The sequence below is a fragment of the Kitasatospora sp. NPDC059577 genome (assembly GCF_042735475.1).
GTDB lineage: Bacteria > Actinomycetota > Actinomycetes > Streptomycetales > Streptomycetaceae > Kitasatospora.
In genome coordinates, this window is sequence record NZ_JBHWBZ010000045.1 from 20,276 (window position 1) to 76,696 (window position 56,421).

Consider the following 56,421-nt stretch of genomic DNA (forward strand, 5'->3'; position numbering starts at 1 on the left):
GGCGCGGCGCGGGTCGGCGTGTCCGCGCCGCGCGCCACCCCCACCGGGCGCGTCTGTGAGGGGGGGGGCCCCCCCGCGGGCGGGGCGGCGGGCGGGCCCCCACCCCGCACCCGACACCTTCGCCGCCCTGCGCACCCAACTGCACGACGCGGCCGTAGAGTTCGCCGGAGGACCCGGCGCCCTGGACGGCATCCTGCACGGCCTCGTCGACGACGTCGACCGCGCCCTGCGCGAGCCGATGGAGATCTTCCCCGTCTGCCACCACTCCCCCGCCTCCGCCACCGCCATGGCCCGCCGGCTGCGCGCCAAGCAGCCCAGGACGGTGTTCCTGGAGCTGTGCGAGGACATGACGCCGGTCCTCACCGAACTGCGCAACTGCCGCCTGCCGGTGGCGGTCCAGGCGTTCGCCACCCGCATCGACGGGTTCCCCGCCGACTGGGCGCCGCTGTCCGTCGTCGCGCCGATCACCGAGGCCTCCGCCGAGTACCAGGCCATCGCCTACGCGCTGGAGACGCCCGGTGTCGACCTGGTCCTCGTCGACCGGTCCAGCGACCACGTCTTCCAGTGGCAGCCCCGGCCGGACGCACCGGCCGAACCCGCCGCGGGCGAGGAGGAGTCCGCGCTGCACGGCGACGCCGTCGGCGTCGAACTCGGCGACCTGCGGCCCCGCTTCGCCGACCTGGAGAAGCACCTCCTGCGCCACGGCAACGTGCGGCACTGGTCGGAGTGGTGGCACCAGTACGTCGAGGTGCCGCTCGGCGACGCCGACCACGACACCTACCGGCAGGTCATGTTCCTGATCGGCAGCCTGTTCCGCCGGCTCGCACCCGGCGACCCGGACCGCGTCCGCGTGGACGAGGACCGCGAACGGTACATGTGGACCCGCATCCGCGAACACCTGGCCGCCACCGGCGCCGACCCGGCCGACAGCGTGTACGTCTGCGGCGCCTTCCACGCCGCCGGCCGCGTCGCCGAGTTCGGACTCCACGGCTCCGACACCTTCACCGTCACCCCGCGCACCGCCACCGAGTGGCAGTACGGCCTGATCCCCTCCAGCCACTCCGCCATCGAGGCGCAGTTCGGCCTCGAACGCGGCTCCGTGTCCATCGCCGCGACCCAGTGGGCGAAGAACCTCAAGCGCACCCGCACCCAGCCCTACCGGCTGAAGGGCCAGGCCGGTGGCAGGACGGGCACGAAGGCCGGGGCCACCTCCGCCCGGGCAGGCAAGGCCGCCGCGCCCACGCCGGTGACCGACACCGACGCCACCGACCAGCTGTCCCGGTTCCTCCAGCGCCCGCCCGCCCTCGACCGGCTCGACCAGGAGGAACTGCTCGGCTGGTCCGTCGACATCGTGCGCGCCGCCCGCGGCAACGGCTACCTCGCCTCCACCGCCGACGCCATCGCCGTGTACGAGACCGCCATCCTGCTCGCCGGGATGCGCGACCGGGCCAAGCCCACCCCGTACGACTTCGAGGACGCGGCGGTCACCTGCATCGAGAAGGACACCGTCCCCGGCCGGCGCGACGTCCGCCGCCTCGTCGAGATCATGATGGGCGGCGACCGGATCGGCCAGGTCGGCTACGAATCACTGCCACCGCTCGCCCGCGAGGTCCACGACCGCCTCGCGCCGCTCGGCCTGAACCTCCAGACCCGCGGCGTCAAACGGGCCCTGCTCGACCTCAAGTCCGACCCCGACCTGCGGCCCTGCTCCGACGTGCTCTGGATGCTGCGCCACCTGATCCCCGACGCCGCCCGCCCCATCATGGGCGAACGCACCCTCGGCGAGACCTCCGTACAGGAGTCCTGGGACGTCTCCCTCGGCACCCACCAACGGGCCCTGATCCAGCTCGGCTACGAAGGCGTCAGCCTCGAACAGGTCCTCGAACAGCGACTGCGCCGCGACGCCAACTCCCCGCAGGCCGACGCCGCGGTCGTCCTGCGGACCGTCGAGGACGCCACCCGCTACCTGGGCAGCCGCCGGCTCGCCGACGAACTCGGCACCCGGGCACTCGAGGCGCTGTCCACCGAACGCAGCGTCGACGGCGCGCCCGAAGTACTGCGCCGGGTACGGAAGCTGCTCGCCTTCTACCGCACCAGCGAACCCGTCCTCCCGGAATGGATCGAACGGTTCGCCAAGACCGGGTACGCGCACTACTGCACCCTGCTGCCGACGGCCTTCACCGACGAAGCGGCGACGGTGCGTCAGGTCGCGGCGACCCTGGGCTTCCTCTTCGGCATGGAGAGCCTGGCGCTCTCGCTCGGCAGCGACCGCACCCAGCTCGAACTGGCCGTCGCGCAGTCCCACCCGGAGGAACCGTCGAAGGTCGCCCTGCTGTGGGCCGCACAGGTCCACCTCGGCCACCTCACCCGCCACGACCTGCGCGAACGCTGCGCCGAACTGCTCGGCAACCCGCTCATGCTGCCCGCCTACCCCCGCTACCTCAGCGGGCTCCTGCACGCGCTGGAGCCCGTCCCGGGGCTGGTCGACCTCGTCGTCGAAGCCGTCTCCAACGCCTTCGCCCGGCTGCCCGACCCGGTCCTGCTGCCCTGGCTGCCCACCCTCATCACCACCCTGCGCGCCGGCGGCGCCGACCTGGCACCCCTGCTGACCCGAGAAGCCGGACGCCTCTTCCCCGGCCGGCTCCCCGCCCTGGACGCCTGGGTCCCGCCGTGGCGCGCGACGGCGCCCGAACCGGCCACACCCGGCATCGAACCCGCCGGCCGGGGATCCGCCCTGCTCGCCACGCACCCCGGCACCTGCGACGCCCTCGCGGACCTCCTCGGCTGCGACGGCACCTGGGCGGCACCGGGCACCCCGACGGGCTCGGCCCTGCTCGGCCGGCACCCCGGCACGGCCGACGCGCTCGCACTCCTGCTCGGCGCGGCATGAGCCGGCATGCCGGGCCGACGGAGGGCTGAGCCGCCGGCGAAGGGACGGGCCGTCCGCCCGGGACGGGCCGTCCCGCTACGGGCCGTACCGCTACAGGCCGTACCGCTACAGGCCGTTGACGCGGCCCGGTTCGCACCGGGCGTCGATCCCGGCGCTCTCCGCCTCGCGCGGCCGCGCGTCCAGGGCGACACCGGTGACCTGCCGGGCACGGGTGCGGCCACCGTTCGATCGTCGTGCGTTGTGGCGACAGACGAAGATCAACCGATGGCCGTGGGCCAGAGCGTATCCCCTGTCCGGTGACAGTCGGTATTCGACGGCCTGAGCGGAGATCAGGCCGCACGCACTCGCCGCTTGGCGACAGGGCCTACACGCCCGCCCGGGTCAGCAGCCGGTCCATCTGCTCGACGGGAAGGAACGGCGACGCGGCAGCGGCCTCCGCGACGAACTCCGAGGAGTCGGCGAGGAGGCGGAGCAGAGAGGAGAGCGGGAGGTTGCGGTGCTGCGCAACCGCGCGGCGGACTCGCACGTCGGGGTCCGTGGCCAGCTTCTGGGCGACTTCCGGGGGCAGATCCGGGTCGCGGGGCGCGAAGGAGCGGAGGCGGGGCTCGGGGTCGGTGGCGAAGCGGCGCAAGGTTTCCGGGGGAAACGTCAGGACCTCCGCCTTGTCCCACCAGAACGTGAACTTGTCCCGTCTACGGTAGCGGCGCTCGATGGCCTCGGCCGTCGCGAGGTCGACCAAGTGCGGGGCGGCGTACGCCATGGTGAGCCGGACGATCTCCTCCTCGTCGTCGAGCAGTCGGGCCACCGCATCGACAGGCAGAGCCTTGCCGCCGGCAGCCGCTGAGACCCGGAAGGCCACATGGGGCGAATCGACGTGCGGCAGCGGATCGGCCCTGACCCAGTCCAGGCGCAGGATCCGCAGTTCCGTGGGTGCGGAGGCGTCCATGCACCACTGCAGGAGCGCGTCATCGTCGGCGTCGGGGCCCGGGTCGACCAGCGCGTGCGCAAGCTCGTGGACCGAGGCGTGGATCTCCGCCCGCACGTGCTCCGGGGTGTCGGGCCGGGCGAAGACGTTCACCCGGACGCGCAAGGACGGATCGACGGCGAGGACGTCGCGCACGTTCGGCGGCACGTCGGGATGCCGGGCCAGTTGGGCGCGCACCTCGCCGTCCGGGTCCTCGGCGAGCGACCGGAGCGTGTCCGCGTCGAGAACCGCGTGGACCACCGCGCCCGCCCGGGTCCCCGGGTCCGCCAGCAGTGCCGGCACCAGGTCTGCGGGCGGTACCGGATGCGGAAGGCGCGCGAAGTAGGTGGCGCAGGCCGCGGCGCGGACCGTGGCCGCCGGATCGGTCAGCAGGATCCGGCGGACCGCTTCCGGCGCCTGTGTCCAGTGCTTCGCCAACTCGGCGCGCACCGCGGGGTCGGGGTCGGCGGCGAGACGGAACCGGAGGTCGGACGGCGTGTGGTCGTTCCTGGCGAGCTCCTCGCGCACCTTGGGCTCCGGATCGTCGATGAGCCGCTCCAGCACCGCCCTCGGTGCGGTCGCTGCCCGGCTGACGAGCGCGGACCGCACGGACTTGTCCCGATGGGCGGCCAGCTGGATACGGAACCGGTCCGGCAGCCGGTCGTTGAGCGCCAGGCTGTGCAGGAGCCATTCGTCGTCGAGCGCGATGATCTCCGCGATCATGTCCTCCGTGAGGTCCGGGCGCCCCGCCACCCGTCCCCAGCCCCGCCGCCATCCGAACATCCGCCGGACCATGGGAGCCGGCAGGGCGGAGTTCACGGCCAACCCGTCCATCACCGCGTCGAGGTGAACCGGGGTCAGGGCATCAGCGTCCATGCGGCCAGGATGCCAGGCACGCTCCGGCGCGCCGCCGCCGGGTCACGGCCGGCAATTCCGTTCCCCGGCGTGCCGGGGCCGGACGGCCTGCTGACAGGCTGCCTCGTGATCCAGGGGCCGGTCAGGGGCGCCAGGCGGGGGCGGTGGCGATGGTCCTGAGTTGGTCGACCGTCAGGGCCGGGGTGCCCGGGAGTGCCTGGGCTTCGCTGGTGCCGTTCCATTCGGTCGCGAGGACGCGGGTGCCGTCCGGGTGCAGGACCTCCACGCTCCACCACAGTGTCGGGCCTCCGCCGGTCTTGGTCGCGCCGGTCTCCCGTACCAGCACGCTCGACCCGTCCGGGGCGTGCGTGAGGGTGCCCGACGTGTCCTGCTCGAACGCCTCGCGTTCGCGGGCCGCTTCGGCCTTGTCGCCCGGGCGGGGCTGGATGTGGACGGCGAGCATGCTGGTCCGGCCTTCCAGGGTGAGCGAGAGGTGGGCCTGGCCCGGGGTGTGCTGCGCGGCGCCGCTGTCCGTGACTGCGCCGGGCGGGAGCAGGGTGGTGGCGGTGGCCAGGATCTGCGCGGGTGCCGGTCCGGACGCGGCGGGTGCGGTGCCCGTGGTCCCGGTCGGGGCGGGGTTGGCGAAGACCGGGTTCCAGGCGCTGCTGGTGACGGCGGCGACGAGCTGTGCGCTGGTCAGCGGTGGGGCGGGGCGGGACAGCGGGGGCCCGAAGCTGGTGGAGTTGACCTCCCAGATGCCCACCTGGCGCCCGTCGGTGCCGGTGTAGGTCGCCTGCCACTTGGTGACCTGGGCCTGCGCGTCGGGGGCCAGTTTGTCGACCACCACGATGCCCCCGTCGGGCAGGACGGTGCGCTCGCAGCCCTCGCTCGGTGCCTCGACCGGGTCGACGCACTGGGTGCCCCGGGTGGCGTCGGTGATCGGCAGGGCGGCGCGGTTGATGGTCAGGTTCACCATGCCGGCGCCGTTGCCGTCGTCGTAGAGCACGAACGCGGACGGCGGCAGGCCGGGGACGGGCCCGTCACCGACGCCGTTGCCGTGCGTGGCGCCGATCCGGCCGGGCGGCAGGACGGAGGTGAGCGTGTCGGTCATGAACCGGGCGGTGATCTGCTCGGGCCACCCGGCGGTGGGTGCCGTGGCGGTGCCGGTGCCCGCGTCGGCGCCCGGGTGCCACACGGCCAGGGCGACGACGGCGGCCGCGGTGAGGGCCGCGCCGCCGGTCAGCACCGCCTGGCGGCGCCGGTGCCGGCGGTGGTGCCGGCGGGCGCCGTCGGCGAGGCCGGCCGCCGACGGGGCGGGGGCCAGGTCGGCGGCGTCGCGCAGGAGGCGCGCGAAGGTGTCGTCCGGGGACATGCCGTGACTCCTCATCTCGTTCGTGGGTGCGGTGGACGCGGTTCGGTCAGGAGCGGGCGAGGTCGTCCAACTCCGTGCCCAGCACGGCACGCAGCCGCGTCAGGGCGCGGGAACTGCGCGACCGTACGGCGCCCGCGCTCAGCTGCAGGACGTGCGCCGTGTCCTCGACGCTGCGGTCCTCCCAGAAGCGCAGGACGAGGACGGCCCGGTCCGGCGGGGGCAGTTCGCCCAGCGCCCGCAACAGGGTCAGGCGCAGGGCGGGGTCGGAGTCGGCGACCGCGGCCTCGGCGAAGGTGTCGGTCACGTGCTCGGTGCTGCTGCGGCGCCGACGGTGGGACAGGAAGGTGTTGACCAGGACGGTCTGGGCGTAGCCGGCGGGGTTGTCCAGGCGCGCCACGCGGCGCCACTTCCCGTAGAGCTTGCCGAGGGCCTCCTGGGCGAGGTCCTCGGCGAGGTACGCGTCGCCGCCCGTCAGCAGGAAGGCGGTCCTGACCAGGTGCTGCCCCCGTGCCGCGGCGAACTCCCGGAAGTCCGGGGTGGTTGAGCGGTCCATGTCTCTCTAACGCGGTGGGGGCCGGTTTTCGTCGCACGCGCGCTCGTTCTGCTTCCGCTCCCCGGCGTGCCGGTGCTCCCCGCCCGGCCGGCGGCCGAGGACACTGGGCGCTGTGACTGACGTGCGCGAGACCTTGGATTACCAGGAATTCGGTCGGGTGGTGCGCGAACTCGCGCAGACGATCGCCGACGACGGGTACGAGCCCGATCTCATCCTGAGCATCGCCCGTGGCGGTGTGTTCGTGGCCGGCGGTCTTGCGTACGCGCTGGACTGCAAGAACATCCACCTCGTGAACGTGGAGTTCTACACGGGCGTGGGCACCACCCTGGAGATGCCCGTCATGCTGGCGCCCGTCCCCGCGGCGATCGACTTCACCGCCAAGAAGGTCCTGATCGCCGACGACGTCGCCGACACGGGCAAGACGCTGAAGCTGGTGCACGACTTCTGCCTCGGTCACGTCGCCGAGGTGCGGTCCGCCGTCATCTACGAGAAGTCGCACTCGCTCGTGAAGTGCGAGTACGTGTGGAAGCGGACCGACCACTGGATCGAGTTCCCGTGGTCGACGCAGGGGCCGGTCGTCAAGCGCGACGGCCAGGTGCTCGACGCCTGACCGGCCCGGGGCGCCCCCGGCGGAAGCGGCTCGTTCCTCGCCCCCGTCGCGTTCACCGGTGACGGGGGCGAGCAGCAGGTGGTGCATGATGCACGGCATGAGTGGACGGGTGGTCAGCAGTCGGGAGCGGGGGCCTGCCGGTCGCAGCGGCGGCCACGGGGGCTCCGCATGACGGCGTCGCGGCGGTCGGACGGGGACGCGCTGGCGGGCGGCGGCGTCAACCACGTCGTGCGGGTCGGTTCGACGGTCCGGCGGCCCGCGGGTCCGTGGAGTCGCACGGTCCAGGCCCTGCTGGACCACCTGGGGGAGGCGGGGTTCGCCGGTGCCCCGCGAGGGCACGGTTTCGACGCCGAGGGCCGGGAGGTCCTCGATTTCGTCCCCGGTCGCGTCGCCGGTTACCCGCTGCCGGACCACGTGCGGTCGGACGCGGCGCTGCGGGCCGTGGCGGTGATGCTGCGCGCGTACCACGACGCCACCGTCGGCTTCGTGCCTGGGGCGGACGCCCGGTGGTACTTTCCCGCCCGTGAGCCGGCCGAGGTGATCTGTCACGGCGACGTCGCCCCGTACAACTGCGTCTTCCGCGACGAGCGGCCGGTCGCGTTCATCGATTTCGACACCGCCCATCCCGGTCCGCGCGTCTGGGACCTCGCCTACGCCGCCTACCGGTTCGTGCCGCTGACCGATCCGGGCAACGAGGACTTCACCCTCCCGGTCGGGGAGCAGGTGCGCAGGCTGCGGCTCCTCGCGGACGCCTACGGGCTGGACGACGGTGGCCGCGCAGCACTGGCCGACACGGCCCGGCACCGGCTTGAGCACCTGGTACGTCACATGCGCGGGCAGGCCGAGGCCGGCTCCGCGGCGTTCGTCGAGCACGTCACCGCCGGGCACGACGCCCTGTACCTCACCGACGCGGCACACATCGCCCGTCACACGGCAGCCTTCACGCAGGCGCTGAGCCGGACCGCGCCGCAGCGGTGACGCTGTGAGCCGGATCACGGTTGAGGTTGACCTCGGGGCAGGGTGGAGGCTCGTCGCAGCGGCAGGACGCCGCACCGGGCACCACCGAGGCGAAGGAGCAGCCATGTCCACCGATCTTTCCGGTCAGGTCCTGAATCGTCCGCAACTGCGGGCTGCGGTCGATGAGTTGATCGAGTCCGGATTCCTCGGGGTCCAGGTCCGGGTGAACGACGAGCGGGGCGAGTGGGTCGGCGGTGCCGGCGTCCGCGAGCTGGGCGGGAGCGCCGAGGCGCTGACGAACGGACACTTCCGGATCGGCAGCAGCACCAAGAGCTTCGTCGCCACCTCGGTGCTGCTGCTGGTGGCCGAGGGCCGGATCGGCCTTGACGTCCCGGCCGCCGGCTACCTGCCCGAGTTCGGGCTCGACCGGCGGATCACGGTGCGGATGCTGCTGCAGCACACCAGCGGGATCTTCAACCACACCGGCGAGCTCTACGAGGACGGGACGGTCGCGCTCGGCGTTCCCTGGCAGGGCAAGGAGTGGGTGGACAACCGGTTCAGGACCTATCCGCCCGAGGAGCTGGTGAGGTTGTCGCTGTCCAGGCCGGCCCGGTTCGCGCCGGGGACGGGCTGGAGCTACGCGAACACCAACTACGTGCTGGCCCGGCTGGTGGTCGAGCGGGTCACCGGCCGTCCGTTCGCCGAGGAGGTGCAGCGGCTGGTCCTGGGACCGCTGGGCATGACCGGCACCCGTGCGCCGGGCGCCTCGCCGGAGGTCCCGGAGCCGTACAACCACGGCTACTACCGCTACGAGGACGCCGGGCGGGAGCGGACGGTCGACGTCACCCGGCAGAACCCGACCTGGGTCGGCGCCGGCGGGGACATGATCTCGACCACCCGGGACCTGCACACCTACTTCTCCGCGTTGATGGGCGGCAGGCTCCTGCCGGCCGAGCTGCTGGCCGAGATGCGCACCCCGGAGGCGACCGTCGGCTACGGCCTGGGGGTGTTCGCGCAGGACACCGCGGCCGGCACCGTCTTCCACCACAACGGCGCCACCATGGGCTCGGCGGCGCTGATGTACGGCGCCCCCGACGGCAGCACGACCCTGACCGCCGGGCTGACCTGGGTGGACGACGCCGACCTGTCGATAGCCCCGGCGTTCCGGGCCGCCCAACAGCGTTTCGTCGACGCGGTGTTCTGCGGCAAGCTGGGCCGATGAGGAACGCAGCGGGGAACGGGGTGACGATCGGGCAGGCGGCCGCGTTCGTCGGCGTCACGGTGAAGACGGTGCGGCACTACCACAAGCTCGGCCTGGTCGCGGAGCCGGACCGGGACGGCTCCGGCTACCGGCGTTACGGCTCCGGCGAGTTGCTGCAGCTGGTGCAGGTGCGGACCCTGGCCACCGCAGGCGTCCCGCTGGCCGGGATCGGGCCCGTGCTCGACTCCGACGCCGAGCGGTTCGGCGCCGAACTCGCCGACGTCGAACGGCAGCTCACCGCGCGCATCGACGAACTCGTCGCCCGCCGCGACACGCTGCGCCGGCTCGCCGACGGCGACCGGGCCCTGCTGCCCGACCGGGCCTGCGCGGTCCTGGCCCGGATGGCCGACCTCGGCTTCGGCCCCGACTACGTGGCCGCGCAACGCGAGGCCCTGGTCCTGGCCCGGGCGCTGGTGCCGGAGGGCTTCGACGGCTTCCTGTCCCAGCTCGAACACGGGCTGGACGACCCCGTACACATCGAGCTGACCAAGCGCGGCTGGGAGGCCGAGAGCTGGGAGCCGGACGACCCGCGGATCGAGGAACTCGCGACCTCCATGGCCGAGCACTACCTCGCCGACCCCGGGCTGCTCGGGGACCCCGCCAGCCTGCGGGCCTGGGCCAAGGCCTCGGCCCAGTACGAGCTGATCAACGGCCACCGCGGGGACCGGGCACCGGTCGCGGCCCGACTGACCGCGCTCACCGAGTCCAAGCTGCGCTCCGCGGGCGGGCCCGTGCCGCACCGCTGACGAGGCCCGCGTGCCCCGGGGCGGAGAACGACGGTTCCCGGGAACGGTCGTTCTCCGGACGGCGGTTACCGGAACGGCCGTTCCCCGAGGCGTTCCCGAAGCGTTCCCCGAGGTGGTGGTGTCCCCGAGGCGTTCCCTGGGCGGTCGCCGAGGCGGTCACCGACGGCCGGAGGGCGGGATCCCTCACCCCGCCGTCAACTGACGGTGGGTGACCCGGACGACCTCGTGCCAGAACGGCGCGGCTGACAGGTAGCCGCCGAGCGCGGCGAGCACGCCGAACGACACGTCGACGCTCACCCGGCCCTGCTCGGCCCAGTAGACGTCCTGCAGGTCCAGCAGCAGCGCGAACTCGTCAGTGATCAGGGCCGCGCCCGCACCGTAGACGGCCGCCACCGCCGGGTGGCCGACCGCCTGCTCGTCACCGCGGACGGCCACCAGGCCGACGCCGGCCAGTGCCGCGATGCCGAGGTTGTAGTGGTGCAGGTGCTTCCCGCCTGCCGAGACGTCGCCCCACGGCAGCCAGCCGCCCTTGATCCCGTGCGTGATGAACCGCACCGTGGCGAAGGTGGTGCCGAAGGCGGCCCACATGACCACCAGCGACCGCTTCGTCGGCGTCAGGTGCCGGTCCGCTGCCTGCCGCCACGCGCCCACCAGCCGCGCAGGTGCCGCCGTTGCCATGCCGCCGACCTCCGACCGCCGTCCGGTCCCCCACGGCCGACGCTAGCCGAGGTGGTGCCGGCCCACCCCCCGACTGCCGCGGCCGCGGGGGGCGGGTGGCCACCCGGACGGCCGTCGTCAGGGCAGAGCGAGCGGCGAGGCCTCCCGGGCGGCCTGCTTGACGGCGGCGATCAGCTGGTGCCGGCGGGCCCGCAGATCCTCGGGCCTGACGGACAGCGACACGCTCCCGATCACGGCACCGTTCGCCCCGAGCACGGGGGCGGCCAGACAGGCCAGCCCCGGCCGGGCCTCCTCGACGTCCAGGGCGACGCCGATCCGGCGGATCCGCCGCAGCTCCCGGTCGAGCCGTTCGGCGGAGGCGATGGTGTGCGGGGTGAACCGGTGCAGCCCCGGCTGTTCGAGGTAGCGGCGGCGCGCGGCCGGCCCGGCGGCGGCCAAGGCGATCTTGCCGTGCGCGTAGGCGTGCGAGCGGGGGTCGATACCGACGGTCAGGTCGACCGGCTCGGCGCCCTCGACGGCCGCGGTCCGCACGTCCGCGATCACCAGACCGTCGCCCTGGTAGGCCACGTAGTTCGCGGAGGCGTGGGTGGAGTGCCGCATGCGCGCGAGCACGCCGTCGATGCCGTCGGCGAGGCCCATCTGCTGCCGGAACGCCCGGTGGAGGGCCGAGATCCGGTACCCGAGGGTGTAGCCGCCGTCGGTGCGCACCAGGTAGCCGCGCTCGGTGAGCGGGGCCAGGAGGGTGTAGACCGTCGACAGGGCGCAGCCGAGCGTGCGGGCCAGGGCCTTGGCCGGGACCGGCCCGTCGGCCTGCGCGACGAGTTCCAGCACCTCCAGGGTGCGGTCGGCGGCGCGCGGCCCGGTCTGGCCCGCCATGGCGAACGCTCCTCCTGCTGGTCTTCCGTGACCCGTCCAGTGTGCCGGTGGGCGGACCGGGACGACCGACCGGCCCCCGGGTACGAGCGTCCCGGGGGCCGGGACCCGGGCTCGGGCGCCGGGCTCGGGCGGCGGGGTCAGGCCCGGGGCTCGGGCCCGGGTCAGGCCCGGGGCCCGGGGTCAGGACTCGTGGGGCGAGATCTCCCCCATCAGGTCCCAGCCGTCACGCTCCGGGAGGTCGATGCTGATGATCTTCGGCTTGGCCGCGACCGCGCCGGACAGCGTCTCCATCGCCTGCCGGAAGTGCGCCGACTCGACGTGGGCCCGGCCGGCCTCGCCGTCGCGGAACCCCTCCACCAGGACGTACTCGTTCGGGTCGTCCATGCTGCGGGACCAGTCGAAGAACAGGTTGCCCGGTTCGGCGCGGGTGGCCTCGGTGAAGTCGCGGACGATGTCCGGCCACTGCGCGGCGCGCTCGGGGCGGACGGGGAACTTCACGGTGATGAAGATCATGGAGGTCCTTCGGATCGGGGAGGACGGTCGGGTCCTCACCTTGCCCGAGCACCGGCCGGCACCGGAAGCAAGCGGCGCCGCGATTCCACCCATGCCGGAATCGCGCCGCGAGTCGGGTCACGAGCCGCGCCGCGAGTCGGGTCACGAGCCGCGCCGCGAGTCGGGTCGCGTGTCGGGTCGCCCCGGGTCGGGAGCTCGACCGGGCCGGCCGGCGCCCCTCCCTACGCGGCCCCTGACAGGTCGGCCAGCACGACGGCGACGAGTTCGCGGCGGCTCCGGACACCGAACTTGTCGAAGACGGCGGTCAGGTGTTCCTGCACGGTGTTGGCGGAGATGTGGAGTTCGTCGACCAGCTGACGGGTGGAGTGCCCCCGGATGACCAGGGCTGCGACGCGGGTCTGGGCGTCGGTGAGTCCGTGGGCGCTGAGCAGGACCGCTCCGAGTTCCGCCGGTCGGGCCGGTTCCACCACCACGCCGATCTGCCGGCCCAGGCGGCTGGTGTGCAGGGCGAGCCACCGGCCCGAGCGCCCGCGGACGCGGACGGTCGAGGGCACCGGGCCGGCGGCGGCCGCGAGCACGCTGACCGGGAGCAGGCCGGCGTCCTGCCGGTCGCCGTCGGGGAAGTCGGTCAGCCACTGCTCGGCCTCGGGGCTCATGGACACGGTCCTGAGCGCGGAGTCGAGCAGGATGAGGCCCACCCCGTCCGGGCCCGCGGTGGCCTCCGGGGGCGGTGCTGCGGTCACCGCCGTGCGCAGGCCGGTCGCCAGCACCGGCGCGATGCGCCGGACGAGGGCGATCTCCTCGCCGGTGAAGCCCGGGGAGGAGTCCTCCCGGTGCAGGCAGAGCACGCCCCAGCAGCGGTGCCCGGTGACCAGCGCGGCGCGCAGTTCGTCGCCGAGCCCGAGGGGGGCCATGATCTCCCGGTAGCGGGCGCTGTCCCTCCGGTTGCCTTCGGTGGCCCGGTCCAACGAGCCGACCGGATCCGCCGCCCGGGCGAGGCCGGCGAACTTGTTGACGTCCGCGCGCCCGAACTCGTTGTCGAGGAAGAGCGCCGTCGCGGGGCCCAGCGGGTCCTCGGCGGTCGCCGAGGTGAACAGCAGGGTCACCGGATCGACGGTCGCGGAGAAGGCCGCCTCCGCCGGTACCACCCGGCGCAGCCGGCCGAGGATCTCCGTGCCCAGCGCGGCGGTGTCCAGCCCGCCTTGGCACCGTCGTTCGATGTCGGCGAGCCGCCGTTCCACGGCCGCACCTGCCACGAACACGACTCTACTCCCGACTACTCCGGGCCCTGGACGAGCCCGAGCTGGCGCAGCAGTCCCAGGTCGTCGAGCCGACCCCAGCGTTCGACGATGCGGCCCTCCCGGAGCCGGAAGATGTTGATCCCCCGGAGCGTGACGGTGCGGCCGGTGGCCGGCGCGCCGAAGATCTCGCCGAGCTGGGTGCCGGTGGCGCTGAAGTGTTCCACGACCACGTCGTTCTCGGCGACGAGGAAGTCGGGCGTGGAGTGCCAGTCCGGGAAGGCACCGCGGAACAGGGCGGCGGCCCTGCGCATGCCCTCACGGCCGGTGTCGGGGTCGACCGGCGGGTCGTGGTCGAGGAAGTCCTCGGCGAGGTACTCGTCGACCGCCGCGAGGTCGCCCTTGGTGAACAGTGCGTCGATGAAGGCACGCACGATCTCTCGGTTGTCTGCGGTTCGGGTCTTCTCGATGGTGTCCATAGCCACAGTCTTCGACGGCGCCCGGGCTCCCGGTACCCCAGAAAGCTGGGGTTTCTCCCCACGCGCCCGGTCAGGTCGCCGTGGTCGTGCGAGCCCTGGGCCGTAGGGGGGCGGTGGCCTGACATTCGCGAGCATCGCCGAGGCCGGGGTGGAGCGCTCGCCGGAGGCACCTCTCGGCGCGGTCGGTGCACGCTCCGTGAGCTGCTAGTATTCCTGTTGTCGCGAGGGAGAATGATTCCTCGCCAGGCGTCAGCGGTGCTACCAGAGCACGTCCTACTTTCAGTAGGAAGAGTCCGTGCGATCCGGGCCTGGCGCTCCACAGTCGGAAAGGGTCCGGCGCCTCCCCAGGTGCCGGCCCCTTTCCGCGTTCCCTCCCGTGACTGCCGGTCAGGGCAGGAGGACCACCTTGCCGCTGGTGCGGTGGGCTTCCAGGTCCGCGTGCGCGGTGGCGGCCTGGTCGAGCGGGTAGGTGCGGCCGATCGGCAGGGTGAGCCCGCCGGCCGCGGCCAGTCGCACCAGCTCCGGGAGGGGGTCGGTGGTCTGGTCGGCGGCGCCCGCGCTGAAGCGCACGCCGTGCTGTCGCGCGGACATGTCGGCGATGGTGATGACCGCGCCCGGGTCCCCGGTCAGCGCCACGGAATCGGCGAGCACGCCCGCGCCCGCCGCGTCGAGGACCAGGTCCACACCGCCGGGAGCGGCGGCCTTCACCCGCTCGACCCAGCCGTCGCCGTAGCGGACCGCGGTCGCTCCGAGCGCGGTGACGCGCTCGATGTCCGACTCGCCGACCGTGCCGACCACCGTGATGCCGCGGGCGACGGCCAGCTGCGCCGCGATGACGCCCACGCTGCCGGCGGCGCCGTGGACCAGCAGCGTCTGGCCCGCCTGAGCGCCGAGCTGCCCCAGCACCCGGTGCGCCGTCCGGCCGACGGTGACCAGCGCGGCGGCCACCTCCCAGGACATTCCCTCGGGCTTGGCCACCGGCCGCTCCAGCAGGGCGTACTCGGCGTAGCCGCCACCCACGGCGGCGCCGAGGACCTCCTCCCCCACGGCCACGGCCGCGCCCTCGCCGACCGCGTCCACGACACCGGACGCGTCCAGGCCCGGGATCACCGGAAAGTCCACGGGGGACGTCCCGGCCATCAGGCCGGAGCGGACCTTCAGGTCGAGCGGGTTCACGGAGGCGGCCTTGACCTTGATCCGGACCTGGCCCGGGCCGGGCTCGGGCACGGCGACCTGCGACAGCCGCAGGACCTCGGGCCCGCCGTACTCGGAGAAGGTGATTGCAGTGGACATCGTGAACTCCCAGGTGGTGACGGGTGGAGATGACTGGAGACGGAGGGGGACGGGCGGGACGGACGGCGGCCGTGGGACCAGGGGACCGCACGGACGGTGTCCGGCCGCGCGGCCACGCCGGTGGCTCCGCCGGTCGGGCAGCCGGAGCGGTCAGGCAGTCAGGCGGTCAGGGTGGGGTAGTCGGTGTAGCCGCGGTGGTCGCCGCCGTAGAAGGTGGCCGTGTCGGGGGTGTTGAACGGGCCACCGGCGGCCAGGCGGGCCGGCAGGTCGGGGTTGGCGAGGAAGAGCGCCCCGAAGGCGATGATGTCCGCGGTCCCCTCCTCGACCAGGGCCAGAGCGTCCGGGCCGGTGGCCTCGGGGTGGGTGAACGGGTTGAGGACGAGGGTGCCGGTGAACCGCTCGCGCAGTTCCAGGGTCAGTTCGCGGTCCGGGCCCTCCAGCACGTGCAGGTAGGCGAGGCCGACCGGCTCCAGCGCGGCCACCAGGGCGCGGTAGGTGTCGCGGTGGTCGTCCTCGGCGATGTCGTTGTACGGGTTCGCCGGGGAGATCCGCAGGCCCACGCGGTCGGGGCCGATCGCCTCGGCCACGGCGGTGACCACCTCGACGGCGAAGCGGATCCGGCCCTCGACCTCGCCGCCCCAGTCGTCGGTGCGCCGGTTGGCGTTGGTGGACAGGAACTGGTGGACCAGGTAGCCGTTGGCGCCGTGGATCTCCACGCCGTCGAACCCGGCCTCGACGGCGGCGCGGGCCGCGGCGGCGAAGTCGTCGACCGTCCGGCGGGTCTCCGCATCGCTCAGCTCCTTGGGCGTCACGAAGTCCTTCGGCCCCTCGGCGGTGTAGACCTGGCCCTTCGCGGCGACCGCCGACGGGCCGACCGGCACCAGGCCGTCGGGCAGCAGGCTGGGGTGGCCGATCCGGCCGGTGTGCATCAGCTGTGCGAAGACCACGCCGCCCTCGCGGTGCACGGCGTCGGTCACCGTCCGCCACGCGGCGACCTGACCGGGCGTGTGCAGGCCGGGGGTGTCGGGGTAGCCCTGGCCGACGGCGGAGGGCTGGATGCCCTCGGTCACGATCAGTCCGGCGCCGGCGCGCTGCGCGTAGTAGGTCGCCATCAGCTCGGTGGGTTCGGCGCCGGGGCCGAAGGCCCGGCTGCGGGTCATCGGCGCCATCGCGATGCGGTTCGCCAGGTGCTTGCCGGCCAGGACGATGGGATCGAACGCAGTGGTCATGGTCATTCCCTCGGGAGAAGGGGTGCTGTGCGGTCCGGGTCTTCCGGACCCGCACCCGGGGTGGTTACCTGCTCGAACAAGTAAACCTCGGGAATCCCTTCCCGGAGAACGATGTGATCCAGGTCACATGCTCTGAGCTGCTGGTATGCCACACCCCGCCCGGACGAACCGCGGGGAGGCGCATCGGAGAGTAGAGTTCTCCTGTTCAAGCAGTGAGTGAGGAAGCGATGACACAGCCCACACCGGCAGGCCGACCGACCCCCGAAGGACGGGAGGCCACCGTCCCGCTGCCCGCCGCGGCCGGGGGCGGACCGGTCAGCCACGCGATCTTCCGCCTGGCCCGCCTGCACCGCATGCACGCCGGACAGCTCCTGCGCCCCCTCGGCCTCCACCCGGGCCAGGAGCTCGTCATGATGCAGCTGTGGGAACTCGGCGCGCAGCGCCAGAGCGACCTCGTACGGCTGCTCGACTCCGACGCGGCCACCATGACCCGCACCGTCCAGCGCCTCGAACAGGCCGGCTTCGTCCGCCGCCGCCCCGACCCCACCGACCGGCGCGCGTCCCTCGTCGAACCCACCCCCGCCAGCCAGGCCCTGCGCCACGAGGTCGAACGGGTCTGGACCCAGCTGGAGGACCTCGTCGCCGCCGACCTGAGCGCCGACGAACGCACCGACGCCCGGCACACCCTGGAACGCCTGGAGCACAACCTCGCCCAGGCCGCCGCCGACCCCGACCGCGCCGCGGACACCGAGCCCTGAGCCGTACCCGGCGCGGGGGGGGGTGCGGCAGGCCGGCGCACCGAGGAGGCGCGGCGGCGGATCGCGGTGGCGCACTCGCGGCCCGTGTCGTCCCCGATTGACCGGGCTGCGGACCGGGGGTCGGGTAGCTTGCCTGGAAGCCGTCCACGCGTCGCGTCCCGGCTGCCCGACCGACGCCAAGTCGGTGCTGTCGCAAGGAGAGTGAGCCTCGCTTGTCGAACCTGCTCGACCGCCACCGCGCGGTCATGCCGAGGTGGATGTCGCTCTACTACGACGAGCCGATCGAGATCGTGAGCGGCGAGGGGCGCCGCGTCACCGACTCCGCCGGACGCAGCTACCTCGACTTCTTCGGCGGCATCCTCACCAACATGCTCGGGTACGACGTGCCCGAGGTGAGGGAGGCCGTCGAACGGCAGCTGCGCACCGGGATCGCGCACACCTCGACGCTGTACCTCCTCCGCACCCAGGTGGAGTTGGCCGAGCGGATCGCGGAGCTGTCGGGCATCGCGAACGCCAAGGTCTTCTTCACCAACTCCGGCACCGAGGCCAACGAGACGGCGCTGCTGCTCGCCACCAACGCCCGCCGGTCCGACCAGGTGCTCGCGCTGCGCAACAGCTACCACGGACGCTCGTACGCGGCCACGGCCGTCACCGGCAACCGGAGCTGGAAGAACTCCTCGCTCTCGCCCGTCAACGTGCACTACCTGCACGGCGCCGACCGCGCGCGCTTCCCGCACCTGTCGGACGAGGACTTCCTGGCCTTCTGCACGGACGATCTGCAGCAGGTCCTCGACACGGCCACCGCCACCGACGTCGCCTGCCTGATCGTGGAGCCCGTCCAGGGCGTCGGGGGCTTCACCGCACCGCCGGACGGGCTCCTCGCGCGGTACCGGGAGGTCCTGGACCGGTACGGGATCCTGCTGGTCTCGGACGAGGTGCAGACGGGCTGGGGCCGTACCGGAGAGCACTTCTGGGGCATCCGGGCGCACGGTGTGACGCCCCACGTCATGACCTTCGCGAAGGGCCTGGGGAACGGCTTCGCGATCGGCGGTGTCGTCGCGGACGGCGCGCTGATGGACGCGCTTCCGGCCAACGGCATCTCCACGTTCGGTGGCAACCCGATCGCGACGGCGGCCGCCAAGGCCACCCTGGACTACCTGCTCGCCCACGACCTCCAGGCCAACGCCGACCGGCTCGGCCGACTGCTGATCGACGGCCTGCGGTCCGCGGCGGAACGGCTCCCGGTCGCACGGGACGTCCGGGGCAAGGGCCTGATGTTCGCCGTCGACCTGGTCGACCCCGGCACCGGGGCGCCGAGCCCGGCGCTGGCCGCCCGGGTGCTGGAACACGCGAAGCAGCGGGGCCTGCTCATCGGCAAGGGCGGCCTCTACGGCCACGCCCTGCGGATGGCTCCCCCGCTCACCCTGACCGAGGACGAGGCGAGGGAAGGGCTCGGCATCCTCGTCGACTCGCTCGCCGCCGTCTGCTGACCTCGCCGCCGCCTGCCGACCCCACCGCAGGCTGCTGCCCCGCCGCCGTCTGCCGGCCCCACCGCCGGGCGGGTCACGGGGCCTTCGGCAGTGCGGCGGCCACGGTCCGGGTGACGGCGGCCAGGTTGGCCTCGTCGAAGACGGCGAAGTGGCCGCCGGGCAGGAGGTGCAGGGAGCCGGGGGCGGCGGAGTGGGCGCACCACGAGGTGAGGTCGTCCGGGGCGACCAGGCGGTCGTCGCGGCCGCAGAGGACCGTGATCGGGGCCTCGATGCGCAGGTCCGGGGAACGGTCGGAGGCTTCGGTGCCCAGGCGCAGGTCCGCCCGCAGGGTGCGCAGCAGGGCCGCACGCCACGGGGTGTCGCCGGCGAGTGCGGGGGGCATGTCGCCGCCGAGGTCGAGCAGCCGCAGGATGGTCGCGTCGTCGGTGTCCTCGGTGAGCCAGCCGTCCCGGCCGCCGGGGATGCTTCCGGAGGCGATGAGGCCGGTGCACCGGTCGCCGAGGGCGCGGGCGACGTGCAGGCCGACGGTGGCGCCGAGGCTGTGGCCGAACACGAGGGTCGGCAGGTCCGGGTGCGGGGAGTCCGGGAGGCTGTCCAGGACGTCGTCGAGGGTCGCGCCGGGTGGTTCGCCGTACCGGCGTTCGCGGCCCGGCAGGGTCAGCCCGAGGATCTCGACGTGCGCGGGGAGGTCGCCGAGGATCCGCCGGTAGCGGCTGGGGCCGGCGCCCGAGTGCGGGAGGACCAGCAGCCGGGCGGCGGGGGCCGCGGAGGGGCGCAGCGGTGTCCACCACTGCGCGGTGGCGGTGGCTGTGGCGGCGGCGCTGTCGGCGGTGGCAGCAGCGGTGGTGTCGGCGGGCGCGGGCCGGGGCTGCGGGGGGCGGAGGTCGGTTGCCATGGGGCCTTTCCGGGTGGTGCGGGGTGGGCCGGTCGGCCCGCTCCGGCCGGTCTTCGGCGGGTGCGTGGCGACCGGCCCGGTGCGGGTGCCGGGTCAGGCGAGCCAGGAGCCGGGGGCCGGGTTCCCGATGACCTTGATGCCGTCGGGCTCGTCCTCCTGGATGTGGCTGCTGCCGAGCATGGCCACGTCCCAGACGTCCAGGTCGAGTTCGAGGCCGGCCAGGGCGGCGGCGAACTCCCGCCACGGCAGCGGTTCGCCGCGGTCGGTGGCCGCCAGCTGCTCCAGCAACCGGGTGGTGGCCGGGGCGAGGTCGGGGCGTTCGGCGGCGCGCCCGCGGATGGCGGCGCCGATGCGCTCGACGGCGGCGTCGCGGTCGAGGACGGTGGCGCCGTACTCGCCGGAGTTCAGGACGTGGTCGAGGGTCTCCCGGTCGTCGGTGCCGGGGGCGCCGTCCGCGAGCCGGGTGATCAGGCGCTTGCGGGGTTCGGGGTCGGCGAGGAGGTTGAGTTCGCGGACCAGGTCGGCCGGCTCGTCGGCGCAGTGGATCATGCTGCACATCCGGTTGGGGCGGCCGATCACGCTGCGCAGGCTGTCGGCGGCCTGCTGGGTGATGTCGGCCTTGCCCTTGAGCGAGCTGAGGTGCACGGTCGCCGGGAGGGCGTGGTCGCCGTGCCGGCGCAGGAGCAGCAGGAGGGTGGGGCCGGCCTGGAGCACGAGGTCGTTGACGGCGAGGCGGTCGAGGGTGGCCAGGGTGTGCTGGTGGCGCCAGAGTTCGCGGCCGGTGTGCCGGTCGAAGCGGAACATCTCGGCGCCGATGATCGAGAATCCGTGGCTTTCGAGGAAGTCGCGGATGACCTTGAGCTTGCCGGTGGCCAGGCCGTCGGGCTTGACGAGCATGAGGGCCGAGCGGTGCAGGACCTCGGTGGTCGCGTCGCCGAGGGCCGTGCGGAGTTCGTCGTGGCCTTCCCGGAAACAGGTGTCCAGTTCGTAGTGGTAGGCCTTGACCGGCATGCGGGTGAGTGTGGACCAGTTGACGGTGCCCATGGTGCGGTTCGCTTTCTCGGTGGGGTCGTGCTCGCGGTGGTGCGGGTGGGTCAGGCGTCGAGGAGGGCGGTGAGGCGGGCGTGGTTGTCGTCGAGGTCCGGGCCGAGCCCGAACTCCAGGACGGCCATGCCGTGGAGCTGTCGTGTCAGGTCGTCCTCGACCCGGGCGAGGACGGCGGGGTCGTGCTTGCCGGCGGCGAAGTCGCTGCGGCACAGCTCCAGTGCGTCGGTGACGCTCACCGGCCGGGTCTGCCGGTGTTCGCGGGTCAGGACGAGCAGGGCCTGCGGGCGGACCGCGGGCTGCAGGCGGCCCTCGAAGGCGGCGGGCCATTCGAGCCGGTGCTTGTCCCGGGCGGGGACCGGGGCGGTGCGGGCGCCGGTCAGTTCGGGCCGGCTGCGGACGAGTTCCGGGTCGAGGTAGGCGACGCGGGGGTAGCCCCAGAAGCGGCCCTCGGGGTCGTCGACGTGACGCATCATCGCGTCCTCGCCGGCGAAGTGGGCGCCGCTCAGCAGCCCCCAGGCGGTGAACGTGGACTTGCCCACGCCGCTGTCCGCGGTCACCAGCGCGGAGCGGCCGCCCACGGACAGGGCTCCGGCGTGCAGCCCGTAGTGGTGGTCGGAGCGCAGGGTGAGGACGAGGAAGGCCTTCTCGACGAGCCAGCGGCCCCACACGATCGGGTCGTCCAGGTCGGCGCGGGACAGGGTGAGGTGGATGGTGCGCCGGGCGGGTTCGACGGTCGCGGTGGACCCGCCGGTGTCGATGACGACCCGGTCGTCGGTGTCCCAGTGCGGCGGGAAGTAGGGCGGTGCCGCGGTGGGTGCGGGGGCGGTCTCGGTCACCTCGACGGTGAGGGCGACGGTGGGCGCGCCGGGCCACGGGGCGGTGTCCGCGGCCAGCGGGGCGCCGAACAGCCGGGTGACGACGGCCCGGGCGTCCTCGGGGGCGGTGCAGGCCACCCGGTAGCCGTAGAACTCGTACGGGGCGTGGTGCATGTGTGGTGTCCAATCCGCGCCGGGTGCGGCGTCGGGAGGTGTCAGGGGGTGGTGTGCGGCCCGGGGGCGTGGGTGGCCTCGACGGCTTGGGCCCGCAGGGCGCGGCGGGCGTCGTCGTGCTGCTCGCGCACGAGGCGGCGCAGCGCGGGCGGGGCGTCGGGGTGGGTCTCCAGCCAGTGGCCGGCGGCCTCGGCCGTGGTCGGCTCGCCGAGCGGGGGGAAGAGTCCGAGGACGATCTGCTTGGCCATCTCGTGGCTGCGGCCGTCCCAGATGCCGGCGATCGCCCGGAAGTAGCGCTCGGTGTAGGGGGCCAGCAGGGCGGGTTCGGTGGTTTCGGCGAATCCGGCGATGACGGCCTTCTGCAGCTGGTTGTCCAGGTCGCCGCGTTCGACGACGGCCGCCCACGCCTCGGCCTTGGCCTCGGTGCGGGGGCGGGCGGCCCGGGCGGTGGCCGCGTGGGCGGCGCCGGCCGGGGTGGGGTCGGTCCGCTCCTGCGCGGCGATCCCGGTGTCGTCGAGGCGGCCGGCCGCGGCGAGGCGGACGGCGGCGGACCAGCGCAGTTCGGTGTCCGGGGTGAGACCGGGTCCGGGGGCGGTGCCGTCCAGGACGCCGGCGACCAGGTCGAGGTGGTCCTCGGTGCGGGCGGACGCGATGAAGGCGCGCAGCCAGGCCAGTTGGTGGTCGCTGCCCGGTTCGGCGGTGCGCAGCCGGTCCAGGGCGGACTGGCTCCAGCGGGCGGTGAGCGCGGCGCGGGCGCCGGGGTCGGTGTAGTGGTGCAGGGCGTAGGCGGCCTGGCGGTGCAGGGATTCGACCACGCCGATGTCGGTTTCGGCGCCGGAGGCGGCGAGGACCAGGTCGAGGTAGGCGTGGGCGGGCAGTTCGCCGTCGCGGGTCATGTCCCAGGCGGCGGCCCAGCACAGTGCGCGGGGCAGGGGGTCGGCGAGGTCGCCGAGGCGTGCGGTGAGGGTGCGCGTGGAGAGGTCGTCGAAGCGGACCTTGGCGTAGGTCAGGTCGTCGTCGTTGAGCAGGACCAGGTCGGGCCGGGGGTGGCCGACGAGTTCGGGGATGTCGGTGAGTTCCTGCGCGGGAATGTCGGTCTCGACGCGGTGGACGCGGCGCAGGGTGCCGTCCGCGTCCGGGTGGTAGAGGCCGATGGCGATGCGGTGCGGGCGCAGGACGGCTTCCCCGGCGGCGCCGGGCGGGAGGGCCGGGGCCTGTTGGCGGACCCGGAAGCCGGTGATGCGGCCGTGGGCGTCGGTGTCGATCTCGGGGCGCAGCACGTTGGCGCCGGCGGTCTCCAGCCACAGTTTCGCCCAGCTGCCGAGGTCCCGGCCGGAGCTGCGTTCCAGGGCTCCGAGGAGGTCGGGCAGCCGGGTGTTGCCGTGGGCGTGCTCGGCGATGTAGCTGCGCACGCCGGCGAAGAAGGCGTCGGTGCCGACGTGGGCGGCGAGCTGTTTGAGGACGGAGGCGCCCTTGGCGTAGGTGATGCCGTCGAAGTTGACGAGCACGTCCTCCAGGTCGCGGATGGGGGCGACCACGGGGTGGGTGGAGGGCAGTTGGTCCTGGCGGTAGGCCTTGGCCTTCTGGTGGTTGGCGAAGGTGGTCCAGGAGTCGGTCCAGCGCGAGTCGGGCGCCAGGGCCTGGCAGGCGAACGAGCAGTAGGTGGCGAACGACTCGTTGAGCCACAGGTCGTCCCACCAGGCCATGGTGACGAGGTCGCCGAACCACATGTGGCTGAGTTCGTGCAGGACGGTCGCGGCGCGCTTGCGGTGGGCGGCCCCGGTGGCGCGGGAGCGGAAGACGTACTTCTCGCTGAAGGTGACGGCCGCGGCGTTCTCCATGGCTCCGGCGTTGAAGCCGGGGACGAAGATCTGGTCGTACTTCTCGAACGGGTACGGGTGTCCGAAGCGTTCCGGGAACCAGTCCAGGCCCTGCCGGGTGACGGCGAACATGTCGTCGGCGTCGAGGTGTTCGGCGAGGCTGCGGCGGCAGTACAGGCCGAGCGGCAGGGTACGGTCGGCCGTGCGGTGCTCGCTGTGCACGGCGTGGAAGGGGCCGGCGGCGAGGGAGACCACGTAGGTGGACAGCCGCGGGGTGCGCCCGAAGGTCCAGGTCCGGCAGTCCGGGACGGGGCCGGGGTCGTCCGTGGCGGGCGGGGTGTTGGAGATGACCGTCCAGTGCTGCGGGGCGGTGACGGTGAAGGCGAACCCGGCCTTCAGGTCGGGCTGGTCGAAGCAGGCGAACACCCGCTGGGCGTCGGCGACTTCGAACTGGCTGTACAGGTAGGTGTGGCCGTCGAGCGGGTCGGTGAAGCGGTGCAGGCCTTCGCCGGTGGCGGTGTAGGCGCAGCGCGCGGTGACCTTGACGTGGTTGCGCCCGGGGGCGGGGTCGGGCAGTTCGATCCGGGAGTCGTGGAAGACCCGGTCGGGGTCGAGGGGCCGCCCGTTGAGGAGCACTTCGTCCAGCCGGGGTGCCCGCAGGTCGAGGAAGAGCGGGGTGTGCGGGTCGGCGCAGTCGAAGTGGATCTCGGTGACGGAGGTGAAGGTGTCGTCCCGGGCGGCTGCCGACAGGTCGAGGGTGATGTCGTAGGTGTCGACCGTCAGGGCGCGGGAGCGCCGTGCGGCCTCGTCGGCGGTGAGGTTGGTGCCGGGCATGCGTCAGTGGTCCTCGTCCGTGAGCAGCCGGGCGCGCAGGGCGTCGACGGTGTCGTCGGCGAGGCCGACGCGGTCCTTGAGGTAGCCCTGGACCGAGCCGTACCGGGTTTCCAGGTCGGTGAGGGTGAGGTCCATGATCACGGCGGGGGCGCGGCCGTAGCCGGGCCACTTGAGTTCGCGGTCCGGGTTGGCGCTCTTCCAGTCCTCGATCAGGCGCGCGGTGGCGGCCTCGGTGAGGGCGAAGTCGGCGAGGACGGTCTCGCGGGGCACGTCGAGGACGGTGAGCAGGAGGGCGCCGATGAGGCCGGTGCGGTCCTTGCCGGAGGTGCAGTGGAAGACGACCGGGCCGGGGGCGTGGGCGATCTGTTCCAGGACCTGGCGGATCTCCTCGACGCCGTCGTCGGCGACCTCGGCGAAGCGGTCGGCGAGGTAGCGCCAGGGGTCGAGCGCCGGGTCGATCTCGGCCTGGTCGTACGGGCGGTGCTCGATGCTGAGGTTGACGTAGTGGAAGCGCTCGGGTTCGGGCACCTGGCCCTTGGTCTCGATCTCCCAGGGGTAGCGCAGGTCGATGACGGTGCGGATGCCGAGGTCCAGGAAGGTCCGCCAGTCGTCGCCGCGCAGTTTGCCGAGGTTGTCGGAGCGGTAGAGGGTGCGCCAGGGCACGGTGCGGCCGTCGGCGGAGCGGTAGCCGCCCAGGTCGCGGAAGTTGTGCAGGCGTTCGAACGTGACGTGCCGGTTCATCGGTTCTCTCCCTCGGTGTGCTGCCCCGTGCGGGCCCGTGCCGCCAGTTCCCGGTTGCTCCAGGCGGGGCTGCCGGTGATCTCCTCGCCGAACCAGTGCGGCGGCACGAAGGCCCGGGCGGCCTCGACGTCGGCGAACTCCACTTCGACCACCCGCAGTCCGGTCAGGGCGCCGTCGTACTCGTCGACCGTCGCGAGGTGGCCGTCGAGCGGGACGCTCCAGCGGACCTTGCTCAGGCACTCCCCGCCGGCCAGGTCCCACAGCTGGTCGAAGACCTCGTCGGCGACGGGGAACTCGACCTCCTGGCGGACCATGGCGCCGGAGGCCGGGTCGAAGGTCTTGGCCGTCATCAGCCGGGTGCCCTCCCCCGCGCGGACCCGGAACTCCACCGGGGCGCCGGAGGGGGTCAGGTAGGCCTGCCGCAGGCGCTCGGCGGTGGCCTGCGGGGGCACCCGCCAGTCCTCGGCGACCTTGAACTTGCGTTCGATCTCGGTGCTCACCGCGACATCACCCGCAGCCCCGTGTCGGTGGACAGCCGGGCCCGGTCCAGCTTCCCGGACGGGGCGAGCGGCATCTCGGAGACGACGGTGATCCGGTTGGGCACCATGTGCGCGGGCAGCCGCTCGACGCAGGCCTGCCGCAGCAGGGCGGCGGTGCCGTCGGTGGCCTCCGCCCCGGGGCCGAGCGTGGTGTACGCGGCGAGGACGCTCTCCCCGCCGGCCGCCTCCTCCGTCACGGCCACGGCGTCCGCGACCCAGGGCACCGCGCGCAGGGCCGCCTCGATCTCGCCGAGCTCGATGCGGAACCCCCGCAGGTTGATCTGCCGGTCGTTGCGGCCCAGGTACTCGTAGGTGCCGTCGGACAGCTTCCGGGCCAGGTCGCCGGTGCGGTACCAGCGGCGGTGCGCGGTGTCGCCGGCCAGCCGCAGCTCGGGGAACCGCTCCGCGGTGAGGTCGGGCCGGTTGACGTAGCCGTGCGCCAGGCCCGGGCCGGCGATGTACGCCTCGCCGGGCTCGCCGTCGGGCACCGGGGCGCCGTGCTCGTCGAGGAGCACCATCGTGTGGTGGGCCAGCGGACGGCCGATCCAGGTGCCGCCGCGGTCGGAGGCGACCCGCTCGGGGGTGAGCGCGCCGAAGGTCGTGTGCACGGTGGTCTCGGTGATCCCGTACATGTTGACCAGGGTCTCCGCGCCGGGGCGCAGGGTCATCCAGGAGCGGACCGAGATCCGGTCGAGGGCCTCGCCGCCGAAGACCACGTAGCGCAGGGCCAGGTCGACGGGGCGCCGCTGGTAGGCCTTGGGCAGGTACTTGAAGAAGCTCGGCACCGTGCTGAGCACCGTCACCCGCTGCTCGGCGAGGAAGTCGAGCAGGGCGGCGGGGCGCTTGGCCGTGTCGGCGGGGACGAGGGCGATGCGGCCGCCGAACAGCAGCGCGCCCCAGATCTCCCACACCGAGAAGTCGAAGCTGTAGCTGAAGTACAGGCTCCAGACGTCCTCGGGGCCGAAGACGAAGGGGCCGTCCGCGCAGGAGCCGAAGAGTTCGAGGACGGCCTGCTCGTCGACGGCCACGCCCTTGGGGGTGCCGGTCGATCCCGAGGTGTGGATGACGTAGACCGGTACGTCGGCCGGCCGGGCCCGGGGGGCCGGCTGCGGCGCCGGCGCGTCCTCGCGCCACACCCGGACGACGCCGTCCGGCAGCGCCGGGCCGTCCTGCGCCGCGATGGCGACCCGGGCCCCGGTGTTGCGCGCCATGAACGCGAGCCGGTCGGCGGGGTAGGCCGGGTCCAGCGGCACGTAGCCGCAGCCGTGGCCGAGGACGGCGAGGATCGCGGCGACCACCTCCCAGCCCCGCTCCAGGCTGATCCCGACCAGTTCCCCGGGGCCGACCCCCGCTCGGGCCAGGCCCGAGCGGAACTCCCGGGCGGCCTGCTCCAGTTCGCCGTAGCTGACGTGGACGGAGCCGTCGGTGATCGCGACGGCGTCGGGCCGCTCGGCGGCCCGGGCGGCGTACACCTCGTAGAGGGACACCGCGTGCTTCAGGTCGTGCACTGGCTTCCTATCGGACTCGCGGGAACGGCGGGACGGGGCTCGGCTCGGCGCCGGTCACCCGGTGGCGGGCAGCGCGGCGAGGGCGGCGTGCAGCCGGTCGTAGCTCTCGTCGAGGTCGGCGGACACCTCGAACTCCCACAGCGGCAGGCCGGCCAGCAGGCCGCGCAGGTCCTCCTCGACGGCGGCGCACTGCTGCGCGTCCTTCGCGGTGGCGTAGTCCTCGCGGCAGCGCTCCAGGGCCTGCTCGACGTCGAGTCCGCGCAGCCCGCCGCTCTCACCGCGGACCAGGAAGACCAGGGCGTCGGGGCGGGCGCGGGTGGTCAGCCGCTCCTCCAGGGCCGGCGGCACGGTGACCCGGCTCTTGGCGCCGCCCTCGATGGAGGTGGCCGATGCCTCCCGGAGGACCTCGCTGCGGGCGATCATGTCCGGGGAGAGGTACAGGGCGCGCGGGTAGCCCCACAGGACGCCCTCGGGCTCGTCCATGTTCCGGGCCAGGATGTCCTCGCCGACCAGGCGGGCGCCCCGGTGCAGGGCCCAGTAGGTGAAGGTCGACTTGCCCACGCCGGCCGCGGCCGTCAGCACGGCGGTGCGCCCGGCGACCTCGACGGCGCCGGCGTGCAGCGGGTAGCTGCGCGGGTGGCGGCAGACCAGGTAGAGGAACAGCCGCTCCAGGATCCAGCGGCCCCACACCTGCGAGTCGTCGAGGTCGGCACGGGCGAGGGTGACGGTGCCGGACAGCGCCGCGGGGTCGAGGACGCAGCGGGAGGAGGCGGTGTCGATGACGATCGGGTCCCCGGTCATCACCTCCAGGTTGTGCGGCGGGTTGACCGCGGCGACCGCCGGGCCGTCCTGCACGTCGAAGGCCAGCCGCACGGTGCGCACGTGGCCGGCCGCGGGCGCGTCGGGCGAGGCCGACTCCGGGCCGAAGAAGTCCCGGACCACGCCGCGGGCGGCGCTGTCGTACGAGCACTCCACCCGGTGGCCGTAGACCTCGTGGACGGAGGTCAGGCGGCCGGTGCCGAGGGTGGGGGCGGTGACCCGCATGCTCGTGGAGACCTCCTGGGCGGCGGGCACCAGGTGCAGCCGCTGGATGTCGGGGCCCTCCCCGGCGGCGGGGCCGCAGTCCTCGCACGGGTCCTGGCCGAATCCGGCGAAGCGGTAGGCGACCTCCATGATCCGGTTGCGGTCGGTGCGCCGGAAGTCGGCCGTCAGGTGCACCCCGGCGGCGTGCGCCTGGTTCATCAGCCAGCGCAGCACGGTGGCACCGGTACCGAAGGACACCACCCGGCAGGAGGTGGCGAGCAGCTTCAGGTGCCAACGGCCGGGCAGGCGCTGGAGCAGCAGCACGCCCACCGCCCCGTGGCTGCCGAAGCGGTCGGTCAGGCCGGCCACCAGCACGTCGTGGTCGGGATCGGCGAGCAGGGCGGTGAGGTCCTCGTGCGAGTAGTGCACGCCCGTCGCGTTCATCTGGCTGGTGCGCAGGGTGAGTTCCTCGACGCGCGCCAGCTGGTCGGGCCCGGCGTGCTCGACGACCAGGCGCAGGTCCAGGGAGCGCAGGAACTCGTCGCCGGACCCGCTGTGCTCGGCCTCGGCGCGTTCGCGCCGCACGCCGGCCTGGTACATCGAGCGCCGGTTGGCCGCGTCCTCGGTGACCTGGGCCGGCGTGAACTCGGGCAGGCCGGTGAGTCCGGTCGCCCGCTCGGCCTCGTAGGTGCGCACCGCGGGCAGCTCGTGCTCGACCTCGGCCCGCTCTGTGGGCTGGTCGTCGATGAACGCGATGGCGGACTCGGCGAACTTGAGCTCGGCGGCGATGGCGCGGACGCTGTCGGACTTGCGGCCCCAGCCGATCTGCGGGACCAGGAAGTACTCGGCCAGGCCCAGCTTCTCCAGCCGCGCCCAGGCGTGGTCGTGGTAGTTGCGGCTGGCGACCGACTGGAGGATGCCCCGGGAGTCCAGCTCCAGGACGGTGCGCCGGATCTCCTCGGGCACCTCGACCTCCTCGTCCTCCAGGAGGGTGCCGCGCCACAGCGTGTTGTCCAGGTCCCAGACCAGGCACTTGACCGGGGCCTGGCTCTGGGCCGGGGTGGCGGCGGCCGGGGTGGCGGCGGGGGTCGGGGCGGCGGCGGGAACCGGCCCCGCGGCGGTGTCAGACATCGTCAGATCTCCCAGAGGGTGGCGGCCCAGGCGGCGACCGGGCTGTTGTTCAGGACGAGCACGTGGTCGCCGCGCCGCAGCCCGCCCTCGTCGAGGAGCCGCTGGAGGTTGAGCACGACGTCCATGGCGCCCAGGTGGCCGTACGCGGCCAGGTGGCGCCGGCACACCTGGTGGATCGGCAGGCCGAGCAGGCTCTCGTAGAAGTCGAAGGCCCCGGCGGTGACGTTCTGCATCAGGGTGGCGGCGATGTCGCCCTTGGCGACGCCGGCGTCCGCGAGGACCTCGTCGACCAGTCGGGACAGCCGCTGGCGGCTGTGCAGGGCGAGTTCGAACCGGTAGCGGTCCGCGGACCGGCACTCCTCCCGCCACTCGTACCAGGGGGCGGACTTGTAGTCGACGCGGAAGAGGTCGTGGAAGCTCCCGTCGCTCTCCATCCGGTGCGCCTTGAGCACCGGACGCCCGCCGCGCACCACCGTCATGGCGTACGCCCCGTCCCCGATCACGGTGACGGGGTAGCGCACCCGGTCCGCGCCGGTGGGACGGCTGGCGTGCGCGATGACGGCGCTGTCGCGGCGCGGGTCGGCGGCGATCAGGTCCCGGGCCAGGGCCCAGGCCGCGCTGGACCCGGTGCAGCCCAGGCCGTCCACGGTGAAGGAGAACGCGCCGGTCAGGCCGGACTCCAGCTGCACCTGGCCGACGTCCGAGCCGAGCAGGACGTCCGGGGAGCGGGGGCTGACGAGCAGCAGGAGGTCCGGGGCGGCCCCCGGTGCGAGGCCGAGGCCGCGCACCGCCTCGGCGGCGAGCCCGGCCGTGGCCCGGTCCTCGTGGACGCCCACCGTCTCGATGCCCGAACCGAGGGCGAACGCCTTCTCCTCGTGGCCGAGCAGCCCCAGTTCGGGCAGGTCGGCCACCGCGGTCCGGTCCTCGGGCAGCAGGCAGTGGATGGCTCCGATGCCGATGTCGCCCCGCTGGTCGTGCTCCGTCATGCCCACACCGCCATTGCCTCGTCCGCCAGCAGCAGACGACTGATCTCGTTGCTTCCCTCGATGACTTCCATGAGCTTCGCGTCGCGGTAGGCCCGGGCCACCACGTGCGAGTTGTCGGCGCCCGCGGAGGCGAGCACCTGGACCGCCGAGGCCGCGCCCCGCGCGGCGGCCCCCGCGGCCACCTGCTTGGCCAGGACCGCCGAGGCGGCGTGCCGCGGCTGCCGGGCGTCCCAGTCGCCGCTGGCCCGCTCGCAGGCCAGGGTCGCGGTCCGCTCCGCGGTGTGCAGGTCGGCGATGTGACCGCGCACCAGCTGGTGCCCGGCGATCGGACCGCCGAAGGCGTGCCGCTGCGCGCTGTGCCGCACGACGGCCCGCAGACAGGCCCGCAGCATGCCGACGCAGCCCCAGGCCACGGAGATCCGGCCGTGGGTGAGCGGGGACGTCACCAGGAAGGTGGCCGGCATCCCGGCGCCGCCCAGCAGGAGGCCCGCGGGCAGCCGGACCCCGTCCAGGCGCACCGTGGAGTGCCCGGCCGCCCGGCAGCCCAGCGGGTCGGGGACCCGCTCGATGCTCACGCCGGGCGCGTCCGCGGGCACCACGACGAGCGCGGCACCGTCCCCGTACCGGCCGAGGACGACGATCAGGGAGGCGTAGGCCGCGCCCGTCACCCAGGCCTTCTCACCGTTCAGGACGACCGTGTCGCCGTCCCGGGTGATCTCGGTGGTCACGGCGGCCAGGTCGCTGCCGGCGCCCGGTTCGCTGAACGCGACGGCGGCGCTCTCGCCCGAGGTCAGCCGCGGCAGGAGTTCCTGCTGCTGGGCGGGCGTCCCGAAGCGGGTGACGGTCCAGGCGGCGATGCCCTGGGAGGTCATGACGCTGCGCAGCGAGCTGCAGGCCTCGCCGGTCGCGGCGATCAGCTCGCCCAGGTCGAGGCTGCTCAGTCCGAGGCCGCCGAACGCCTCGGGCACGTCGGCGCACAGGATGCCCTTGGTGCCCAGGTCGCGGATCACCTCCCGGGGGATCTCCCCGGTGCGGTCCCACTCCTCGGCGCGGCCCTCGGTCAGCTCCGTCACCAGGGCGGCCGCCTGACGGGCGGACTCACGCATCGGTGCCGCCCGTCGTGTCCGCGCGCAGCCGCCCCACCAGGGCGGTCATCGCGCGGACGGTGCGGAAGTTGTCGAGCGTCAGGTCCGCTCCGCCGACGGCCACGCCGTACGCGGTCTCCACGTGGACGACCAGTTCCAGCGAGAACAGGGAGGTGACGGCGCCGGAGGCGAAGAGGTCGGTCTCGGGGTCCACGGGCACCTTGACCCGGCTCTCCAGGAAGGCGAGCAGCCCGGTCTCGATCTCGGTGGTGTTCTGCTGGGGGGAGGAGGTGGCGGACACGGCGATCGGGTCCCTCTCGGTCGGTGGTGTGGTGGGAGTGGGGGCCTGCACGGGGTCGGTGCGCATGCGCGTCAGGACCCGTAGTCGAAGAAGCCGCGGCCGGTCTTGCGCCCGTGGTCGCCGGCGGCGACCTTGTCGAGCAGGAGCCGGCAGGGTTCGTAGCCGGCGTCACCGGTGCGCTCGTGCAGGACCCGCAGGCTGTCCGCCACGTTGTCCAGGCCGATCAGGTCGGCCGTGGCCAGCGGGCCGGTGGTGTGGCCGAGGCAGCCGCGGAACAGCGCGTCCACCTCCTCGGGGCCGGCGATGCCCTCCTGCACGATCCGCGCGGACTCGTTGAGCATCCGCTGGAGGACCCGGTTGATGACGAAGCCGGGGCCGTCGCCGACCACGATCGACTCCCGGTCGAGGTCGGCGAGCAGCGCGAGGGTGCGGCCGAGGGCGTCGTCGGTGCTGCGGGGGCCGCGGATCACCTCGACGGTGCGGATCAGGTACGGCGGGTTCATGAAGTGGGCGCCGACGGCGTCCTCCGGGCGGGTGCAGTGCCCGGCGAGCTCGTCGACGGGGATGCCGGAGGTGTTGGTGATCACCGGGGTGCCGGGCTTCACCAGCGCCGACGCCCTGGCGAGGACGTCCGCCTTGACCGCGGGCAGTTCGACGACGGCCTCCACGACGGCCGTGGCGGGTGCGATCGCGTCGAGGTCGGTGACGGTCCGCAGCTCGGGGTGGCGGATGTCCCGCGGCAGCTTGCCGAGGAGCTGGCCCTGCCGGATCTGCCGGCGCACGTTCTGGGCGGCGCGGGCCAGGATCTCCTCGTCGGTGTCGACCAGCACGACGGGAACGCCGTGGCCGAGGGCGAGGGCGGTGATGCCCGTGCCCATCACGCCCGCGCCCAGTACGGCGAGCAGGTGGTTGTGCTGTTCCGTCACGTCTTCACTCGTTTCGGTCGGATGCTGCGGCGAGCGTGGCGCCGAGCAGTTCGCGGTAGTGCGGGTCCTGGCCGGCGAGGTGCGCGAGCGAGGAACGCAGCAGTGCCGCGGTGGGCGCGGGCTGGTGTCCGCCCTCCCGCAGCCAGGGCTTCCAGGCTTCGGCTTCGACGCCGGCGTCGGCGCCCTCGTGGTCGGCCAGGTCGTAGAGCGCCATGCTGGTCAGGATGGGGTTGTCGCCGCCGCGGGCCCGGTCGGCGACGGCGGTGAGCCAGTTGGAGCGGCTCGCCCGCCCGGTGGGCAGGCCGGCCTCGCCGAGGAGGGCGAACAGCCGGCGGGCGCCGTAGCCCTCGGGTGCGACCAGGTGGTAGGCGCGGCCGGCCGCGCCGGGGGCGAACAGCAGGTCCACGACGGCCCTGGAGACCAGGTCGACGGGGGCCATCGGCATCGGGCGGTCGTCGAGCGGGTGCACGCCGGTGGCCAGCCCGGAGGCGAGCATCCGCCAGATCATGTCCTTGGGGTTGCAGGCGCCGGTGCGGGTGGAGCCGAGAATCAGGCCGGGCCGGAAGATCCGGACCCGCATGCCCTCGGGCTCGGCGCGTTCGAGCAGCCGCTCGCAGACCCACTTGCCGACGCCGTAGCCGCCCTGGGCGGGGTCGAGGGGCTGTTCGCGGGTCTCCGTGGTCCGGCCGTCGCCGCCGAGCGCCGCGCCGGTGGCGGCGAGCGAGGAGACGAACCCGAAGTCCCGGATCCCGTGCCGGCGCGCCCAGCGCAGCAGGCCGAGGGTGGCCAGCACGTTCTCGGAGCGCAGTTCGCTGTACGGCTCGGTGAACACGACCCTGGCCGCGCAGTGCAGGATCCGGCCGACCTCGCGGGCGAGTTCGCCGTCCCGGTGGTCCTCGCAGACCTGCTCGACGGTGTTCAGGTCGCCGAGGACGACCCGGACCCGGTCGGGGTCCGGGGCGGGCAGGGCGTAGGCCGCCGCGGCCCGGCGCAGCCGCTCCAGGCCCTCGGCCTCGTCGTCGGCGCGGACCAGGCAGTACACCCGGTGTTCGGTGGTGTCGAGGAGCTGGTGCAGCAGGAAGGCGCCGAGGAAGCCGGTGGCGCCGGTGAGGAGGACGCCCGTACCGGGGGCCTGTCCGGGGGCGGTCTCGCCGAGCGGCAGGGCGAGGTCGGCGTCGACGAGGGCGCCCTCGCCGTCGGCGATCCGGTCGTGCTCGTCGGGGCCGGTGTCCGCGGTGTTCCTGGCGTCGACGATGGCCGCGAGGCGCCGGACGGTGGCCTTGCTGCCGCCGGCCCGGTGCAGGTTGACCAGGACGCCGAGGCGGGCGTGGATCTCCAGGCCCATCCGGACGGACAGCAGCGAGGTGCCGCCCAGGGTGCCGAACTCGTCGTCGGGGTCGATGGTGTCGGAGCCGAACAGTTCGGTCCAGATGTCCAGGAGGGTGTCCGTGGTGGCCGAGCCGGTGCGGGTGCGCGGTGCGGGCGCCGCGGCGGTGGCCGCGGGGGCGCCGGCCCGGGGCAGGGCGGTGTGGTCCAGCGCCCAGTAGCGGCGGCGCTCGTACGGGTAGGTGGGCAGGTCCAGGCGGCGGCCGCGGCCGCCGCGGGCGAGGTACTCCCAGTCGACGGCGGCGCCGTTCAGCCAGGCCGTGGTGAGCGCCTCGTCGAGGGCGTCGGGGGTGGGCACGCCGTGGGCGTCGAGGAGCAGCTCGGGGTGCCGGCCCGCGGTGCCCGGTGCGCCGACCAGGGCGAGGACGTGGGCGTCGGCGGGGGCTTCGGCCGGGCCGGCCGCCACCTCGGCCTGGCCGGCGAAGGCCCGGACGAGGTGGTCGAGGATCCGGGCGGGCACGGCGGGCTGCGCCGGGGGCAGGAGGAGCACCCGGCGGGAGGTGGCCCGTACGGTGCGGGCGTGCGGCGGTCGGGGCAGTCGCAGGGCGGCGGCCAGCCGGTCCGGGGCGGCGGTCACGACCCGGCGTTCGGCGAAGGCGGAGCGGCCGACCCGCAGGGTGTGGGCGACGTCGCCGGCGGGCGCGCCGGCGTCGAGGCGGTCGGCGACGGCGCGGGAGAGCGCGTCGAGTTCGGTGCGGGTCCGGGCGGACAGCACGAGGCGCACCCGGTCGCCGGGGTCGGCCGACGGCCGGGTCGGCGCGGGCGGCGGGGCGAGGACGACGGTGGCGTTGGTGCCGCCGAGGCCCATCGAGTTCACCAGGACGTGCCAGTCGTCGCCGTCCTGGACCGGGGCCTGCTCGGTGGGGATCCGGAAGGGGCTCTCGGCCAGCACGCCCGGGTCCCGCGGGTGTTCGAAGGACGGGTGCGGGGGCACGACGCCGGTGCGCGCCACGTGGACGGCCTTGATGAACCCGGCGATTCCGGCGGCCCAGCCGGCGTGGCCGATGTTGGCCTTGACCGAGCCGAGCGCGCAGCCGCCGGGGGCGGGCTGGGGGCTGCCGGCGTCGCGGGCCGCGGCGCGCATCCCGTCGGTCAGGCCGCGCAGTTCGAGGCTGTCGCCGAGCTGGGTGCCCGAGCCGTGGGCCTCCACGTAGCGCACGGTGTGCGCCGACGCCCCGGCGACGGCGAGCGCCCCGGCGACCACGCCGGCCAGGCCCGCCGCGCTGGGCGCGGTGAAGCCGGACCGTACGGCGCCGTCGTTGCCGATCGCGCTGCCGCGGATGACGGCGAGCACCGGGTCGCCGTCGGCGAGGGCGTCGGCGAGGCGGCGCAGGACCACGGCGCCCACGCCGGCGCCGGCGCCGGTGCCGGTGGAGCGGGCGTCGAAGGGGCGGCAGTGGCCGTCCTCGGACATCACGCCGCCGGGTGCGTGGGTGTAGCCCACCAGGGGGTCGCTGACGGCGGCGCCGCCGACCAGGGCGAGGTCGCACTCGCCGGAGAGCAGGCTCAGGACGGCCATGTGGACGCCGGTGAGCGAGGAGGAGCAGGCGGTCTGGACGCCGACGGAGGGCCCGCGCAGGCCGAGCTTGTAGGCGACCCGCGAGGCGATGAAGTCGGCGGTGCCGCCGAGCGTGAGGTCCAGGTCGTCGACGGCGGCGGCGAGGCCGTGTTCGCGGACCTTCGCGGCCTGCAGCCCGAAGGTGTACGGGCTCGGCCCGCCGCTGGCGAACACGCCGGTCACGGGGCCGCTGCCGGAGGGCGCGTGCCCGGCGGACTCCAGCGCCTCCCAGCACACTTCGAGGAACAGGCGGTGGGCCGGGTCGATCAGTTCGGCCTCGGCCGGGGAGTAGCCGAAGAACTCGGCGGCGAACAGCTCCACGTCGGGGACGGTGGCCGCGACCGGCACGAAGGCCGGGTCCTTCAGCTCCGCGTCCGACATGCCGGTGGCGCGCAGCCGTTCCTCGCTCTGCTCGCGGGTCGAGACGACGCCGCGGAGCAGGTTGTCCCAGAAGGCGGCGGCGTCCGGGCTGTCGGGGAAGCGGCAGCCGGTGCCGATGACCGCGATGTCGGTGCCGGCGTTCACGCGGCGCCTCCGGGGGTGGTGCCGCTGCGGCCGAGGAGCCGGGAGCGGTCGCGGCCGCCGAGGGCGGTGTCCGCCGGGGCGGCGGTGGCCGGACGGTCGGTCAGCAGGGCCGCCTGGGCGCGGACGGTCGGGTGCTCGAAGAGGTCCTCGATGGCGACCTCGCGTCCGGTGATCTCCTCCAGGTGTTCCTGGAGGACCATGACGAGCAGCGAATGGCCGCCCGCGTCAAAGAAGTTGACGTCCACGTCCTGGACCTCGGCGCCGAGCACCGTGCTCCAGATCCGGCGTACGTCCTCGATCGGGTCCGTCATGGTCGTGCTTCTCCAGTCTCCTGGCCCGGGTCGGGCCGGTCGGTGTGTGCGCGCTGGTCCGGCTGCGGCGGCAGGGCCGGGCCGTCCGGCTCCGCGGCCAGCCGGTCGGCGGCCCGGACCAGGGCGTCCAGTAGCGTCTGCGCGGTGGCGGCGTCGAACAGCGCGGTGGCGTAGGCCAGTTCGAGTTCGATGCGGTCGCCGGTGTCCCGCAGGGTGAGTTCGAGTTCGTACTTGATCCGCAGCCCGGGCGGCGGGAGCTGCCGGGACTGCGCGGCGGGCCCGAGGTCGGGGACGGCGGGCGGGTCCATGACCGCGGTGACGAGCACCGGGGTGAGCGGCGGACGGCCGAGGGAACGGCCCGGGTCGAGTGCGGCGACCAGGGTCTCGAAGGGCACGTCCGCGTACCGGTAGCCGGCCACGCTCTCGTCCCGGACCCGCTCCAGCAGGACCCGCCAGGTCGGCTCGTCCCGCAGGTCGACCCGCAGCACGAGGGTCTTGACCAGCATGGCCACGGCCTCGGTCTCGGCGACGGTCGCCCGGCCCGCCCAGGGGAAGGCGAAGAGGAAGTCGCGCTGGCGGCCGGTCCCGGCCAGGACCGCGCCGAGCAGCGCGGGGGCCGCCATCGACACGGTGGCCCGCTCGGCGGCCAGGGTCGCGCGCAGGGCGGCGCTGGTCCCGGCGGTGAGCCGGGCCCGGCGGACGTCGGCCGAGGTGTCCTGGGACCGGGGGCGTTCCCGGTCGCGCGGCAGGTCGATGTCGGTGGGTGCGCCGCGCAGGCGGGCCAGCAGGGCTTCGGCCGGGTCGGCACCGGACGGGGCCCGGTCGGCTGCCGCCGGGTCGGCCGGGTCGGTGGCGGCCAGGTCGGCGGGGCCGGTGGCGGCCAGGTCGGCGGGGCCGGTGGCGGCCAGGTCGGCGGGGTGCACCGCGGTCGGCAGTTCCGGCTTCCGCCCGTCCGCCAACGCCCGGTACACGTCGCCGAGTTGACGGAGCAGGAGCTGCTGCGCCCAGCCGTCGGCGACGATGTGGTGGATGACGAGCACCAGCAGGGTGCGCGGGCCCGCGGTGAGGACCCGGGCGCGGACCGGCGCCTGCTCGGCGAGGTCGAAGGGCGTCCAGCAGTACTCCGTGAGCAGCGCGGTGAGCGCCGCCTCGTCCAGGCCGGAGACGTCGGAGACCTCGACCTCGGGCAGCGGGGCGTCCGTGGTGCACAGCACCTGCCGGCTCGCCAGGTCGAGGCGGAACCGCGAGCGCAGGGCGGGGTGGTGGCCGACGACGGCGGCCACGGCGGCGGCGAGCAGCCGCGGGTCGGCGCCGGTCGACTCCACCACCGTGGGGGCCAGGTAGGCGGCGCGCTGGCCGGCGACCCGGTCCAGGAACGCCATGCGCTGCTGGACCGGGGTCGCCGGGTGCCGGCCGTCGTCGGCCCGCGCGGCGCCCGGGCGGGTGTCGCCGCCGGCCCGGCCGGTGCCCGGGTGCGCGCCCCGGGCGGCGTCCCGCAGGGCCGCGAAGCCGGCGACGGTCGGGCTGGTGAGGAAGTCGCCCAGGGCGAGGGCGAGGCCGTCCTCGCGCTCGACGGCGGCGAGCATCCGCACGGCCAGCAGGGAGTGCCCGCCGAGCGCGAAGAAGTCGTCGTCCGGTCCGAGCTGCTGCTCGGTGCCGACCGGGGCGCCGCGGTCCTCGGTCGCCAGGGCCGCCAGGAAGCGGTCGCTCGCCCAGCGGTGGGCCGGGTCGGCACCGACCGCGCGGTGTCCGGCGCGCGGCAGCGGCTCGGCACGCAGGGAGCGCAGCGCCCGGAAGTCGATCTTGTCGTTGACGGTCATGGGCAGGGCGTCCACCGGGTGGACCGTCCCGGGCAGCACCGCGGCCGGGAGCCAGCGCAGCAGCGGGCGGACCACGTCCTCGTGGGTGAGCGCGCCGCCGGAGGCGTCGAGGACCACGTACGCGACCAGGCGCGCCGGGTCGCCCTCGGCGGTGACCGCGGCGGACAGCACGGCCTCGTGCTGCTCCGCGATCAGGGTGGCGACCTCGGCGGGCTCGATGCGGTTGCCGAGGATCTTGACCTGCTCGTCGGCCCTGCCCAGGTACTCGACCAGGCCGTCCTCGCGGATCACGACCCGGTCGCCGGTGCGGTACATCCGGGCGTCGGGCTCGTCCGCGGGGGCGAAGGGGTCGGGCAGGAATGCGGTGGCGGTCAGGTCGGGGCGGCCGAGGTAGCCGCGCGAGACGCCCGCGCCCGCGAGGTACAGCTCGCCCGGGATGCCGGGGGGCAGTTCCTCGCCGTCCGCCCCGAGCACGTAGGCGCGGGTGTTCCAGACGGGCAGGCCGATGGCGGGGGCCCGGGGGTCCTCCGGGGTGACCGGCGCGCACAGGCTGGTGCAGGAGACCTCGGTGGGGCCGTACACGTTGCGCAGGGGCACGCCCCAGCGGGCGTGGCACTCCGCGGCCAGGGCGCGGGTCAGCTTCTCGCCGCCGAGGTACAGCATCCGCAGGGTGCCGGCCCCGGGCCGCGCCCCGTCGGCGACGGCGTCCTCGGCGTCCTCGGCGTCCTCGGCGTCGAGGACGGCGCGCAGCAGGCCGGGGGTCATCGCGGCCACGGTGGTGGTGCGCAGCAGCGCGAGCATCGCCCGGCCGTCCTTGCGTTCCACGTCGTCGGCGTAGACGAGTTCGGCGCCCGAGACCAGGGCCCGGAAGGTCTCGAAGGTCGCCGGGTCGAAGGAGGTGCCCACCACGCACAGCAGCCGGTCGGCCGGGCCGAGGCCGGAGTCGTCCGCCCACCACAGCACGGTGTTGGCGAGGCCGCGGTGCGGGACGAGCACGCTCTTGGGCCGGCCGGTGGTGCCGGAGGTGTAGATGACGACGGCGGTGTCCTCGCCGGCCGGTTCGGGGGCGCGGCGCTCACCGGTCGGGCCGTGCCGCAGGGCGTCGAGGTCGAGGATCCGGACGTCCGCGCCGGTGGCGCGCAGGAGCCGGGCCCCGGCGTCGTCCGCCAGGACGGTGTCCACGCCCAGGTCGCCGAGGATGTACTCCAGGCGTTCCACCGGCGTGTCCAGGCCGAGCGGCACGTAGGGGCGGCCGGTGCGCAGCACGCCGGTCCAGCCGGCGGCCAGGGCGGGGCCGCGGGCGGCCAGGACGGGAACGGCGGCCTCGGCGCCGGTCGGCGTGCCGGTGCCGGCGAGGGCGTGGGCGACGGCCCAGGACCAGTGGTCGAGTTCGCCGCGGCTGATCCGGTCGGTGCCGGCGCTGACGGCGACGGCCCCGGGGTCCTCGGCGAGGCGGGCGGCCAGCGGGCCCAGCAGGGAGCGGTCGGCGGGCGGCTCGGCGCGGGCGTGGTCCCGGGCCGGGCCGGCCAGGACGCCGGGCACGGGGGCCAGGGGGGTGCGGGCCGACAGCGGCAGCCGGGCCAGGGGCGTGCCGGGGGCGTCGACGGCGGCGGTGAGCAGCGCGAGGTAGGCGTCGCGGAAGCGGGCGGCGGTCTGCGGGGTGCAGAGGTCGAGGTCGTACTCGATGGTGCCGGTCACCCCGCCGGGGTGGTCCTCCAGGAGGAACAGCAGGTCGTAGCGGGCGGTGCCGGTGGGCAGCAGCTCGGGCTGCTGCCAGCGGGCCCGGCCGGCGGTGCGCGGCATCGGCGCGTTCTGGACGCCGAAGGCGACGTCGGTCAGCGAGCTCCGTCCGGTGCCGCGCTTGGCGGCGGTGAGGGCGGTGAGCCGGTCGAACGGCAGGTCCTGGTGGGTCAGGGCGCGGAAGGACTCGGTGCGCGCGTCGCCGCACAGTTCTTCGAAGGTCTGCGTGGCGGCGGGCCGGCAGCGCAGCGGCACGGTGTTGACGAAGCAGCCGACCGCGCCTTCGAGGCAGCGCTTGGGCCGGTTCGCCATGACGGTTCCGACGACGAAGTCGGTCGAGCCCGACCAGCGGCGCAGCACTTCCTGGAAGGCGGCGAAGAGGACGACGAAGGGGGTGGCGCGCAGCCGGGTGGCGAGTGCGCCGGTGCGTTCCCACAGGTCCGCGGGGACGGGGAAGGCGAGGTGGCCGCCGGGGCGGGCTTGCGTGCCGCGGGCGCCGCGGCCGGGGAACAGCGGCGGGTCGTCGGCGTCGGTCAGTTCCTCGGCGCGGGCGGCGGAGCGGCCCTCGACGTCGCGCAGGCCCCAGGAGGCGCGCTCCCAGTGGGCGAAGTCGGCGTACTGGACGTCGGGTTCGGGCGCGGTGTCGGCGGCGGTGTCGGTGTCGGTGTCGGGCGAGTCGGCGCCGAGCGCCGACCGGTAGCCGTCGTGGAGGTCGTCGAGGAAGGTGCCCAGCGACCAGCCGTCGAAGGCGATGTGGTGCAGGGTGACGAGCAGGGTGTCGCCCTCGGGGGCGCCCTGCCACAGGTCGCAGCGCAGCGGGCGGCCGGCGGCCAGGTCGAAGGGGGCGCGGGCGCGTTCGGTGAGTTCGGCCGGGCCGGGCCGGGCGGTGCCGTGGTGGAGCGCGAGGTCGGTGGGGCCGGGCGGGAGGACCTCCTGCCGGGGGCGGCCGTCGTGCAGCCGGTAGGCGGTGCGCAGGGCCTCGTGCCGGGTGACGGTGCGCAGGAGGGCGCGGCGCAGGGCGGGCACGTCGACCGCCTCGTTCCAGCGCAGCAGCAGCGGCACGTTGTAGGCGGCCGTACCGGGGTGGGCCTGTTCGATGAACCACAGGCTTTCCTGGGCTGCGGACAGGGGTGCGTCGGTGGCGCCCCGTCGGATCAGTTTCACGCTGCTCTGCTCCCCTTCGTGTCTTTCCCGTCAGCGCCGGGCGGTCGCCGAGTGCAGGACCTTCTCGGTCAGGTCGGCCAGGTCGGTGGCCAGCAGGACGTCGGCCGGCCCGAGGTCGGCGGACACGGCCTCGTTGACGCGGCCGGCCAGTTGGATCGCGAGGATCGAGTTGCCGCCCGCTTCGATGAAGTTGTCCTCGTCCCGGGCTTCGGCGACCTCCAGGACCTCGCGCCACAGGCGCCGGACCTCGGTGGCCGGATCGCCGTCCTGCGGGGCGGGGCCGTCACCGGGGTCCGGGGCGTCGGATACGGAGGCGGCGTCGGATGCGGAGGGGGCGGAGGCGGCGTCGGATGCGGAGGCCGCGGCGGGCGTGTCGGGCGTGTCGGGCCGGTCCAGGGCGAGCAGCGCGTCCCGGTCCGCCTTGCCGGTGGGGCCCAGCGGGATGGCGTCGAGGACGGTCCACCGGGTGGGCAGCATGTAGCCGGGCAGTTCGCCGGCGAGCGCGGTCTGCAGCTCGGTCACGGTCCGGGCGGGCGCGTGCCGGTCCCCGGCGGGCAGGACGAAGCCGACCAGGACGGCGGCGGCCCCCTCCCCCGTCTTCTCGACGACGGCCGCGGTGGCCAGGCCGGTGGCCACGGCGGCGCGTTCGACCTCCTCCAGTTCGACCCGGAAGCCGCGGATCTTCACCTGGCGGTCGAGCCGGCCGAAGATCTCCAGGCTGCCGTCGGGGAGCCTGCGGACGAGGTCGCCGGTCCGGTAGAACACACCGTCGCCGGCGGCGTCCGGCAGGGTGGTGAACCGCTCCGCCGTCAGTTCGGGTCGTCCCAGGTAGCCGAGGGCCACGCCGGGGCCGCCGATGGCCAGTTCGCCGCGGTCGCCGTCGGGCACGGGTGCCAGGTCGGGGCCGAGCACGCGCAGTTCGGTGTGCTGGATGGCGCCGCCGATGGGTGCGCGCACCAGGTCGCGCAGCTTCTCGGCGTCGAGGTCGTGGTAGGTGGCGAACGTGGTGGTCTCGGTGGGTCCGTAGACGTTGACCAGCCGGTCGGGGCCGCCGGCGGCGAGGACCCGGCGGGCGGCCTCGGGGCTCAGCGCCTCGCCGCCGACGAGCAGCGTCTCCAGGGTGCCGAGGGCGCCGGGGCGTTCCTGGGCGATCATGTGGAACAGCGAGGTGGTCAGGAACATCGCCGCCACGCCCTCGGCGCGCAGCAGGTCCAGCCAGCGGTCCAGGCCGGTGGCGGCCACGGAGGGCATGACGACGACCGTGCCGCGGGCGGCGAGGGTGGCCCAGATCTCGAAGGTGGTGGCGTCGAAGGCCGGGTTGGCCACGTTGGCCACCCGGGTGCCGGGCCGCAGGGTGCAGTAGGTCGGCTCGTCGACGAGCCGGAGCACGGCGCGGTGCGGGACGAGGACGGCCTTGGGGCGTCCGCTGGTGCCGGAGGTGAAGTTGACGTACAGCGGGTCGTCCCCGCCGGCGTCGTGGCCGCCGGCGTCGTGGCCGGTGCGGCCGTGGTCCGGTGCGGCCGTTCCTGCGGTGCGGACGGCTTCGATCCTGGGCAGGTCCGGCGCGACGGCGGCCGCGCGGCCGTCGCCGGACGCGGTGACCACGAAGCGCGCCGCGGCGTCGGCCAGTTGGGCGGCGGAGCGCTGGGCCGGGGCGTCCAGGTCGAGCGGCACGTAGAAGGCTCCGGCGCGGGCGGCGGCCAGCACGGCGACGACCAGGTGGGCTCCGCGGTCGAGGGCGATGCCGCAGGCGTCGCCGGGGCGCAGGCCCGCGTCGGTCAGGCGTGCGGCGAGGTCTCCCGCCAGGTCCCACAGGTCGCCGTAGGAGAGTTCGCGGCCGGTGACCGCCTCGCGCACGGCCGGTGCGCCGGGGTGCTGCCGGGCGTGCTGTCCGATGAGGTGGTGGACCCCGGTCGGGTGTGCGGCCGGGGTGCTCGGTTGGGTGCGGGCGTGGGTGTCCATGGCGGTGGCGTCTCTGCTGGGGTCGGATAGGGGCGGTCGGGCGTGGCCGCTTCAGCTCCCCAGGCCGGCCTGGGCCCGGAAGGTGCGCAACCAGCGGAGGGTGAACCGCATGGCGTGGTGGTCGGAGCCCGGCTTCATCGCACCGCCCTGGAAGAACTTCTGTCCCTCGATGGCGGGTCCGAGGACGCTGATGCGCCGGTCGACGCTGCTGTCCGGGCGGATGACGCAGAAGTCGTCGGTGAGGTCGAGGCCGCCGGGCCGGAAGTCCTCGCCGCCGCCCCGGTGCGGGTTGACCCAGGTGCGGACCAGGCCGCGGCGCAGCAGGTTGGGGTAGAGGGGGGCGATGTCGGCGGCGGCGTCGAAGGCCGGGACCCGGGCGTCGAGCAGGACGTCGATGCGGTGGGCGGCGCCGGTGTGCGGGCCGGTGACCACGAGGTGCCGGCCGTCGGTGTCGACCCGGGCGCCGGGACCGGCGGTCACGTCGAGGATGCCGTGCTCGATGAGGGCCCGGATGCGGTCCATGACGTCGGGGACCGGGCCGTAGGCGAGCCGGTTGTGCTGGCGCAGCCAGGTGCCGAGGAAGCGGCGGTGGGCGTCGGCGTGCAGGCCGCCGTCGTTGACGGCGTGCACGATGACCGGGCGCAGGCCGCGCCAGACCGCGTCCGCGGCGGTCTTGGCGGGGTTCTCGAAGACGCCCTGGCGGGCCCACAGGTGGTCGGTGGCCATGAATTCGACCATCGCCTTGCGGTACTGCTCGGGGGAGGTGCGGTCGCCCGGGGCGATCGGTTCGAGGGTGCGTTCCCAGGAGAACAGGTTGCCCGAGGGCAGGACGGCGTGCCGGGTCGGCGAGGTCAGTGTGGCGACGAGTTCGGCCGTGCGGGCCGGGTCGTCGAGGACGGCCTCCAGGCTCCGGCGGTTCTCGGCGCCGAGCACCACGTCGGCGTAGCGCCGCAGCAGTTCGGGGAAGGACCAGTCGCGCGGCCGGGCGGCGAGGTCGCGGTACGGGGTGCGGCCGAGGAGCAGCGATTCGACGGCTTCCACCGCCTCGGCCACGGCCCGGTCGAGCGGGGCGGTGAGGTGGGCGACGGAGTCCTGCGCGGGGGCGGTGCCCGCGGTCCGGTCGAGGAAGTCCTCCCGGGCGGCGGCCGAGACCCGTACGAGGTGGCGGCCGAAGTCCGGGCCGAACAGCGTCGTGTGGTGGAGCAGGGCCATCTCCGCCGTGATGAGCGGGAGGAGGTGGCGGTCGTAGTCGATCTGACGCCGGGTCACCTCTCCGACGCGCACGGGGTCGCTGCCGAAGTTCTCGCGGATCCGGTCGACGGCCTCGACGGTGAGGAAGACGCCCCGGTGCTTGCCCTTGGCGGCGCCGGCGGGGGTGAGCGGCCGGGCGAAGGCGAAGAGCCCGGATTCGCTGAAGGCGACGATGGAGCGGGGTTCGCGGCCGGAGGGCTCGTAGCGCAGGGCGCCGTCCTCGGTGCGGACGAAGCGTCCGCCGCGGCCCTCGGTGAGGTGGAGGACGGCGTCGATGCCGGTGAGCATCGTCCCGGCGCAGCCGACGACGGTGCCGGGGCCGGCGACGTCGGCGGTGAGCCGCTCCTCCAGGGGGTAGGCGCTGGCCAGGAACGCGACTCCCGGGGTCCGTTCGGCGTCCTCGGCCCACCGGCGGGTCCGCGGGGAGTGCCGCGGGTCGTTGTACGAGTGGCCGGTGAGCAGCAGCAGGTGGTCGACGTCCGTGTGCGCGGGGGCTCCCGGGCCGGCGGCGGGGACGGAGGTGAGGCGCAGCGGGCCGCTGGTGCCGGGGGACGCGAGGTCCTCGACGTCGGTGACCTCGCGGTGGTGCAGTTCGACGGTCACTCCGGGGCGGGCCCGCAGGATGTCCACGTAGGCGTCGAACTGCTCGCGCAGGGCGAGGCCGTGCAGGTAGCGCTTGGGCCAGTCGTCCGGGCCGATGTCGAAGCGGGGGTCGCCGGTCCGGTCGAACCTGCGGCGGGCCCAGGTGTAGAGGCTGGGGCGGAGCTCCTCGGGGAGCAGCGGGCCGGCGTCCTCGACGCTCTCGTCGGCGCCGAAGGAGACGTGTCCGGCGACGCGGTTGAGGAAACTCGTGGGGGCCTGCAAAGGACTGTGGACCCGGCCGGCACCGAATTGCCCGGTGCGTTCGAAGACGTGGATGACGAGTTCGACGGGGTCGCCTTCGGCGCCTATCGAAGCGGCCAGCCTCTCCATCGCGTACGTGCAATAGGGGCCGCCACCAACAATTGCCAGGCGTATCGGGGTCACAGCTTCCTCTCTAGATCCGCGGTGTCCTCGTGAGGCCCGTTCCGGATGTCGATTTTCGAGACGGAAGGAATTCGCGGCGCAGGTATGCGGGTATGCGCCGGAATACCGACCGATTCTCGTCGCACAAACGACGTCGGAAGGCACTTCCGCACCAATGGCAGCTCCGGGGAAGTCGCCGGCGGCATGGCCGGTCGTCCCGCATGACGCGACCGTCCTGGACGGCACGCGAAAAAACGGCCCTGAACTGCGTGAATACAGCCAGGAAGCCGCTGCGACACGGGCAGATATGCCCGATTCCCCCGTTCTTCCGACACCTCCCGGCCCGCATCGAGAGCGGGCCGGAGAGCACCGGAGAGCAGCCATATTAACCCTTGGAATTTCCGCGGGCTACCCCCGGAGTTTAACGTTCCGCAAGTTGACGCTATGTCATGCTCTGCGCAAGATGGAGGTCTTGCCCGATTCGCCCGGGCTCTCGGAGGCCCCCAAACCGGACATAGGAGTGGAATCCGCCGACCGGCGCCGAGGGCGCCTCCGGAGCGGGTTCCGGCGATCTCTGCGAATCCGTCGGCAAAAGCGCCGGTTGTCCGGTTCTGAACCGCCCCACCCGATTCTCCCCGCCGATAGCGGGTGAAACGGACACCGATAGTCGGGATGTGTGGATGTGGCACACTTCACACGAACACTTTGTGAAGTGGATTCACTCCTCAATTTGGGTGGCGGTACACCGTCTTGCGGGTTATGTTGATCGCTCTCAAGCGCCTCGGGGATGCACCGAACACAATTCGGCGCTTGGGAACTTTCGGGAGGAGAAGAAAGCTTGCCTGCGCCATCAATCCCGCCACGACGGCCACGGGGTCCGCTGACCGAACGCAATTTCCTGATGCTGTTCAGCGCCCGGGCGATCTCCTCCCTCGGTGACGGGATCTCCCTGGTCGCCCTGACATTCGCCATGCTGGACCTGGCCGGCCCCAAGGGCCTCGCCATGGTCCTGCTGGCCCGCGAGATCCCCACCATCGCGCTGCTGTTGCTCGGCGGCGTCTGGGCCGACCGGTTGTCCCGCCGCAAGCTGATGATCGCCGCCAACGTCGCGATGTTCGGCGCGCAGGCGGCCTCGGGCGCCCTGGTCCTGTCCGACTCGGCGGCCGTCTGGAAGATCGCCCTGCTCCAGGTCGTCTACGGCCTGGGCAACGCGCTGTTCCTGCCGGCCTCGCTGAGCGTGGTCCCGCAGAGCGTCAGCCCCGAGCACCTCCAGAAGGCGAACGCCCTGCTGGCGCTGTCCCGCAACGGCCTGGGCGTCATCGGCCCGATGGCGGGCGCCCTGCTGGTGGCCACCGTCGGCGCGGGCTGGGGCATGGCCGCGGACGCCGGGACCTTCCTCCTCGCCTCGATCGCCTTCTGCTTCATGCGGATCGCCGACCCGAAGCGGGAGAAGGCGGAGTCTGTCCTCAACGAACTCAAGGGCGGCTGGAAGGAGTTCACCTCCCGGACCTGGGTGTGGACGATCGTCTCGTCCTTCGGCCTCTTCCAGCTGGCCGTGTTCCCGGTCTTCATGGTGCTGGGCGCCCGGATCGCCAAGGAGGACCTCGGCGGCGCCGGAGCCTGGGGCGGCCTGCTCGCGGCCACCTCCATCGGTGCCATCCTCGGCGCGCTCGTCGCCACCAGGGTGAAGCCCAAACTCCCCCTGGTCTTCGGCCAGTTCCTGATCCTCCCGGTGGGCCTGTTCTTCGTCCTGTTCGCGGTCGGCGCCCCGTTGCTGGTGCTGCAGGGCGTGGCGGTCTTCGCCTGGGCCTGCTCCGAACTCGGCGACACCCTCTGGTACACGGCCCTGCACGAGAACGTGCCCGAGGAGGCCCTCGGACGCATCAGCTCCTTCGACTTCTTCGGCTCCCAGGTCTTCAAACCCGTCGGCTTCGCCCTGGTCGGCCCGATCGGGGCCGCCATCGGCTCCAACACCGTCATGCTCGGCTCCGCCGGCCTGCTCGTGGTGGTGACCGTGGGCATCCTCTTCGTGCCCGGCGTCTGGCAGGTCCGGTCGGGGGCGCCGACGCCGGCGCCGACGCTCGAACCGGCGGCCGCGGAATGAGCACCGACGAACCGCAACGGCCCGCGCCCACAACCCTCGTGACCTGGGCACCCGGTACCCCCGACGGACCGGCCCTGATCTGCCTGCCCTGGGCCGGCGCCAGCGCCGTGGTCTTCCGGACCTGGGCGGACGCCTTCCCGGAGGACGTCGGCGTGTACGGCGTACGGCTGCCGGGCCGGGAGAACCGCATGGCCGAACCGGCCCTGACCGACGTGGCCGAGATCATCGCCGAGGTGCGGGAGGCCGTCGCCGGCCTCCCCCACCGGCGCGTCGCCCTGTTCGGCCACTGCTCGGGCGCCCTGGTCGCCTTCGAACTCGCCCGGGAACTCGGCCCCTCCGTGGTCCACCTCGCCGTGGCCTCGCAGCTCCCGCCTCCGCAAGCCGCCCAGGCCGCCGACGAGGAACTCGTCTCCCGCGAGCAGCTCGCCCGGCGCTACCTGGACCAGGACCTGCTCGCCGAACCGGACATCGTGGAGCTGCTGCTGCCCGTCCTGGAGGCCGACATGCGGGCCATCAGCAAGTACCGCTACCGCGAAGGACCGCTCCGGGACGTGCCGCTCACCGTCTTCCGCGGCACCGCCGACGACGAGATCGCCCTCGACGACGTCGTCGGATGGCACGCCCAGACCACCGGTCACGCCCGGATCCGCGAACTCGCGGGGGCCGACCACCTGTTTTCCGGCCCGTCCTGGACCGGCCTCGCGGAGTCCGTGGCCGAGGACCTCGATGCCGCACTGCACCGGTGACACCTCCGGTGGGCCAATGATCGAAACGACCGCCCCGGCGCGGTGCGTGAGTGGAGGAGTGGGAGTGACTGCGGGTTACGAGTGGCGACACACCGACGTCGTCGCACAGACAGGGGAACTGGCCGCCGAACTCGGCCGGACCGGCGGCACCGGACGCAAGGTCGTGGCCATCGAATGCGACCGCGGCCTACCCTCGGTCGTCGCACTGCTGGCGGTGCTGGAAGCCGGTGACATCCCCCTGCTGGGTTCCGCCGCCGACCCCGCCGACCGACGGGCCCGGCTGCGCGAGGCCTCCGGGGCCGCCGCCGTGGTGACCGGTTCCGTCGGCGCGTTCACCGTCACCGCCACCGGCGCGGACCGGCCGGCCGCCTGGCCGGACGCCGTGTACCTGGCGGCCACCTCCGGCACCACCGGTGACCCGAAGATCGCCCCCATCGACCGCGCGGTCTTCGAGGCCTACCTCCACGACATCCGCGAGGCCTACGGACTGACGGACACCGACCGGGTGCTCCAGTTCGCCCCGGCCGGGTTCGACGTGTTCGTGGAGGAGGTGGTCCCGACCTTCCGGGCCGACGCCACCGTCGTCGTCCCGCCGTGGGAGCACGCGCCGTCCGCCGAGACCTTCCTGGACTTCCTGGAGGCCCAGCGGATCACCGTGGTCAACCTGCCCAGCTCCTACGGGATGGGCGTGATCGACTTCATGCGCAGGACCGAGCGCGGCCTGCCGTCCTCCGTCCGCCTGGTGGTCCTCGGCAGCGAGCCGGTCGCCCGGCCGCTCGTCGAGTGGGCCCGCGAGCGACTCTCCGGCGTCAAACTGCTGAACGCCTACGGGACTTCGGAACTCGCCCCGACCTGCTTCGTCTTCGACTTCGACGAACTGCCCAAGGCCACCGCCCACCCCGAGGACGTGCCCGTCGGCGCCCCGCTGCCCTTCATGCGCTACGAACTGCGGCCCGAGGCCGGGACCGACGGACGGGGCCGGCTCCTGCTCGGCGCCCGGCCGGCGGTCGGCGCGGCCCCCGCCCACGACACCGGCGACCTGGCCTCGCTCGCCTCCGACGGCTACGTCTACCTGCACGGACGCGCCGACCTCACCCGGCTCAAGCGCGGCGGGGTCACCGTCAACGGGGAGTCCCTGGCCGCGGCCGCCCGGGAGTGCGCCGGGGTGCTCGGCGCCGTCGTCCGCCTGGACCGGAACTCGGACGCGCTCCTGGTCGTCGTCCAGTCCGCCGACGCACCCGAGCAGGTCCGCGAGCGCGTCGCCGCCCACCTCGCCGCGGTGCTGCCGCCGGCCTGGCAGCCGGACCGCATCCAGGTGACCTCGGGCCTGGAGCACGCCCAGGGCGCCAAGCTCGGCGTCCTCGCCGCGCCGGACGTCGCCACCTCGGTGCGCGCCGCGTGGATCCGCTGGACCCCGGCCGAGGAGGTGGACGCCACGACCGACTTCTTCGACGCCGGCGGCACCTCCATCGCCGCGGTCCGGATGTGCGCCCAGCTCTCCGACGCCCTGCTCCGCAAGGTGCCGGTACAGCTCATCTTCGCCAACCCCCGGTTCGGCGATTTCACCCGGGCCGTGGACAAGCTGCTGAAGTCCGCCTGACCCGCCGCCGCCCGGACGGCACGGCCGCGCGCCCGCCCCGCGGCCGCCCCGCCGCGTCCGCGCGCCCGGCCCGGTCTCGGCACGTTCCGCACCGGCCCACGGCCCGGTTCCACCCTGTTGGGAACTACGGAGGACAACTCCCCTATGACAGACCGACCCGCCTTCGCCCCCTCACTGAAGGTCCTCTGCGACCAACCCGGCGAGCTGACCGCCCCCGACGTCTCCCTGGCCGGACTGCTGGCGCAGTTCCCGGGCCTCGCCGAGGCCAAGGCGATCTGCCTGACCGGCTCCACTGCGGCCGGCTGGGCCAACCCGTTCAGCGACGTCGACGCCTACGCCTTCGCCGACACCGACCTCGACCTGCCCGTCGACGACACGATGGAGATGTGGCGCAGCACCGACGAGAGCGGCCTGACCTGCCTGACCTGGATGGGCCGCTACGGCGACTCCCGCATCGACCTGAAGATCTGGCCGACGGACGCGCCCGCGCAGGCCCTCGCCCCCTACCTGACGGCGGAGGAGCCCGAGTTCTGCGAGTCCGGCACCGTCGTCAAGGACTTCGTGTACCGGCTCTCGATCGCCAAGCCCCTCAAGGGCGAGGAGTTCTTCGAGGAGACCAGCCGCCTGATCGCCTCCTCCTCGTACCAGCGGGCCCTGACCCGCACCCTCAAGATCGACGCCGAGAACCGGCTCACCGACGTGGCCGGCATGCTGCGCAACGACGACGTCAAGAGCGCCCGCATCGCCGCCATGACCGCCGCGGCGTGGATCGCCGACGGCGCCCTGGTCCTCGCCGGTTCGCTGTGCCGCAGCGACAAGTGGCTGCTGCGCCGCATCGAGGAGACCCCGGCGTCCGGCCTGACCGTCGACGGCTACCGCACCCAGGTCCTCCAGGGCCCCGGCCCCGGCGAGTCGGAGCGCGACTGCGTCCTGCGCATCGCGAACTGGGCCCGCACCACCGTCACCAACCTCGAAGAGGCGGCCCTCGGGTGAGCGGCGACCGACCCGTGACGGGGGACACGATCTCGGCGCCGCTCGACCCGGTCCTGGCCGGCTACCTCAGCGGGCACGTGCCGTGGGGAGTGGGCGACGAGATCGTCTGGCGGGTCCCCGAACCGCGCTTCTACCTCGACCTCGCCCACGCCCGCTTCCCGGACAGCGTGTGGAAGCGGACCCGCCGGCTCGGCTGGACCGGGCGGATCAACGGGGACTTCGAGCAGGTGCTGCAGGGCGTCGCCGAAACCCCGCGCAGCAACGACACCGAGTGGATCACCCCGGCCATCGCCGACCAGTACCGGGCCCTGCACCGGGCCGGACTCGCCTCCTCCTTCGAGGTCTGGAACGGCGATGACCTGATCGCCGGCGAGCTCGGCGTCCTGGTCGGCGGCGTCTACTTCTGCGAGACCAAGTTCCACCGGGTCGCCGAGTCCGGCAACTTCCTCTCCGGGATGGCCGTGCTCACGCTCGCGAACGCCGGCTTCTCGGTCTACGACGCCCAGTACGGGCCCGCCTACCTGGAACGCTTCTCCACCAAGGGACTCGAACCCTTCGACGCGGACACGTTCCCGGACCTCGTCGCGCGGGCCGCCGCCCGGCGCTACCGGCACATCGGAGCGGGCGCGCCGGCCGTGCTGACCAAGCCCGTCCTGCCCGAGTAATGACCGCCCCGGTCACGGCCGTTCGAGGCCGTGACCGTTCGAACGAAGAGGACTCCCAAGCCGTGACAGGCGATGTCATCACAACGGCGACCCCGATCGCGATCATCGGAATGGCCTGCCGCTACCCCGGCGCCGACAGCGCGGAGGCGTTCTGGGCCAATCTGACGGCCGGCGTCGAGTCGATCGAGCGCGGCCCCGCCGAGGGGAACCACGTACGGGCGGTCGGCAGGGTCGACGGCATCGAGGACTTCGATGCCGAGTACTTCCGGATCCCGCCGGCCGAGGCCGCGGCGATGGACCCCCAGCACCGGGTGCTGCTGGAGGTGGCCGCTGCCGCCCTGGAGGACTCCGGCTACCTCGGCCGCGGCGGCGACCGCGTCATCGGCGTCTTCGCCGGTTCCGGCGAGAACACCTACCTGCGCGACCACGTCGCCCCCGACACCGCCGCCGTGGAGAACCTGGGCGAGCTGCGCCTGGCCCTGGCCAACGAGAAGGACTTCCTCGCCCCGCGGATCGCCTTCAAGCTGGGCCTGCGCGGACCGAGCCTGACCGTCCAGGCCAGCTGCTCCACCGGACTGACCGCGATCGCCCTGGCCTGCCAGGCCCTGGCGGCCGGTGACTGCGACATCGCGGTCGCCGGCGCGGTCAGCCTGCTGATGCCCGACGTGGACGGCTACGAGTACGTCCAGGGCGGCATCAACTCCGCGGACGGCCACTGCCGGACCTTCGACAAGGGGGCCTCCGGCACCGTGCCCGGGTCGGGCGCGGGCATGGTCGTGCTCAAGCGCGACGGCCAGGCCCGCACCGACCGCGACCGCCGCTACGGCGTGATCCGCGGCTGGGCCACCAACAACGACGGCAGCTCCCGGGCCGGCTTCACCGTGCCCAACGTGGAGGGCCAGCAGGCCGTGGTCCGGGCAGCCATGCGGCGGGCCGGCGTGGAGCCGCGCGAGGTCTCCTACGTCGAGGCCCACGGCACCGCGACCCCGCTGGGCGATCCGATCGAGGTGGAGGCCCTCAGCCGGGTGTTCGCCGACGACGACCGCGGCCCGGGCGCCGTCGCCCTCGGCTCGGTGAAGACCAACATCGGGCACACCGACGCCGCGGCCGGTGTGGCCGGGCTGATCAAGGCCACCCTCGCCGTCCGGCACGGGGTGATCCCGGCGAGCCTCCACTTCACCGAGCCGAACCCGGCGATCGAGCTCGACGGCACCACCCTCTACGTCAACACCGGCACGCGGGCCTGGCCCGAACGGGACGCCAGGCGCGTCGCGGGCGTCAGCTCGTTCGGTCTGGGCGGCACCAACGCCCACGTGATCGTGGCCGACACCGACGAGGCGGACACCGACCCGGCCCCCCGGGACCGGCAGGCCGTGGTCCTCTCGGCGCGCACCGACGACGACCTCGCGCGGGCCAAGGCCCGCCTCGCCGACCGGCTGGAGGCCGGGGCCCGGCTGTCCGAGCGGGAGTTCGCCGACACCGCGTACACCCTCGCCGTGGCCCGGCCCGCCCACGCGGCCCGCTGGGCCGGCTCCTACGCCGACGCCGAGGACCTGGTGACGGCCCTGCGCGCACCGCACCGGCCGACCGGCCGCAGCACCCGCGTCTCCCTCGCGGTCGAGGGCCGGCCGGACGAACTCGTCGCCATGGCACGGCGCGAGGCGGCGGCCGAACCGCTGGCCGCCGCGGCGCTCGCCGAGTACACGGCCCTGCTCGACGCCGAGGGCGGACGAGCGGACGGCACGGTGTTCGACACCCTGCCCGAGGAGGCCGCCGGCGCCCTGGCCGTGCTCGTCCCGCTGCGCGCCCTGCAGCTGGCCGGGGTGAGCCTGGCCCGCGTCGACGTCCCGCCGTTCGCAGCGCCGGCGGCGGACTGGCTGCTGGCCGGCGGCCCCGCGCAGGAGCTGGGCCGGGTCCTGCACGCCGGCGCGCAGTCCGCCGGGGCACCGAAGGCGCCCGTCGCCCCGGACCGCCTGCGCCTGGGCCCCGACCACCGGCTCGCCGACACCGTGGCCCTCGCCTGGGCCCGCGGCGCGGCGATCGACTGGGCCGGGTACTACGGGACCGAGGCGCGCCGGGTGGTGTCGCTGCCCGCCTACCCGTTCGCCGCCCAGCGCCACTGGATGGAGAAGCAGGCCCCGCAGCAGCACCCGGACGGCACGGACACCGCGGCGGCCGGCCAGGACGCGGCGACCGTCGCCGAGGTGGTGACCACCGCGTGGTCCCAGGTCCTCGGCCTGACGAGCACCGACCCCGAGGCGGACTTCCTCGACCTGGGCGGCGACTCCCTCACCGCGGTGGAGATCGGCGCGCGGGTCAACGAGGAGCTGTGCCTCTCGCTGCCGCTCGACCTGGCCTTCCAGACCCCGACCATCTCGGCGATGACGGAATTCATCGAGAACCACCAGCAGACTGGAGCAGACGCATGACAACCCTGATGGACGAGGTGCTCGTCCGTGCCCTCGACGTCACCGTGCGCCGCGGTGAGGACGACGGCCTGCTGGTCGAGACCCTGATCGGGCGCTACCTGTTCGACACCGAGGCCCGCGACGTGTGGCGCCAGGTCGACGGCAGCCGTCCGGTGCGCGAGGTCGTGGCGCGGGTCGCCGAGGTCACCGGCCGGCCGGCGGACGAGGTCCGCGGCCCGGTGGAGGACTTCCTCGCCCGCCTGCTCGACCTGCGACTGCTGGAGCGGGTGTGACCGCAACACCGTTCACCCGGGTCGGTTTCCAGTTCGCGAGCTACGCCTTCCCCCAGGTCCCGGACAGCCGGCTGTTCGACCACGTCGTCGCGGTCGCCCGGACGGCCGAGGAGTCGGGCTTCGACAGCATCTGGGCGATGGACCACGTGCACCAGATCTCCAGCGTGGGCGAGGCCGCCGACCCCATGCCGGAGGCGTACACCACGCTCGCCGCCCTCGCGGCGCTGACCTCGACGGCCAAGCTCGGCGTCCTGGTCTCGGCCGTCGGGTTCCGCAACCCGGCCCTGCTGGCGAAGATGGTCACGAACATCGACGTGATCAGCAAGGGCCGCGCGGTGCTCGGCGTCGGCGCCGGCTGGCACGGCGAGGAGTACGAGGCGTACGGCATGCCGTTCCCCGAACTCGGGCAGCGGATGCGGGAGTTGCGGGAGGCGGTGAAGATCTGCCGGGCGATGTTCACCGAGCACGCCCCCTCCTTCGAGGGGACGTACCACCGCGTCAGCGGCGCGCTGAACGTGCCGCAGCCGACCACCCCCGGCGGCCCGCCGATCCTGATCGGCGGCAGCGGCGAGAAGACCACCATCCCGATGATCGCCAAGCTGGCCGACGGCTGTAACTTCTTCGGCGGCCCGGCGACCGTGCGCCACAAGATCGGCGTCCTGAACCGGGCCTGCGAGGCCATCGGCCGGGACCCGGACACCGTCACCAAGACCTGGCTGGGCACCGCGATCATCGGGGACTCGGAGGCCGAACTGGAGCGCGGCGCCGAGGCGTTGGCCAAGCTGCACGGCATGCGCCCGTCGGCCGTCCGCGCCATCTCCCTGTGCGGCACCCCCGACCAGGTCGCCGAGCGGGTCCAGCAGTACCGGGACTGCGGCATCGACGGGGTGATCGTGAACATGGACGACGCCGGCGAGCTGGACCGGGTCGCCCGGGCCGGCAAGGTGCTCTCGGAGGCGATGGCATGACCACCACCCAGGAAACCGCGTCCGAGACCATCGCGGAGGTCTTCGCCGAAGCCCTGGGCCTGCCGGCGATCGACTGGGAGACCGGCTTCTTCGACCTGGGGGTGGACTCGGCGATGGTCGTCCGGGTCACCACCGAGCTGCGCGCGCACTGGCCGGGGCTCCGGATCGTCGACGTGTTCTCGTACTCCACGGTCAGCAGCCTGGCCGCCCACCTGACCGCCACCCAGCCGCAACCCGCCGGCTGACCGGTCCGGGCCCACCTCCCGACGGGGGCGGCCCGCCGCGGCTCCGGCCCGGTGGGCCGCCCCCGTCCGCCGCTCGGCCCGGACGCCGCCCGGCTCCCCGCCCTTTCGCGCACCGCCGCTCCGCGCACCGCCGCTCCGCACACCGCCCCTTCGCGCACCGCCGCACGCAGTGGCACGCCCACCAAGCAAAGGAATCCCGATCATGCCGCTGGTCCCCACCGCGTCGATCGTCGACGCCGCACGCGCAGCCGGTGTCGGCGCACTGGCCTTCAACGTCATCCACCTGGAGACGGGCGAGGCGATCGTCGCCGCCGCCGAGGAGACCGGAATCCCGCTGGTCCTCCAGATCAGCAAGAACTGCATCGACTACCACGGCGGCATGATGCCGCTGCTGCGCGCGACGCTCGCCCTGGCCGAGGACTCCGCCGCCGGGCTCTCCGTCCACCTCGACCACCTGACCGACCCGGACATGATCCGCGCGGGCGTCGAGGCGGGCGCACGGTCCGTCATGGTCGACTACTCCGACCTGCCGTACGAGGAGAACGTCCGCGCCACGGCGGAGCTGACCGCCTGGTGCCACGAGCGCGAGGTCTTCGTCGAGGCCGAACTCGGCAAGGTGGGCGGCAAGGGCGGCGCGCACGCGTTCGGCGTGCGGACCGACCCGGACGAGGCGCTGGCCTTCGTCCGGGCCACCGGGGTGGACGCGCTGGCCGTCGCGGTCGGCTCCTCGCACCGCATGCGCGAGCGGACCGCCGTCCTGGACAAGGACCTGGTCACCACGCTGAGCGAGGCGCTGCCGGTGCCGCTGGTGCTGCACGGTTCGTCGGGCGTGGCCGACGAGGAGCTCGCCCAGGTGATCGCCGCCGGCATGACGAAGATCAACATCTCCTCCCGGCTGACCACGGTCTTCACCGGCGTCGTCCGGGAGATGCTGGCCGCCGACCCCGATCTGACGGACTCGCGCAAGTGCTTCGAGCCCGCGCGCCGGGCCGTCACGGACGAGGTGGCCCGCCTGCTCACCTCCCTGGGGGCCTGACAGCGGGCCGCTTCGCAATCCACAGGGCCGGGCCGGCTCCGGGGGATCCCCCGG

Annotated in this window: 44 protein-coding genes; 17 read left to right on the top strand and 27 right to left on the bottom strand. The window is 74.0% G+C overall.

Annotated elements, in window-relative coordinates:
* Positions 1-127 precede the first annotated feature (127 nt).
* Positions 128-2,890 carry a hypothetical protein gene (locus ACFV0O_RS28405; protein ID WP_380346555.1) on the top strand — a complete coding sequence of 921 codons (2,763 nt, stop codon included), beginning with the start codon at positions 128-130 and terminating at the stop codon, positions 2,888-2,890.
* Positions 2,891-3,254: 364 nt separating this feature from the next.
* Here the strand turns inward: ACFV0O_RS28405 and ACFV0O_RS28410 are convergent, their stop codons facing one another.
* The 3 genes from ACFV0O_RS28410 to ACFV0O_RS28420 all read right to left on the bottom strand — a co-directional run bounded on the left by ACFV0O_RS28410 (position 3,255) and on the right by ACFV0O_RS28420 (position 6,634).
* On the bottom strand, positions 3,255-4,730 hold the full coding sequence (locus ACFV0O_RS28410) for a hypothetical protein (RefSeq protein WP_380346516.1): 1,476 nt from the start codon (positions 4,728-4,730) through the stop codon (positions 3,255-3,257).
* 121 nt (positions 4,731-4,851) lie between these two features.
* Entirely contained in the window at positions 4,852-6,081 is a 1,230-nt protein-coding gene (locus ACFV0O_RS28415; RefSeq protein WP_380346517.1) for a hypothetical protein, read from the bottom strand.
* Positions 6,082-6,127: 46 nt separating this feature from the next.
* On the bottom strand, positions 6,128-6,634 hold the full coding sequence (locus tag ACFV0O_RS28420) for a SigE family RNA polymerase sigma factor (protein WP_380346518.1): 507 nt from the start codon (positions 6,632-6,634) through the stop codon (positions 6,128-6,130).
* 112 nt (positions 6,635-6,746) lie between these two features.
* Here ACFV0O_RS28420 and ACFV0O_RS28425 point away from each other — a divergent pair, with 112 nt between their 5' ends.
* The 4 genes from ACFV0O_RS28425 (at position 6,747) to ACFV0O_RS28440 (ending at position 10,208) form a co-directional block, all read left to right on the top strand.
* Positions 6,747-7,244: a phosphoribosyltransferase gene (locus ACFV0O_RS28425; protein WP_380346519.1), complete on the top strand. Its 498-nt coding sequence runs from the start codon at positions 6,747-6,749 to the stop codon at positions 7,242-7,244.
* A 168-nt stretch (positions 7,245-7,412) separates the two neighbouring features.
* Positions 7,413-8,222 (top strand): phosphotransferase, encoded by an 810-nt coding sequence (locus ACFV0O_RS28430; protein ID WP_380346520.1) that lies wholly within the window; start codon positions 7,413-7,415, stop codon positions 8,220-8,222.
* Between the two features lie 103 nt (positions 8,223-8,325).
* A complete protein-coding gene (locus ACFV0O_RS28435) occupies positions 8,326-9,423 on the top strand; it encodes a serine hydrolase domain-containing protein (protein ID WP_380346521.1) in 1,098 nt (365 codons plus the stop codon).
* Complete coding sequence (locus tag ACFV0O_RS28440; RefSeq protein ID WP_380346522.1) at positions 9,420-10,208, top strand: MerR family DNA-binding transcriptional regulator; 789 nt, start codon at positions 9,420-9,422, stop codon at positions 10,206-10,208. The genes ACFV0O_RS28435 and ACFV0O_RS28440 overlap by 4 nt, the downstream gene beginning before the upstream one ends.
* A 183-nt stretch (positions 10,209-10,391) precedes the next feature.
* On the opposite strand, the gene ACFV0O_RS28445 is transcribed toward ACFV0O_RS28440, so the two are convergent.
* From ACFV0O_RS28445 to ACFV0O_RS28475, 7 genes are all read right to left on the bottom strand, one after another.
* A complete protein-coding gene (locus tag ACFV0O_RS28445; RefSeq protein WP_380346523.1) occupies positions 10,392-10,886 on the bottom strand; it encodes a hypothetical protein in 495 nt (164 codons plus the stop codon).
* A gap of 117 nt (positions 10,887-11,003) precedes the next feature.
* A complete protein-coding gene (locus tag ACFV0O_RS28450) occupies positions 11,004-11,762 on the bottom strand; it encodes an IclR family transcriptional regulator (RefSeq protein WP_380346524.1) in 759 nt (252 codons plus the stop codon).
* Between the two features lie 180 nt (positions 11,763-11,942).
* Positions 11,943-12,275, bottom strand: coding sequence for a putative quinol monooxygenase (locus ACFV0O_RS28455; RefSeq protein WP_360263135.1), 333 nt, complete (start codon positions 12,273-12,275; stop codon positions 11,943-11,945).
* Positions 12,276-12,496: 221 nt separating this feature from the next.
* Complete coding sequence (locus ACFV0O_RS28460; RefSeq protein ID WP_380346525.1) at positions 12,497-13,531, bottom strand: LuxR C-terminal-related transcriptional regulator; 1,035 nt, start codon at positions 13,529-13,531, stop codon at positions 12,497-12,499.
* A gap of 20 nt (positions 13,532-13,551) precedes the next feature.
* Complete coding sequence (locus tag ACFV0O_RS28465; RefSeq protein WP_380346526.1) at positions 13,552-13,992, bottom strand: ester cyclase; 441 nt, start codon at positions 13,990-13,992, stop codon at positions 13,552-13,554.
* A 387-nt stretch (positions 13,993-14,379) separates the two neighbouring features.
* A complete protein-coding gene (locus tag ACFV0O_RS28470; protein ID WP_380346527.1) occupies positions 14,380-15,285 on the bottom strand; it encodes an NADP-dependent oxidoreductase in 906 nt (301 codons plus the stop codon).
* Positions 15,286-15,443: 158 nt separating this feature from the next.
* A complete protein-coding gene (locus ACFV0O_RS28475; protein WP_380346528.1) occupies positions 15,444-16,514 on the bottom strand; it encodes an alkene reductase in 1,071 nt (356 codons plus the stop codon).
* A gap of 227 nt (positions 16,515-16,741) precedes the next feature.
* Between ACFV0O_RS28475 and ACFV0O_RS28480 the strand changes: the two genes are divergently transcribed.
* Positions 16,742-17,272 carry a MarR family winged helix-turn-helix transcriptional regulator gene (locus ACFV0O_RS28480; RefSeq protein ID WP_380346529.1) on the top strand — a complete coding sequence of 177 codons (531 nt, stop codon included), beginning with the start codon at positions 16,742-16,744 and terminating at the stop codon, positions 17,270-17,272.
* A gap of 212 nt (positions 17,273-17,484) precedes the next feature.
* Complete coding sequence (locus ACFV0O_RS28485; RefSeq protein ID WP_380346530.1) at positions 17,485-18,762, top strand: aspartate aminotransferase family protein; 1,278 nt, start codon at positions 17,485-17,487, stop codon at positions 18,760-18,762.
* 73 nt (positions 18,763-18,835) lie between these two features.
* On the opposite strand, the gene ACFV0O_RS28490 is transcribed toward ACFV0O_RS28485, so the two are convergent.
* The 17 genes from ACFV0O_RS28490 to ACFV0O_RS28570 form a co-directional block, all read right to left on the bottom strand.
* Positions 18,836-19,657 carry a thioesterase II family protein gene (locus ACFV0O_RS28490; RefSeq protein WP_380346531.1) on the bottom strand — a complete coding sequence of 274 codons (822 nt, stop codon included), beginning with the start codon at positions 19,655-19,657 and terminating at the stop codon, positions 18,836-18,838.
* A 93-nt stretch (positions 19,658-19,750) separates the two neighbouring features.
* Positions 19,751-20,701: a nucleoside-diphosphate kinase gene (locus ACFV0O_RS28495; protein ID WP_360263154.1), complete on the bottom strand. Its 951-nt coding sequence runs from the start codon at positions 20,699-20,701 to the stop codon at positions 19,751-19,753.
* 50 nt (positions 20,702-20,751) lie between these two features.
* Positions 20,752-21,693, bottom strand: a complete 942-nt coding sequence (locus ACFV0O_RS28500) for a hypothetical protein (RefSeq protein ID WP_380346532.1) — start codon at positions 21,691-21,693, stop codon at positions 20,752-20,754.
* A gap of 41 nt (positions 21,694-21,734) precedes the next feature.
* Positions 21,735-24,347, bottom strand: coding sequence for an aminopeptidase N (gene pepN, locus ACFV0O_RS28505; RefSeq protein WP_380346533.1), 2,613 nt, complete (start codon positions 24,345-24,347; stop codon positions 21,735-21,737).
* A 3-nt stretch (positions 24,348-24,350) separates the two neighbouring features.
* Complete coding sequence (locus ACFV0O_RS28510) at positions 24,351-25,088, bottom strand: tyrosine-protein phosphatase (protein ID WP_380346534.1); 738 nt, start codon at positions 25,086-25,088, stop codon at positions 24,351-24,353.
* On the bottom strand, positions 25,085-25,588 hold the full coding sequence (locus tag ACFV0O_RS28515; RefSeq protein ID WP_380346535.1) for a CYTH domain-containing protein: 504 nt from the start codon (positions 25,586-25,588) through the stop codon (positions 25,085-25,087). Before ACFV0O_RS28515 ends, ACFV0O_RS28510 begins: the two co-directional genes overlap by 4 nt.
* The gene (locus ACFV0O_RS28520) at positions 25,585-27,135 is read right to left on the bottom strand and encodes an amino acid adenylation domain-containing protein (protein ID WP_380346536.1); all 1,551 of its coding nucleotides are present in this window, start codon (positions 27,133-27,135) and stop codon (positions 25,585-25,587) included. The genes ACFV0O_RS28515 and ACFV0O_RS28520 overlap by 4 nt, the downstream gene beginning before the upstream one ends.
* Positions 27,136-27,189: 54 nt before the next feature.
* Positions 27,190-29,289, bottom strand: coding sequence for an HAD-IIIC family phosphatase (locus ACFV0O_RS28525; protein ID WP_380346537.1), 2,100 nt, complete (start codon positions 29,287-29,289; stop codon positions 27,190-27,192).
* 2 nt (positions 29,290-29,291) lie between these two features.
* Positions 29,292-30,275, bottom strand: a complete 984-nt coding sequence (locus ACFV0O_RS28530) for a 3-oxoacyl-[acyl-carrier-protein] synthase III C-terminal domain-containing protein (RefSeq protein ID WP_380346538.1) — start codon at positions 30,273-30,275, stop codon at positions 29,292-29,294.
* The gene (locus tag ACFV0O_RS28535) at positions 30,272-31,381 is read right to left on the bottom strand and encodes an acyl-CoA dehydrogenase family protein (protein ID WP_380346539.1); all 1,110 of its coding nucleotides are present in this window, start codon (positions 31,379-31,381) and stop codon (positions 30,272-30,274) included. The genes ACFV0O_RS28530 and ACFV0O_RS28535 overlap by 4 nt, the downstream gene beginning before the upstream one ends.
* The gene (locus ACFV0O_RS28540; protein WP_360263179.1) at positions 31,374-31,727 is read right to left on the bottom strand and encodes an acyl carrier protein; all 354 of its coding nucleotides are present in this window, start codon (positions 31,725-31,727) and stop codon (positions 31,374-31,376) included. Before ACFV0O_RS28540 ends, ACFV0O_RS28535 begins: the two co-directional genes overlap by 8 nt.
* A gap of 5 nt (positions 31,728-31,732) precedes the next feature.
* Complete coding sequence (locus ACFV0O_RS28545) at positions 31,733-32,587, bottom strand: 3-hydroxyacyl-CoA dehydrogenase family protein (protein WP_380346540.1); 855 nt, start codon at positions 32,585-32,587, stop codon at positions 31,733-31,735.
* A 4-nt stretch (positions 32,588-32,591) separates the two neighbouring features.
* Positions 32,592-36,056 (bottom strand): thioester reductase domain-containing protein, encoded by a 3,465-nt coding sequence (locus ACFV0O_RS28550; RefSeq protein WP_380346541.1) that lies wholly within the window; start codon positions 36,054-36,056, stop codon positions 32,592-32,594.
* Positions 36,053-36,367 carry an acyl carrier protein gene (locus ACFV0O_RS28555; RefSeq protein WP_380346542.1) on the bottom strand — a complete coding sequence of 105 codons (315 nt, stop codon included), beginning with the start codon at positions 36,365-36,367 and terminating at the stop codon, positions 36,053-36,055. The genes ACFV0O_RS28550 and ACFV0O_RS28555 overlap by 4 nt, the downstream gene beginning before the upstream one ends.
* Entirely contained in the window at positions 36,364-41,091 is a 4,728-nt protein-coding gene (locus ACFV0O_RS28560) for an amino acid adenylation domain-containing protein (RefSeq protein WP_380346543.1), read from the bottom strand. The genes ACFV0O_RS28555 and ACFV0O_RS28560 overlap by 4 nt, the downstream gene beginning before the upstream one ends.
* Positions 41,092-41,121: 30 nt before the next feature.
* Complete coding sequence (locus ACFV0O_RS28565) at positions 41,122-43,053, bottom strand: non-ribosomal peptide synthetase (RefSeq protein ID WP_380346544.1); 1,932 nt, start codon at positions 43,051-43,053, stop codon at positions 41,122-41,124.
* A 51-nt stretch (positions 43,054-43,104) separates the two neighbouring features.
* Positions 43,105-45,330: an FAD/NAD(P)-binding protein gene (locus ACFV0O_RS28570; protein ID WP_380346545.1), complete on the bottom strand. Its 2,226-nt coding sequence runs from the start codon at positions 45,328-45,330 to the stop codon at positions 43,105-43,107.
* Positions 45,331-46,096: 766 nt separating this feature from the next.
* On the opposite strand from ACFV0O_RS28570, the gene ACFV0O_RS28575 reads away from it, so the two are divergent.
* The 10 genes from ACFV0O_RS28575 to ACFV0O_RS28620 all read left to right on the top strand — a co-directional run bounded on the left by ACFV0O_RS28575 (position 46,097) and on the right by ACFV0O_RS28620 (position 56,367).
* Positions 46,097-47,413, top strand: coding sequence for an MFS transporter (locus ACFV0O_RS28575; RefSeq protein WP_380346546.1), 1,317 nt, complete (start codon positions 46,097-46,099; stop codon positions 47,411-47,413).
* 38 nt (positions 47,414-47,451) lie between these two features.
* On the top strand, positions 47,452-48,159 hold the full coding sequence (locus ACFV0O_RS28580) for a thioesterase II family protein (RefSeq protein WP_380346547.1): 708 nt from the start codon (positions 47,452-47,454) through the stop codon (positions 48,157-48,159).
* A gap of 64 nt (positions 48,160-48,223) precedes the next feature.
* Positions 48,224-49,759 carry a non-ribosomal peptide synthetase gene (locus tag ACFV0O_RS28585; RefSeq protein WP_380346548.1) on the top strand — a complete coding sequence of 512 codons (1,536 nt, stop codon included), beginning with the start codon at positions 48,224-48,226 and terminating at the stop codon, positions 49,757-49,759.
* Positions 49,760-49,903: 144 nt separating this feature from the next.
* A complete protein-coding gene (locus ACFV0O_RS28590; RefSeq protein ID WP_380346549.1) occupies positions 49,904-50,752 on the top strand; it encodes a hypothetical protein in 849 nt (282 codons plus the stop codon).
* Positions 50,749-51,417 carry a leucyl/phenylalanyl-tRNA--protein transferase gene (locus tag ACFV0O_RS28595; protein ID WP_380346550.1) on the top strand — a complete coding sequence of 223 codons (669 nt, stop codon included), beginning with the start codon at positions 50,749-50,751 and terminating at the stop codon, positions 51,415-51,417. The genes ACFV0O_RS28590 and ACFV0O_RS28595 overlap by 4 nt, the downstream gene beginning before the upstream one ends.
* Positions 51,418-51,479: 62 nt before the next feature.
* Positions 51,480-53,846 (top strand): beta-ketoacyl synthase N-terminal-like domain-containing protein, encoded by a 2,367-nt coding sequence (locus ACFV0O_RS28600; RefSeq protein WP_380346551.1) that lies wholly within the window; start codon positions 51,480-51,482, stop codon positions 53,844-53,846.
* A complete protein-coding gene (locus ACFV0O_RS28605) occupies positions 53,843-54,118 on the top strand; it encodes a PqqD family peptide modification chaperone (RefSeq protein ID WP_380346552.1) in 276 nt (91 codons plus the stop codon). The genes ACFV0O_RS28600 and ACFV0O_RS28605 overlap by 4 nt, the downstream gene beginning before the upstream one ends.
* Positions 54,115-55,086, top strand: coding sequence for a TIGR03560 family F420-dependent LLM class oxidoreductase (locus ACFV0O_RS28610; protein WP_380346553.1), 972 nt, complete (start codon positions 54,115-54,117; stop codon positions 55,084-55,086). Before ACFV0O_RS28605 ends, ACFV0O_RS28610 begins: the two co-directional genes overlap by 4 nt.
* Positions 55,083-55,331, top strand: a complete 249-nt coding sequence (locus ACFV0O_RS28615) for an acyl carrier protein (protein WP_380346554.1) — start codon at positions 55,083-55,085, stop codon at positions 55,329-55,331. The genes ACFV0O_RS28610 and ACFV0O_RS28615 overlap by 4 nt, the downstream gene beginning before the upstream one ends.
* Positions 55,332-55,533: 202 nt before the next feature.
* Entirely contained in the window at positions 55,534-56,367 is an 834-nt protein-coding gene (locus tag ACFV0O_RS28620) for a class II fructose-bisphosphate aldolase (RefSeq protein WP_360263225.1), read from the top strand.
* Positions 56,368-56,421 lie beyond the last annotated feature (54 nt).

What these genes read in the sequence shown, in the direction of transcription:
- ACFV0O_RS28410 (WP_380346516.1), bottom strand. Translation starts at nt 4,730, where the DNA reads ATGGACGCTGATGCCCTGACCCCGGTTCACCTCGACGCGGTGATGGAC.
- ACFV0O_RS28415 (WP_380346517.1), bottom strand. Translation starts at nt 6,081, where the DNA reads ATGTCCCCGGACGACACCTTCGCGCGCCTCCTGCGCGACGCCGCCGAC.
- ACFV0O_RS28420 (WP_380346518.1), bottom strand. Translation starts at nt 6,634, where the DNA reads ATGGACCGCTCAACCACCCCGGACTTCCGGGAGTTCGCCGCGGCACGG.
- ACFV0O_RS28430 (WP_380346520.1), top strand. Translation starts at nt 7,413, where the DNA reads ATGACGGCGTCGCGGCGGTCGGACGGGGACGCGCTGGCGGGCGGCGGC.
- ACFV0O_RS28435 (WP_380346521.1), top strand. Translation starts at nt 8,326, where the DNA reads ATGTCCACCGATCTTTCCGGTCAGGTCCTGAATCGTCCGCAACTGCGG.
- ACFV0O_RS28440 (WP_380346522.1), top strand. Translation starts at nt 9,420, where the DNA reads ATGAGGAACGCAGCGGGGAACGGGGTGACGATCGGGCAGGCGGCCGCG.
- ACFV0O_RS28445 (WP_380346523.1), bottom strand. Translation starts at nt 10,886, where the DNA reads ATGGCAACGGCGGCACCTGCGCGGCTGGTGGGCGCGTGGCGGCAGGCA.
- ACFV0O_RS28450 (WP_380346524.1), bottom strand. Translation starts at nt 11,762, where the DNA reads ATGGCGGGCCAGACCGGGCCGCGCGCCGCCGACCGCACCCTGGAGGTG.
- ACFV0O_RS28455 (WP_360263135.1), bottom strand. Translation starts at nt 12,275, where the DNA reads ATGATCTTCATCACCGTGAAGTTCCCCGTCCGCCCCGAGCGCGCCGCG.
- ACFV0O_RS28465 (WP_380346526.1), bottom strand. Translation starts at nt 13,992, where the DNA reads ATGGACACCATCGAGAAGACCCGAACCGCAGACAACCGAGAGATCGTG.
- ACFV0O_RS28470 (WP_380346527.1), bottom strand. Translation starts at nt 15,285, where the DNA reads ATGTCCACTGCAATCACCTTCTCCGAGTACGGCGGGCCCGAGGTCCTG.
- ACFV0O_RS28475 (WP_380346528.1), bottom strand. Translation starts at nt 16,514, where the DNA reads ATGACCACTGCGTTCGATCCCATCGTCCTGGCCGGCAAGCACCTGGCG.
- ACFV0O_RS28480 (WP_380346529.1), top strand. Translation starts at nt 16,742, where the DNA reads ATGACACAGCCCACACCGGCAGGCCGACCGACCCCCGAAGGACGGGAG.
- ACFV0O_RS28490 (WP_380346531.1), bottom strand. Translation starts at nt 19,657, where the DNA reads ATGGCAACCGACCTCCGCCCCCCGCAGCCCCGGCCCGCGCCCGCCGAC.
- ACFV0O_RS28495 (WP_360263154.1), bottom strand. Translation starts at nt 20,701, where the DNA reads ATGGGCACCGTCAACTGGTCCACACTCACCCGCATGCCGGTCAAGGCC.
- ACFV0O_RS28500 (WP_380346532.1), bottom strand. Translation starts at nt 21,693, where the DNA reads ATGCACCACGCCCCGTACGAGTTCTACGGCTACCGGGTGGCCTGCACC.
- pepN (WP_380346533.1), bottom strand. Translation starts at nt 24,347, where the DNA reads ATGCCCGGCACCAACCTCACCGCCGACGAGGCCGCACGGCGCTCCCGC.
- ACFV0O_RS28510 (WP_380346534.1), bottom strand. Translation starts at nt 25,088, where the DNA reads ATGAACCGGCACGTCACGTTCGAACGCCTGCACAACTTCCGCGACCTG.
- ACFV0O_RS28525 (WP_380346537.1), bottom strand. Translation starts at nt 29,289, where the DNA reads ATGTCTGACACCGCCGCGGGGCCGGTTCCCGCCGCCGCCCCGACCCCC.
- ACFV0O_RS28530 (WP_380346538.1), bottom strand. Translation starts at nt 30,275, where the DNA reads ATGACGGAGCACGACCAGCGGGGCGACATCGGCATCGGAGCCATCCAC.
- ACFV0O_RS28535 (WP_380346539.1), bottom strand. Translation starts at nt 31,381, where the DNA reads ATGCGTGAGTCCGCCCGTCAGGCGGCCGCCCTGGTGACGGAGCTGACC.
- ACFV0O_RS28540 (WP_360263179.1), bottom strand. Translation starts at nt 31,727, where the DNA reads ATGCGCACCGACCCCGTGCAGGCCCCCACTCCCACCACACCACCGACC.
- ACFV0O_RS28555 (WP_380346542.1), bottom strand. Translation starts at nt 36,367, where the DNA reads ATGACGGACCCGATCGAGGACGTACGCCGGATCTGGAGCACGGTGCTC.
- ACFV0O_RS28565 (WP_380346544.1), bottom strand. Translation starts at nt 43,053, where the DNA reads ATGGACACCCACGCCCGCACCCAACCGAGCACCCCGGCCGCACACCCG.
- ACFV0O_RS28575 (WP_380346546.1), top strand. Translation starts at nt 46,097, where the DNA reads ATGCACCGAACACAATTCGGCGCTTGGGAACTTTCGGGAGGAGAAGAA.
- ACFV0O_RS28590 (WP_380346549.1), top strand. Translation starts at nt 49,904, where the DNA reads ATGACAGACCGACCCGCCTTCGCCCCCTCACTGAAGGTCCTCTGCGAC.
- ACFV0O_RS28605 (WP_380346552.1), top strand. Translation starts at nt 53,843, where the DNA reads ATGACAACCCTGATGGACGAGGTGCTCGTCCGTGCCCTCGACGTCACC.
- ACFV0O_RS28615 (WP_380346554.1), top strand. Translation starts at nt 55,083, where the DNA reads ATGACCACCACCCAGGAAACCGCGTCCGAGACCATCGCGGAGGTCTTC.
- ACFV0O_RS28620 (WP_360263225.1), top strand. Translation starts at nt 55,534, where the DNA reads ATGCCGCTGGTCCCCACCGCGTCGATCGTCGACGCCGCACGCGCAGCC.